Annotated in this window: 47 protein-coding genes and 1 pseudogene (1 of these 48 running past the window's edge); 33 read left to right on the top strand and 15 right to left on the bottom strand. The window is 62.6% G+C overall.

From position 1 onward, the window contains the following. Window positions 1-161, bottom strand: a pseudogene (locus BM438_RS46510) (threonine ammonia-lyase, biosynthetic); the annotation flags it as partial. Window positions 162-634: 473 nt separating this feature from the next. On the opposite strand from BM438_RS46510, the gene BM438_RS40715 reads away from it, so the two are divergent. The 18 genes from BM438_RS40715 (at window position 635) to BM438_RS40800 (ending at window position 23105) form a co-directional block, all read left to right on the top strand. Further along, window positions 635-4729 (top strand): DUF3683 domain-containing protein, encoded by a 4095-nt coding sequence (locus BM438_RS40715; protein ID WP_093646462.1) that lies wholly within the window; start codon window positions 635-637, stop codon window positions 4727-4729. 34 nt (window positions 4730-4763) lie between these two features. Then, on the top strand, window positions 4764-5192 hold the full coding sequence (locus tag BM438_RS40720) for an HIT family protein (RefSeq protein WP_093646464.1): 429 nt from the start codon (window positions 4764-4766) through the stop codon (window positions 5190-5192). 59 nt (window positions 5193-5251) lie between these two features. Continuing rightward, window positions 5252-5665, top strand: a complete 414-nt coding sequence (locus BM438_RS40725; RefSeq protein WP_054037674.1) for a gamma-butyrobetaine hydroxylase family protein — start codon at window positions 5252-5254, stop codon at window positions 5663-5665. Window positions 5666-5732: 67 nt separating this feature from the next. Continuing rightward, window positions 5733-6464: a bifunctional demethylmenaquinone methyltransferase/2-methoxy-6-polyprenyl-1,4-benzoquinol methylase UbiE gene (gene ubiE / locus BM438_RS40730; protein ID WP_093646467.1), complete on the top strand. Its 732-nt coding sequence runs from the start codon at window positions 5733-5735 to the stop codon at window positions 6462-6464. A gap of 38 nt (window positions 6465-6502) precedes the next feature. Beyond that, window positions 6503-7495, top strand: coding sequence for a Tim44 domain-containing protein (locus tag BM438_RS40735; protein WP_093646469.1), 993 nt, complete (start codon window positions 6503-6505; stop codon window positions 7493-7495). Between the two features lie 131 nt (window positions 7496-7626). Continuing rightward, entirely contained in the window at window positions 7627-8271 is a 645-nt protein-coding gene (locus BM438_RS40740) for a ubiquinone biosynthesis accessory factor UbiJ (protein WP_093646471.1), read from the top strand. 15 nt (window positions 8272-8286) lie between these two features. Further along, a complete protein-coding gene (ubiB, locus tag BM438_RS40745) occupies window positions 8287-9864 on the top strand; it encodes a ubiquinone biosynthesis regulatory protein kinase UbiB (RefSeq protein WP_054037682.1) in 1578 nt (525 codons plus the stop codon). Window positions 9865-9898: 34 nt separating this feature from the next. Continuing rightward, entirely contained in the window at window positions 9899-10522 is a 624-nt protein-coding gene (locus tag BM438_RS40750) for a methyltransferase domain-containing protein (RefSeq protein ID WP_093646473.1), read from the top strand. 178 nt (window positions 10523-10700) lie between these two features. After that, a complete protein-coding gene (locus BM438_RS40755) occupies window positions 10701-11105 on the top strand; it encodes an FmdB family zinc ribbon protein (protein ID WP_093646475.1) in 405 nt (134 codons plus the stop codon). A 75-nt stretch (window positions 11106-11180) separates the two neighbouring features. Next, window positions 11181-11834, top strand: a complete 654-nt coding sequence (locus BM438_RS40760; RefSeq protein ID WP_093646478.1) for a DUF502 domain-containing protein — start codon at window positions 11181-11183, stop codon at window positions 11832-11834. A 63-nt stretch (window positions 11835-11897) separates the two neighbouring features. Beyond that, entirely contained in the window at window positions 11898-13697 is a 1800-nt protein-coding gene (gene aspS / locus BM438_RS40765; RefSeq protein WP_093646480.1) for an aspartate--tRNA ligase, read from the top strand. A gap of 180 nt (window positions 13698-13877) precedes the next feature. Next, the gene (gene nudB / locus BM438_RS40770; RefSeq protein WP_093646567.1) at window positions 13878-14378 is read left to right on the top strand and encodes a dihydroneopterin triphosphate diphosphatase; all 501 of its coding nucleotides are present in this window, start codon (window positions 13878-13880) and stop codon (window positions 14376-14378) included. Further along, the gene (gene clsB / locus BM438_RS40775) at window positions 14375-15634 is read left to right on the top strand and encodes a cardiolipin synthase ClsB (protein ID WP_093646483.1); all 1260 of its coding nucleotides are present in this window, start codon (window positions 14375-14377) and stop codon (window positions 15632-15634) included. The genes nudB and clsB overlap by 4 nt, the downstream gene beginning before the upstream one ends. Window positions 15635-15860: 226 nt before the next feature. After that, window positions 15861-16460, top strand: a complete 600-nt coding sequence (locus BM438_RS40780; protein WP_046566835.1) for a TetR/AcrR family transcriptional regulator — start codon at window positions 15861-15863, stop codon at window positions 16458-16460. 98 nt (window positions 16461-16558) lie between these two features. After that, window positions 16559-18346, top strand: a complete 1788-nt coding sequence (locus tag BM438_RS40785; RefSeq protein ID WP_093646485.1) for an acyl-CoA dehydrogenase C-terminal domain-containing protein — start codon at window positions 16559-16561, stop codon at window positions 18344-18346. A gap of 124 nt (window positions 18347-18470) precedes the next feature. Then, window positions 18471-20906, top strand: coding sequence for a 3-hydroxyacyl-CoA dehydrogenase/enoyl-CoA hydratase family protein (locus tag BM438_RS40790; RefSeq protein ID WP_093646487.1), 2436 nt, complete (start codon window positions 18471-18473; stop codon window positions 20904-20906). Window positions 20907-20986: 80 nt separating this feature from the next. Then, a complete protein-coding gene (locus tag BM438_RS40795; RefSeq protein WP_093646490.1) occupies window positions 20987-22186 on the top strand; it encodes an acetyl-CoA C-acyltransferase in 1200 nt (399 codons plus the stop codon). A 148-nt stretch (window positions 22187-22334) separates the two neighbouring features. Further along, a complete protein-coding gene (locus BM438_RS40800) occupies window positions 22335-23105 on the top strand; it encodes an enoyl-CoA hydratase (protein ID WP_093646492.1) in 771 nt (256 codons plus the stop codon). 47 nt (window positions 23106-23152) lie between these two features. Here BM438_RS40800 and fdhD read toward each other — a convergent pair whose 3' ends face one another. After that, window positions 23153-23992 carry a formate dehydrogenase accessory sulfurtransferase FdhD gene (gene fdhD, locus BM438_RS40805; RefSeq protein WP_093646494.1) on the bottom strand — a complete coding sequence of 280 codons (840 nt, stop codon included), beginning with the start codon at window positions 23990-23992 and terminating at the stop codon, window positions 23153-23155. Between the two features lie 158 nt (window positions 23993-24150). Between fdhD and BM438_RS40810 the strand changes: the two genes are divergently transcribed. Both BM438_RS40810 and BM438_RS40815 read left to right on the top strand, forming a co-directional pair. After that, window positions 24151-24627: a nitrate reductase associated protein gene (locus tag BM438_RS40810; RefSeq protein ID WP_093646497.1), complete on the top strand. Its 477-nt coding sequence runs from the start codon at window positions 24151-24153 to the stop codon at window positions 24625-24627. A gap of 235 nt (window positions 24628-24862) precedes the next feature. Then, complete coding sequence (locus tag BM438_RS40815; RefSeq protein WP_093646499.1) at window positions 24863-27973, top strand: sensor domain-containing protein; 3111 nt, start codon at window positions 24863-24865, stop codon at window positions 27971-27973. A 30-nt stretch (window positions 27974-28003) separates the two neighbouring features. Here the strand turns inward: BM438_RS40815 and BM438_RS40820 are convergent, their stop codons facing one another. After that, window positions 28004-28618: a glutathione S-transferase family protein gene (locus tag BM438_RS40820; protein ID WP_093646502.1), complete on the bottom strand. Its 615-nt coding sequence runs from the start codon at window positions 28616-28618 to the stop codon at window positions 28004-28006. Between the two features lie 160 nt (window positions 28619-28778). Between BM438_RS40820 and BM438_RS40825 the strand changes: the two genes are divergently transcribed. After that, on the top strand, window positions 28779-29684 hold the full coding sequence (locus BM438_RS40825) for a LysR substrate-binding domain-containing protein (RefSeq protein WP_093646504.1): 906 nt from the start codon (window positions 28779-28781) through the stop codon (window positions 29682-29684). A 215-nt stretch (window positions 29685-29899) separates the two neighbouring features. Then, a complete protein-coding gene (locus tag BM438_RS40830; RefSeq protein WP_093646506.1) occupies window positions 29900-30229 on the top strand; it encodes a DUF4148 domain-containing protein in 330 nt (109 codons plus the stop codon). A 124-nt stretch (window positions 30230-30353) separates the two neighbouring features. Here the strand turns inward: BM438_RS40830 and BM438_RS40835 are convergent, their stop codons facing one another. Continuing rightward, complete coding sequence (locus BM438_RS40835) at window positions 30354-30749, bottom strand: acyl-CoA thioesterase (RefSeq protein ID WP_093646508.1); 396 nt, start codon at window positions 30747-30749, stop codon at window positions 30354-30356. Between the two features lie 170 nt (window positions 30750-30919). Between BM438_RS40835 and BM438_RS40840 the strand changes: the two genes are divergently transcribed. Further along, window positions 30920-32809 carry an ABCB family ABC transporter ATP-binding protein/permease gene (locus BM438_RS40840; RefSeq protein WP_093646511.1) on the top strand — a complete coding sequence of 630 codons (1890 nt, stop codon included), beginning with the start codon at window positions 30920-30922 and terminating at the stop codon, window positions 32807-32809. Window positions 32810-32869: 60 nt separating this feature from the next. On the opposite strand, the gene murU is transcribed toward BM438_RS40840, so the two are convergent. Then, a complete protein-coding gene (gene murU, locus BM438_RS40845) occupies window positions 32870-33583 on the bottom strand; it encodes an N-acetylmuramate alpha-1-phosphate uridylyltransferase MurU (RefSeq protein WP_093646513.1) in 714 nt (237 codons plus the stop codon). A gap of 3 nt (window positions 33584-33586) precedes the next feature. Further along, window positions 33587-34678 (bottom strand): aminoglycoside phosphotransferase family protein, encoded by a 1092-nt coding sequence (locus tag BM438_RS40850; protein ID WP_093646516.1) that lies wholly within the window; start codon window positions 34676-34678, stop codon window positions 33587-33589. Window positions 34679-34899: 221 nt separating this feature from the next. On the opposite strand from BM438_RS40850, the gene BM438_RS40855 reads away from it, so the two are divergent. The 4 genes from BM438_RS40855 (at window position 34900) to rsmA (ending at window position 40720) form a co-directional block, all read left to right on the top strand. Further along, window positions 34900-37257, top strand: coding sequence for an LPS-assembly protein LptD (locus BM438_RS40855; RefSeq protein WP_093646518.1), 2358 nt, complete (start codon window positions 34900-34902; stop codon window positions 37255-37257). A gap of 67 nt (window positions 37258-37324) precedes the next feature. Then, window positions 37325-38686: a peptidylprolyl isomerase gene (locus BM438_RS40860; RefSeq protein WP_093646520.1), complete on the top strand. Its 1362-nt coding sequence runs from the start codon at window positions 37325-37327 to the stop codon at window positions 38684-38686. Window positions 38687-38691: 5 nt separating this feature from the next. Then, entirely contained in the window at window positions 38692-39702 is a 1011-nt protein-coding gene (pdxA, locus tag BM438_RS40865) for a 4-hydroxythreonine-4-phosphate dehydrogenase PdxA (protein WP_093646522.1), read from the top strand. A 145-nt stretch (window positions 39703-39847) separates the two neighbouring features. Continuing rightward, on the top strand, window positions 39848-40720 hold the full coding sequence (rsmA, locus tag BM438_RS40870) for a 16S rRNA (adenine(1518)-N(6)/adenine(1519)-N(6))-dimethyltransferase RsmA (RefSeq protein WP_093646524.1): 873 nt from the start codon (window positions 39848-39850) through the stop codon (window positions 40718-40720). A 65-nt stretch (window positions 40721-40785) separates the two neighbouring features. Here the strand turns inward: rsmA and BM438_RS40875 are convergent, their stop codons facing one another. After that, window positions 40786-41721 carry a DMT family transporter gene (locus BM438_RS40875; protein WP_093646527.1) on the bottom strand — a complete coding sequence of 312 codons (936 nt, stop codon included), beginning with the start codon at window positions 41719-41721 and terminating at the stop codon, window positions 40786-40788. A gap of 355 nt (window positions 41722-42076) precedes the next feature. Between BM438_RS40875 and BM438_RS40880 the strand changes: the two genes are divergently transcribed. Continuing rightward, window positions 42077-43186: a porin gene (locus BM438_RS40880; RefSeq protein WP_093646529.1), complete on the top strand. Its 1110-nt coding sequence runs from the start codon at window positions 42077-42079 to the stop codon at window positions 43184-43186. 107 nt (window positions 43187-43293) lie between these two features. On the opposite strand, the gene BM438_RS45140 is transcribed toward BM438_RS40880, so the two are convergent. After that, window positions 43294-44640, bottom strand: coding sequence for an MFS transporter (locus BM438_RS45140; RefSeq protein ID WP_167378533.1), 1347 nt, complete (start codon window positions 44638-44640; stop codon window positions 43294-43296). Between the two features lie 102 nt (window positions 44641-44742). Between BM438_RS45140 and BM438_RS45145 the strand changes: the two genes are divergently transcribed. The 5 genes from BM438_RS45145 (at window position 44743) to BM438_RS40905 (ending at window position 49410) form a co-directional block, all read left to right on the top strand. Continuing rightward, complete coding sequence (locus BM438_RS45145; RefSeq protein WP_143131846.1) at window positions 44743-45699, top strand: LysR family transcriptional regulator; 957 nt, start codon at window positions 44743-44745, stop codon at window positions 45697-45699. 163 nt (window positions 45700-45862) lie between these two features. Then, on the top strand, window positions 45863-46552 hold the full coding sequence (locus BM438_RS40890) for a TetR/AcrR family transcriptional regulator (protein ID WP_093646533.1): 690 nt from the start codon (window positions 45863-45865) through the stop codon (window positions 46550-46552). 109 nt (window positions 46553-46661) lie between these two features. After that, window positions 46662-48482: an alkyl sulfatase dimerization domain-containing protein gene (locus BM438_RS40895; RefSeq protein WP_093646536.1), complete on the top strand. Its 1821-nt coding sequence runs from the start codon at window positions 46662-46664 to the stop codon at window positions 48480-48482. 116 nt (window positions 48483-48598) lie between these two features. Then, window positions 48599-48985: a lactoylglutathione lyase gene (gene gloA, locus BM438_RS40900; protein ID WP_093646538.1), complete on the top strand. Its 387-nt coding sequence runs from the start codon at window positions 48599-48601 to the stop codon at window positions 48983-48985. A 26-nt stretch (window positions 48986-49011) separates the two neighbouring features. Next, complete coding sequence (locus tag BM438_RS40905; protein ID WP_093646541.1) at window positions 49012-49410, top strand: hypothetical protein; 399 nt, start codon at window positions 49012-49014, stop codon at window positions 49408-49410. A gap of 79 nt (window positions 49411-49489) precedes the next feature. On the opposite strand, the gene BM438_RS40910 is transcribed toward BM438_RS40905, so the two are convergent. The 7 genes from BM438_RS40910 to BM438_RS40940 all read right to left on the bottom strand — a co-directional run. Continuing rightward, complete coding sequence (locus BM438_RS40910; protein WP_093646543.1) at window positions 49490-50380, bottom strand: M48 family metallopeptidase; 891 nt, start codon at window positions 50378-50380, stop codon at window positions 49490-49492. 44 nt (window positions 50381-50424) lie between these two features. Then, on the bottom strand, window positions 50425-51183 hold the full coding sequence (locus BM438_RS40915; protein WP_093646546.1) for a lysophospholipid acyltransferase family protein: 759 nt from the start codon (window positions 51181-51183) through the stop codon (window positions 50425-50427). Between the two features lie 40 nt (window positions 51184-51223). Continuing rightward, the gene (gene gmhB, locus BM438_RS40920) at window positions 51224-51778 is read right to left on the bottom strand and encodes a D-glycero-beta-D-manno-heptose 1,7-bisphosphate 7-phosphatase (RefSeq protein ID WP_093646548.1); all 555 of its coding nucleotides are present in this window, start codon (window positions 51776-51778) and stop codon (window positions 51224-51226) included. Between the two features lie 10 nt (window positions 51779-51788). Then, window positions 51789-53888, bottom strand: coding sequence for a glycine--tRNA ligase subunit beta (glyS, locus tag BM438_RS40925; RefSeq protein WP_093646551.1), 2100 nt, complete (start codon window positions 53886-53888; stop codon window positions 51789-51791). 15 nt (window positions 53889-53903) lie between these two features. Then, window positions 53904-54911, bottom strand: coding sequence for a glycine--tRNA ligase subunit alpha (gene glyQ / locus BM438_RS40930; protein ID WP_093646553.1), 1008 nt, complete (start codon window positions 54909-54911; stop codon window positions 53904-53906). A 206-nt stretch (window positions 54912-55117) separates the two neighbouring features. Continuing rightward, window positions 55118-55963, bottom strand: a complete 846-nt coding sequence (locus BM438_RS40935; protein ID WP_234487843.1) for an FkbM family methyltransferase — start codon at window positions 55961-55963, stop codon at window positions 55118-55120. Between the two features lie 160 nt (window positions 55964-56123). Next, window positions 56124-57671 carry the 3' portion of an FMN-binding glutamate synthase family protein gene (locus BM438_RS40940; RefSeq protein WP_093646557.1) on the bottom strand. Its footprint extends 63 nt past the window's final position, so only the last 1548 of its 1611 coding nucleotides appear in the window; its start codon lies beyond the right edge, outside the window; the stop codon is at window positions 56124-56126.

Here is a 57671-nt window from a genome sequence, read left to right on the forward strand (position 1 = left end):
AGATAAACCGGATTGCGCAGCCGTGCCGACAGATTCGGCGCGCGTTCGAGTTCGGTCTCGCGGGCCACGTCGTAGACGCGCGCGGTCAGGGTTTTCTTCAGGTAGTCGTGGGAAGCCATGCGGGTGGCGCGGTGCGCTTTGCGAGACGGGAAAGGGTCAATGATAGCGCCAACGGTGTGCACGCTGGCCCTCTGTGAACCTTGGGCGTATCCCGGCGCGCCGCCGGTAAAGCCCAACCCGACCGTCCGGTCGGAGAATCGATCGTATGCGCTCGAGACCGCCGTTCAGGACAAAAACGCCAAAAGTCCTGCCACAACCCTGATTTCAGGCGTCAACGCGTGGCGGGATCATGGGGTAGAATTCCATTTTGGAATAAGGATCGGAAGATGCACTGGCAGCCTCGGATCGCCCACTTGATGCCCGTCCCGCGTGAGTCTTGCCCCGCGGCGGAGCGTCACGTCCGCCACGCGCGATCGTGTAGCTGTCTCTGAGCGCCGTGAAGCGACTGATGTGGGTAGGCCGTCGGTTGCGCTTCGCTCCCCTAGAAGATTTCCAGCATTGCGCCCCACGCGCACCGTCCGCCGACGCCTCACAGAGATGAGCGCGCCCGGTTGACCCACCGAGTCGTCCGAACATGAACGCACCTCAAGTTTTCGATCCGCACGGGGCCGCCACTGCGGTGGCCGCCGATCCCGAAGCGCGTCTGCGCGAAATTCCCTATAACTACACGTCGTTTTCCGACCGCGAAATCGTTATCCGTCTGCTCGGCGACGAAGCCTGGGCGGCCTTGGCCGAACTGCGCGCGGAACGCCGCACCGGCCGCTCGGCACGGATGCTGTACGAAGTGCTCGGCGACATCTGGGTCGTACGCCGCAATCCTTACCTGCAAGACGACCTGCTCGACAATCCGAAACGCCGCGCGCTGCTGATCGAGGCGCTGCATCACCGTCTGAGCGAGATTGAGAAGCGCCGTCGCGCCGATCTGGTCGAGCACGGCGATGAAGCGGGCGTCGATCGGGCCGCTCGCGTCGAAACGCTGGTGGCGGCTGCTCGCCGTGCCGTCGACGATTTCGAGAGCGAATTCCAGAAGACCTTCGATCTGCGCCGTCGCGCGAACAAGGTGCTGGGCAAGGTTACGGAAAAAGACAACATCAAGTTCGACGGCTTGTCCCGCGTCTCGCATGTGACGGATGCGACCGACTGGCGCGTCGAGTACCCGTTCGTCGTGCTCACGCCGGATACCGAGGCCGAGATCGCCGGCATGATCAAGGCGTGTTTCGAGCTCGGTCTGACCGTGATTCCGCGCGGAGGCGGCACGGGCTATACGGGCGGCGCGGTGCCGCTCACGCCGTTTTCGGCCGTCATCAACACTGAAAAGCTCGAACAACTGGGCGCGGTCGAGATGACCGAACTGCCGGGCGTCGAGCGTAAGGTGGCGACGATTTTCTCCGGCGCGGGCGTGGTCACACGCCGCGTGACCGAAGCGGCCGAGCAGGCCGGCTTCGTGTTCGCGGTCGATCCGACCTCGCTGGATGCATCCTGCGTCGGCGGCAACGTCGCGATGAACGCGGGCGGCAAGAAGGCGGTGTTGTGGGGCACGGCGCTCGACAACCTCGCCTGGTGGCGCATGGTCGACCCGGAAGGGAACTGGCTCGAAGTTACGCGTCTAGACCACAACCTCGGCAAGATCCACGATATCGAAGTCGCGCGTTTCGAGCTGAAGTGGTTCGACGGCAGCCACGCGCCAGGCGAAAAGCTGCTGCGCACGGAATCGCTCAACATCAAGGGTCGCGTGTTCCGTAAGGAAGGTCTCGGCAAGGACGTGACCGACAAATTCCTGGCCGGTTTGCCAGGTGTGCAGAAAGAAGGCTGCGACGGCTTGATTACGTCGGCGCGCTGGGTGCTGCACAAGATGCCGGCGCATACGCGCACGGTCTGCCTCGAGTTCTTCGGCCAGGCCCGTGAAGCGATCCCGAGCATCGTCGAGATCAAGGACTATCTGTTCGAAACGTCGAAGCAGGGCGGCGCGATTCTCGCCGGCCTCGAGCATCTGGACGAGCGCTATCTGCGCGCGGTCGGCTACGCGACCAAGAGCAAGCGCAACGCGTTTCCGAAGATGGTGCTGATCGGCGACATCGTCGGCGACGATGCGGACGCGGTCGCACAAGCGACCTCGGAAGTCGTGCGCATGGCCAACGGTAAGAGCGGCGAAGGTTTCGTCGCCGTCAACGCCGAAGCGCGCAAGCGTTTCTGGCTTGACCGCAGCCGTACCGCCGCGATTGCCAAGCACACCAACGCGTTCAAGATCAACGAAGACGTGGTGATCCCGCTCAACCGGATGGGCGAGTACACCGACGGCATCGAACGCATCAATATCGAACTGTCGATCAAGAACAAGCTGCAACTAGTCGACGCACTCGAAACGTTCTTCAAGGGCGGCAAGCTGCCGCTCGGCAAGAGCGACGACGCCAACGAAATCCCGAGCGCGGAGTTGCTCGAAGATCGCGTGCAACAGGCGCTCGACGTTCTGAAGAAGGTGCGTACGCGCTGGGAATTCCTGCGCGACAAGCTCGATCTGTCCGTGCGTGAGGCGCAGCACTATCTGGTCGGCCTCGGCTACGAAGGGCTGGCGGAGAAGTTTGCCGATCGCGCCGACGCGCAGCCGGATGCGACCGTGTTCCATATCACGCAAGACCGTACGGTGCGCGTGTCGTGGAAGGCGGAGATCCGGGCTGAATTGCGCCAGATCTTCAACGGCGGCGAGTTCAAGCCGATCCTCGAAGAAGCGCAGGCGATTCATAAGAAGGTCCTGCGTGGCCGCGTGTTCGTCGCGCTGCACATGCACGCGGGCGACGGCAACGTCCACACGAACCTGCCGGTCAACTCCGACAACTACGAGATGCTGCAGGACGCCCACACGGCGGTCGCGCGCATCATGAAGCTGGCGCGTTCGCTCGACGGCGTGATTTCCGGCGAGCACGGCATCGGCATTACCAAGCTCGAATTCCTGACCGAGGAAGAGATCGGCGAATTCCGTGCGTACAAGCAGCGCGTCGATCCGCATGGCCGCTTCAACGCGGGCAAGCTGCTCGAAGGCGCCGACCTGCGCAACGCCTACACGCCGAGCTTTGGCCTGATGGGCTATGAATCGCTGATCATGCAGCAGTCCGACATCGGCGCGATTTCCGAGTCGATCAAGGACTGTTTGCGTTGCGGCAAGTGCAAGCCGGTGTGCGCGACTCACGTGCCGCGCGCGAACCTGCTGTACAGCCCGCGCAACAAGATTCTTGCGACCTCCTTGCTGGTCGAGGCATTCCTGTACGAAGAGCAGACTCGCCGCGGCGTGTCGATCAAGCACTGGGATGAGTTCAACGACGTCGCCGATCACTGCACCGTCTGTCACAAATGCGTGACACCGTGCCCGGTGAAGATCGACTTCGGCGATGTGACGATGAACATGCGCAACCTGCTGCGCAAGATGGGCAAGAAGAAGTTCAATCCGGGCAACGCGGCCGGCATGTTCTTCCTGAACGCCACGAATCCGCAGACCATCAACCTCGCGCGTACCGCGATGATGGGCATCGGTTACAAGGCGCAGCGCCTCGGCAACGATGTGCTGAAGAAGTTCGCGAAGAAGCAGACGGCGCACCCGCCGGCAACCGTCGGCAAGCCGAAGGTCACGCAGCAGGTGATCCACTTCATGAACAAGAAGATGCCGGGCAACCTGCCGAAGAAAACAGCACGCGCGCTGCTCGATATCGAGGACAACAAGATCGTCCCGATCATCCGCAATCCGAAGACGACCACGGCCGATACGGAAGCGGTGTTCTACTTCCCGGGTTGCGGCTCCGAGCGGCTGTTCTCGCAAGTGGGTCTGGCGACGCAAGCGATGCTGTGGGAAGCGGGCGTGCAAACCGTGCTGCCGCCGGGCTATCTCTGCTGCGGCTACCCGCAGCGCGGCTCGGGTCAGTTCGACAAGGCCGAGCAGATCGTCACGGATAACCGCGTGCTGTTCCACCGCGTCGCGAATACGCTGAACTATCTCGACATCAAGACGGTGGTGGTGTCGTGCGGCACGTGTTACGACCAGCTCGCCGGCTACGAATTCGAGAAGATCTTCCCGGGCTGCCGGATCATCGACATTCACGAGTTCCTGCTCGAGAAGGGCATCAAGCTCGAAGGCGTGAACGGCGTGCGCTACATGTATCACGACCCGTGCCACTCCCCGATCAAGACGATGGACCCGGTCAAGCTCGTCAATCAGCTGATGGGATCGGAGAAGGACGGCTACAAGATCGAGAAGAACGATCGCTGCTGTGGCGAATCCGGCACACTCGCGGTGACGCGCCCGGACATTTCGACGCAAGTCCGTTTCCGCAAGGAAGAGGAAATGCGCAAGGGCGCCGCGAAGCTGCGTGGCATTCCTCTCGTAGCCGAGGCGGGTGCGAATGGGATCAACGCGGCTAATGCATCGGCCGGCGCGGCGGGTGCGCCGGATGGCTCCGTGCTCAAGGCGGGCGACGGGCCGCAACCGAACGGCGCCACTGAGGTGAAGATCCTCACGAGCTGCCCGTCCTGCCTGCAAGGCCTGTCGCGCTATAACGAGGACGCGGGCACCGAGGCGGATTACATCGTCGTCGAAATGGCGCGTCACGTGCTGGGCGAAGACTGGATGGCGGATTACGTCCAGCGGGCGAACAATGGCGGAATCGAGCGCGTGCTGGTTTAATGGCACGACTGACGATTTTTGCCTGAGGACGACGATGGAATGCGTTTTTTGCCGTGAAGATGGCGGCGATGTGCTGTGGCAGGACGACACCCTGCGTGTCGTCCTCGCCGACGAACACGACTACCCGGGCTTTTGCCGGGTGATCTGGAACAAGCATGTCGCTGAGTTTTCCGATCTCGCCGAGACCGACCGCGATCGCGTGATGCAGGCCGTGTATGCGGTCGAGCGTGCGATCCGGCGCATTCTCCAGCCGGTGAAGGTCAACCTGGCGAGCCTCGGCAACCAGGTGCCGCACGTGCATTGGCATGTGATTCCGCGTTTTTCGAACGACGCTCATTTCCCGCTGCCGATCTGGGCGCCGCGCCAACGCACGGTGTCCGAAGCCATGCTGTCGTCGCGCCGCGCGCAAGCTACCCTGCTGCGCGAAGCCGTGCGGCAAGAAATCGAACAGGCGTTTGGCTGAACGGTTCAAACCTGGCGTTCAGCGCCAGAGGCGGCCCGGCGCTTTCTAATGAGGTCAATATGAGTGGCTTGACTCGCGATACCCCGGTGCCGACCGGCGTGGTCGTGCATTCCAAATCGCGCGTACTCGAATTGCAGTACGCAAATGGCGAAACGTATCGCCTGCCGTTCGAACTGCTGCGCGTGTATTCGCCGTCGGCAGAAGTGATGGGCCACGGGCCCGGCCAGGAAACTTTGCAAACCGGTAAGCGCGACGTCACGATCACCATGATCGAAGGCGTCGGCAACTATGCGCTGCAGCCGACTTTCTCCGACGGACACGCCACCGGCATCTATTCCTGGGACCTGCTGCACGACATGGCTGTCCGTCAGGATGAACTTTGGCGCGACTATCTCGCCAAACTGGCAGCGGCCGGCGTCGACCGCGACGCCCCAATGGCGCCAGCCGGTGCTGCGCACGGGCACTGTCACTGATACGATTCGCCCTGGTCGCCGCACTGATGCGGCGCAACATTTCAGAATACGCGAAAGGACGAGCGCGATGAGCAAAACCCACTTCGGCTTTCAATCGGTCGACGAACAGGAAAAAGCGCAGAAGGTGGCGGGCGTGTTCCACTCGGTCGCCTCCAACTACGACTTGATGAACGACCTGATGTCGGGCGGGTTGCACCGGGCGTGGAAGATGTTCACGATCGCCCAGGCCAACGTCCGGCCGGGCTTCAAGGTGCTCGATATCGCGGGCGGCACGGGCGATCTCTCAAAGGCGTTCGCCAAACAGGCGGGCGACACCGGTGAAGTCTGGCACACCGACATCAACGAATCGATGCTGCGCGTGGGCCGCGACCGCCTGCTGGATAAGGGCGTCATCACTCCGGCGCTGCTCTGCGACGCCGAAAAGATTCCTTTTCCGGACAATTACTTCGATGTAGTGACCGTGGCATTCGGCTTGCGCAACATGACGCACAAGGATGTGGCGCTCGCCGAGATGCGACGGGTGTTGAAGCCGGCAGGCCGTCTGCTGGTGCTGGAGTTCTCGAAGGTGTGGGATCCGCTTAAAAAGGTCTACGACGTCTATTCGTTCAAGGTGTTGCCGTGGCTCGGCGACCGGTTCGCGAAGGACGCCGAGAGCTACCGCTACCTGGCGGAATCGATCCGGATGCACCCGGATCAGGAAACTTTAAAAACAATGATGGAACAAGCGGGCCTGGACGGCGTCAAATATTACAATTTGTCAGCTGGCGTGGTAGCTTTACATGTGGGGACCAAATACTAGGGTTCCTAACCCATCGATTTTTAAAGGAAAGTACGAAAATGTCCGATTCAGGTGTGTTATCTCCCCGTAAGGTTACGAGGTCATTGGTGAGAAGAATCGGACTGATCGCGATGGTCGGTCTGATCATGGCCGGCTCTCTCGCCTCGCTCGATGCGGAAGCCCGCCGCATGGGCGGCGGCCGTAGCATTGGCCGTCAGTCGAACACGGTTCAGCAACAGTCCGCTCCGTCACAACCTTCCCAAAGCAATCAGGCCATGCAGCAGCGCGCGCAGCCGGCACCGGCGCCCGCGCCGACTCCCGCCGCAGCGCCTAACCGCTCGCGCTGGCTCGGGCCGATCGCCGGTCTTGCTGCCGGTCTCGGTATCGCCGCGCTGTTGTCGCACTTCGGTCTGGGCGGCGCGTTCGCCGGCGCCATGGCCAACATCATCGTGATCGCGGTCATCGCAATGATCGGCATCTGGCTGATCCGCCGCTTTATGGGTCGTAAGCGCGATACGTCGCAACCGGCGTACGCAGGCGGGGCTCCGTCGCTGAATGCGGGCGGCACCGGCTATACCCAGGAGCCGCGTTACTCCGCTCCGCCCACCGGCTCGTACCTCGAACCGCAAGGCAACCCGCTGACCACGCCGTCCATCAACGCTGCCCCGGCCGTGCCGGCCGGCTTCGATTCGGAAGCCTTCCTGCGCAACGCGAAGGTGTACTTCGTGCGCCTGCAAGCCGCGTGGGACGTCGGCAACACGGAAGACATCCGCGAATTCACCACGCCGGAAATGTTCGCGGAAGTGAAGGTGGATCTGAACTCGCGCGGTGCCGAGTCCAATCAGACGGACGTGGTGCAACTGAATGCGGAGCTGCTGGGCGTCGAAGAACGTGCGTCCGAATACTTCGCCAGCGTGCGCTTCTCCGGTTTGATCCGCGAATCGGCGGGTGCGGCGGCTGAGCCGTTCGTCGAGGTCTGGAACCTGACGAAGGCGAACCGCCCCGGCGAAGGCTGGCTGCTGGCCGGCATTCAGCAGGTGGCACAGCACTGAGCCAGCGCTGCTTGCCCTGACTTTGCGCAAAGCATTGGCCGTTCGGCATAGCAAGCCGCGAAGCGAACGGACGTTACAATAGGAACCCGCGCGGGCACCTCGCCCGCGCGGGTTTTTTCTTGCCACTTTCAATGACCCTCGCCGCCAAGCCCTTCGCTGCTGCTGTCAATCATCTGCTCGCCCGCGAATCGTGGGCTCGAGAGCGCCTCGCCCCTTACGCGGGCAAGACCGCCAGACTGTCCTGTCCGCCAGTCGTGCTGATGCTGCTGGTGCAACCCGACGGCTACCTCGGCGCGCTCGGCGAAACCGATGCGCAACAATTCGATGTGACCATCTCGGTGCCGTCCGACGCGTTCCCGGCCTTCATGCAAGGCGGCCAGGCCGCCGTGATGAAGCACGTGAAGATCGAAGGCGACGCCGAGTTTGCGACCGTGATCGCCAAGCTCGCCGAGCATCTGCGCTGGGAGCCCGAAGAAGATCTGGCGAAGCTGATCGGCGACGGTCCGGCATGGCGGGTGGCTTCGGTTGTGCGCACGGTCGGTGAACACGCGCGGCGTACCGGGCGCAACCTGCTCGACACCGCCGCCGAATATTTGCTCGACGAAAACCCGCAACTGGTGCGCCGCGCCGCGCTGGAAGACTTCAACGTCGAACTGGCCCGCGCCCGCGACGCTTTGGCGCGCGTGGAGAAGCGCATCGAGCGTCTTGAACAGAAGGTCGAAGCCCGCGGCGCAGATGCGCCGGGCGGCGCCGCCACGTCGCGCGGCACGCGCTAGTCATCGGGCACAACTATGCGTTTTCTGCGTTTCCTCAAGATTTTCTTTACGGTCATCCGCTTCGGTCTCGATGAGATGATGCTCAGCCGCGTCAATGACCGGCGTGTGCGTCTGCTGCTGCGTATCACCACCATCGGCCGCAAGTTCGACGCGCCTCCGGGTGTGCGTTTGCGGCTCGCGCTCGAAAGCCTCGGGCCGATCTTCGTCAAGTTCGGCCAGGTGCTGTCCACGCGGCGCGATCTGCTGCCGGTCGATATCGCCAATGAACTGGCCAAGCTGCAGGATCAGGTGCCTCCGTTCGATTCGGCGGTGGCGATCGGGCTGGTCGAGAAGTCGCTCGGCGCACCGGTCGACGTGCTGTTCGACGATTTCGAGCGGGTGCCGGTGGCGAGCGCGTCGATCGCGCAGGTTCACTTTGCGAAGGTGAAAGCAGGGCAGCACGCGGGCAAGGCGGTCGCCGTGAAGGTGCTGCGGCCGAACATGCTGCCGGTGATCGACTCCGACCTGGCCTTGCTGCGCGACATCGCTGTCTGGGCCGAGCGTCTGTGGGCCGACGGCAAGCGCCTCAAGCCGCGCGAGGTGGTCGCCGAATTCGACAAGTATCTGCACGACGAACTCGATCTGATGCGCGAAGCGGCGAACGGCAGCCAACTGCGCCGCAACTTTGCCGGGCTCGATCTGCTGCTGGTGCCGGAGATGTACTGGGAGTTCTGCACGCCCACCGTGCTGGTGATGGAGCGTATGGTCGGCGTGCCGATCAGCCAGGTGGAGACGCTGCGCGCGGCCGGTGTCGATATTCCGAAGCTGGCGCGCGAAGGCGTCGAGATTTTCTTCACCCAGGTGTTCCGCGATGGTTTTTTCCACGCCGACATGCACCCGGGCAACATTCAGGTGAGCCTCGATCCGGCGCACTTCGGCCGCTATATCGCGCTCGACTTCGGCATCATCGGCGCGTTGTCGGACTTCGACAAGAACTACCTCGCGCAGAACTTCCTCGCTTTCTTCAAGCGTGACTATCATCGTGTCGCCACGCTGCATCTGGAGTCCGGGTGGGTGCCGCCTACCACTCGGGTCGAGGAACTGGAAAGCGCAATCCGCGCGGTTTGCGAGCCCTATTTCGACCGCGCGTTGAAGGATATTTCGCTCGGCCAGGTGCTGATGCGCCTGTTCTCGACTTCGCGCCGCTTCAACGTGGAAATCCAGCCGCAACTGGTGCTGCTGCAAAAAACCATGCTGAACGTGGAAGGGCTCGGCCGCTCGCTCGATCCCGAGCTGGACTTGTGGAAGACCGCCAAGCCCTATCTCGAACGCTGGATGAACGAGCAGATCGGTCTGCGCGGCTGGTACGAGCGGCTCAAGATCGAAGCGCCGCAGTGGAGCAAGACGCTGCCGCAGTTGCCGCGCCTGATCCATCACGTGCTGGCTCAGCGTCACGACCACACGCGCGGCGCGAACGACGACATGATTCGCCAGATCCTCCTCGAGCAGAAGCGCACCAACCGGCTGCTGCAAGGGCTGCTGTTGTTCGGCGTGGCAGTGGGCGTCGGCGCGGTGTTGGCGCGAGCGTTTCTGGCGTTCGCTTATGGCGGGTGATCCCGCCCCGATCCTGATTCCTACGAGGCATCCCATGAGCGACCCGACCCAGCCTTCCGTGCCCGACTTTGCGACCCGCGATCCCAACTCGCCCGAGTTCTGGGACGAGCGCTTCGAACGCCATTTCACGCCGTGGGATCAGGCGGGTGTGCCGTCGGCGTTCCAGTCGTTCGCTAGCCGGCACACCGGCGCGGCCGTACTGATTCCCGGCTGCGGCAGTGCCTACGAGGCGCTCTGGCTGGCTGGGCAGGGCAACCCGGTCCGGGCGATCGATTTCTCGCCGGCCGCCGTAGCGGCAGCGCGCGAGCAGTTGGGCGCGCAGCATGCGCAACTGGTCGAGCAGGCTGACTTCTTCGCTTACGAGCCGCCGTTCACGCCGGCCTGGATTTACGAGCGCGCGTTTCTGTGCGCGCTGCCGTTGGCGCGCCGTGCAGACTACGCGCAACGAATGGCCGCGTTGTTGCCGGAGGGCGCACTGCTGGCGGGTTTCTATTTCATCGGCGCGACGCCGAAAGGGCCGCCGTTCGGTATCGAGCGTGCCGAACTCGATGCGTTGCTCTCGCCGTTCTTCGATCTGATCGAAGATGAAGCCGTGACCGACTCGATTGCCGTCTTTGCCGGCCGCGAGCGCTGGATGACCTGGCGCCGTCGAGGCTGAGCGGGCCGCCGCGTTTGACGATGGAGCAGGCCGCACTTGATTCGATAGTGGCCGCCCCCATTTATGTGGGCGGCGGCTGCGCCTGGCTTTTGTCCCGGAAATTCGCGGGTGCCTAGCCATATGCGGCTATAATTCAAGGCTTTGCAAGCGTTTACAAGATTTCAGTAGGGAAAAGTTCATGCCGATCTACGCTTATCGTTGCGAGTCATGCGGCTTCGGGAAGGACGTGCTTCAGAAGATGAGCGACCCCCAGTTGACGCAGTGTCCCGAGTGCGGGAAAGACACCTTTCGCAAGCAGGTGACAGCAGCCGGTTTCCAGTTGAAGGGCTCCGGCTGGTATGTGACCGATTTCCGCGGCGGCAATGGCGGCGCAAGCGCGCCGGCCAAGCCCGACGCGAATGGCGGCTCGAATGCGAATTCGGGCGAAAACGCTGCAGCCGGTAATAACGGCGCGGCGAATTCCGACACGGCTTCGGCCAACGGCACGGCCGCCGCCGCTTCGTCGGGCGCCGCCGCAACGCCTGCCACGCCTGCTGCCGCACCCGCCGCATCGTCGAATTCGAGCGGCTCCGGCAGCGCCTAGTAGCACGGCCGCCCTTATGGGCGGCGCACACGCCGCGCGTCGGGTATCGGCTCGCGCGGCTTTCTGGCGGTACACATGACGACGAAAAAAACGACGCTCAAATCGGTGTTCCTGACTGGCCTGCTGGTGCTGGTGCCTCTGGCTATCACACTGTGGGTGCTCGGCCTGATCATCGGCACGATGGACCAGACGCTATTGCTGCTGCCGACCTCATGGCAGCCGGAGCGCGCGCTCGGCTTCCGTTTGCCGGGCCTCGGCGCGGTGCTGACGCTGGCGTTCATCTTTGTCGTTGGGCTGTTGACGCAAAACTTCATCGGGCAGAAGCTCGTGAAGTGGTGGGAAGTCGTGGTCGCTCACATTCCGGTGGTCGGCCCGCTCTACACCAGCGTCAAGCAGGTGTCGGACACCTTGTTGTCGAGTAGCGGCAATGCGTTTCGCAAGGCGCTCCTGATCGAGTACCCGCGCCGCGGTTCCTATACGATTGCGTTTCTGACCGGCATTCCGGGCGGCGACGTGGTCAATCACCTGAAAGAAGACTACGTCAGCGTGTATGTGCCGACTACGCCGAACCCAACGTCCGGCTTCTTCCTGATGGTGCCCAAGAGCGAAGTGATCGAACTCGACATGACGGTCGACGCTGCGCTCAAGTACATCGTCTCGATGGGCGTCGTGGCGCCGTCCGCGCCGCCGGCGCCGGTGCGCCGCACGACAGTCGAGCCTCCGCTGTAATGCCGGTGCGCAGCGTTTATCGCCGCGCGCCGTCCAACCAATGCATAACGAAAGACAAACATCATGTCGATGAGATCTGAATACTGCGGTCTGGTGACCGAAGAACTGCTGGGCCAACCCGTCTCGCTGTGCGGTTGGGTAAGCCGCCGCCGTGACCATGGCGGCGTTATCTTCATCGACTTGCGCGACCGCGAAGGCCTCGTTCAGGTCGTCTGCGATCCGGATCGCGCGGAAATGTTCAAGACTGCCGAAGGCGTCCGGAACGAGTTCTGCCTGCAGATCAAGGGCGTGGTTCGCGCCCGCCCGGAAGGCACGACGAACGCCTCGCTGAAGAGCGGCAAGATCGAAGTGCTGTGCCACGAGCTGATCGTGCTGAACCCGTCGATCACGCCGCCGTTCCAGCTCGACGACGACAACCTGTCGGAAACCACGCGCCTCACGCATCGCGTGCTCGACCTGCGCCGTCCGCAGATGCAGCACAACCTGCGTCTGCGTTACCGCGTCGCGATCGAAGTGCGCAAGTATCTGGATTCGCTGGGCTTCATCGACATCGAAACGCCGATGCTCACCAAGAGCACGCCGGAAGGCGCGCGCGATTACCTCGTGCCGTCGCGTACCAACCCGGGCCAGTTCTTCGCGCTGCCGCAATCGCCGCAACTGTTCAAGCAGCTGCTGATGGTCGCTAACTTCGATCGCTACTACCAGATCGTCAAGTGCTTCCGCGACGAAGACCTGCGCGCCGACCGTCAGCCGGAATTCACGCAGATCGACTGTGAAACCTCGTTCCTGTCGGAACAGGAAATTCGCGATCTGTTCGAAGCGATGATCCGTCACGTGTTCAAGGAAACGATCGGCGTCGAACTGGCCGAGAAATTCCCGGTCATGGAGTACTCGGAAGCCATGCGCCGTTTCGGTTCGGACAAGCCGGACCTGCGCGTGAAGCTCGAATTCACCGACCTGACCGACGCGGTTAGAGACGTCGACTTCAAGGTGTTCAGCACGCCGGCCAACACGAAAGACGGCCGCGTCGCGGCGATCCGCGTGCCGAAGGGCGGCGAGCTCTCGCGTGGCGACATCGACAGCTACACGGAATTCGTGCGTATCTACGGCGCGAAGGGTCTGGCGTGGATCAAGGTCAACGAAGTGGCGAAGGGCCGTGACGGTCTGCAAAGCCCGATCGTCAAGAACCTGCACGACGAAGCGGTCAAGGCGATCATCGAGCGCACTGGCGCGCAAGACGGCGACATCATTTTCTTCGCGGCGGATCGCGCGAAGGTGGTGAACGACAGCCTGGGCGCGCTGCGCCTGAAGATCGGTCATTCGGAATTCGGCAAGGCCAACGGCCTCGTCGAATCCGGCTGGAAGCCGCTGTGGGTGATCGACTTCCCGATGTTCGAATACGACGAGGAAGACAACCGCTACGTCGCCGCGCATCACCCGTTCACGAGCCCGAAGGACGAGCACCTCGAGTATCTGGAAACGGATCCGGCGCGCTGCCTCGCCAAGGCCTACGACATGGTGCTGAACGGCTGGGAAATCGGCGGCGGTTCGGTGCGTATCCACCGTGAAGAAGTGCAGAGCAAGGTGTTCCGCGCGCTGAAGATCGGTGCGGAAGAAGCGCAGGCCAAGTTCGGCTTCCTGCTCGACGCGCTGCAATACGGCGCGCCGCCGCACGGCGGCATCGCATTCGGTCTGGACCGCATCATCACGATGATGGCCGGCGCCGATTCGATTCGCGACGTGATCGCGTTCCCGAAGACGCAACGCGCGCAGTGTCTGCTCACGCAGGCGCCGAGCGAAGTCGACGAGCGCCAGTTGCGCGAGTTGCACATCCGTCTGCGTCAGCCGGAACCGAAGGTCTAAGCTGGATCAAACTCACGCTGTCTGAAAACGACAGCGTGAGGTGACGAAAAAGCGAAACGAAAAAGGCGCGTGATGCGCCTTTTTCGTTTTTTGCGTTACAGTCGCAGCAACCGGTCTCGACCGCTTATTGGACCATTCGCCGACATGTACCGCGCAAGCGTTGCGCCCAGTCTTTACGCCATGCCGAAACCGCCGAAGATCCCGCAATCCGTACTCGTCGTCATCCATACGCCCGCGCTGGACGTGCTGTTGATCCGGCGCGCCGATCACGCAGATTTTTGGCAATCGGTGACCGGCTCGAAAGACCAGCTCGACGAGCCCTTCGTCGAGACGGCGACGCGCGAGGTGGCGGAGGAAACCGGCATCGTGGTCGGCAGTACGCTCGTGCCGCATAGCGCGCTGTTCGACTGGCAGTATTCGATCGAATACGAGATCTACCCTCAGTTCCGGCATCGCTACGCCGAGGGCGTAATCCACAACACGGAGCACTGGTTCAGTCTGGAAGTGCCCGAGCAGCTGGAAGTGACGCTCGCGCCGCGCGAGCACACCGCGTTCCTGTGGCTGCCCTATGAAGAGGCGGCCTCGCGCTGCTTTTCGTCGTCGAATGCCGACGCGATCCTGCAATTGCCAAAACGGCTCGCTGGGCGCCTGAATGGCCAGCCCGAGGAGCGTGCCCGGTGAGCGTCGGCGGCGCGCGCCGTTTCGCGCGACTCCGTCAATCGCTCCTTGGCCGCCGCTACTGGCAGCGCTACCGCTTCACCAGCGGCAACGAGGTCAAGCTGCTGCGCTCCGGCGACGAGTTCTTCGCCGCGCTGATCGAACGCATCGACGCGGCGCAAAGCGACGTCGTTCTCGAAACTTATATTTTCTGTGGCGACAGCGCCGGTCAGGCCGTCAGCGCGGCTTTGCTGCGCGCAGCCTCGCGCGGCGTGAAAGTGCGCGTGATTACCGACGGTATCGGCACCGAGCGCCTGCCGATGTTCAACGAATGGCCGCTCGCCGGCGTCGACCATCGCATCTACAACCCGCATCTGTTCGGCCGCTTCGGCTTCTCGCGCACGCACCGCAAGATCGCGGTGGTGGACGATCAGTTCGGCTACTGCGGCGGCATCAATATCGTCGACGATTACGAGAACAACGGCGAGACGCTGCCTTACCGGCGCTGGGACTTCGCGGTGGAATTGCGCGGGCCGGTGGTCGCCGATATCCGCCAGGCGTTCGAAGTGCAATGGCAGCGGATCCGTCTCGGGCATCGGCCGCTGGACTCGCTCGAGCCGGATCTTGCGCCGAAGACCATGGCGTCGCTCGGCACGCTGCGCCGCCGGCGCCGCAATCGCAACGAGGCGCTCTGGGCCGGAGGGCTGCCCTGCGTGGCCTTCGTCGCCCGCGACAACCTGATCAACCGCCGCGCCATTGAAAAAGCGTATCTGACCGCGATCGGCCAGGCGCGCAGCGAAGTACTGCTGGCTAACCCGTACTTCATGCCGGGCCGCAAGCTGCGGCGCGCGCTGGTGTTCGCGGCGCGGCGCGGCGTCGACGTGAAGCTCATTATCGGGCGCAAGGAGTTCAAGGCGCTCGATTACGCCGTGCCGTTCCTGTATCGTGCGCTGCTCAAAGCCGGCGTGCAGATCGCCGAGTACGAGAAAACCATGCTGCATGGCAAGGTCGCGGTGGTGGATTCGAATTGGGGGACGGTCGGTTCGTCGAACCTCGATGCGTTGAGCCTGATGCTCAACAACGAGGCCAACGTGGTGCTGGTGAACGACCCGTCGATCGACGCGCTGCGCGAAGCGATCATCGCCGCGTTCAAGGAATCTCGCCGGATCGACGAGGCGCGCTATGATGCCCGTCCGGCGGGCGAACGCTTGCTCAACTGGCTTGCCTACACGACCTATCGGGCCGTGATGAAGCTATTAACGGTGGGTGGCTATGACTAGCTCATCAGCACCTCGCACATAACCGCAAGGGCGCAGCGTCAATGAAAGGGACAAAAAGAAGGCAAACGCCTCTAAAAAATCTCCTTCCTCTGATTGACGGATGCCGCAGAATTGAAACCGGGTTAGAAACCGGTTTCTAATAAAGTCCTTGTTTCGCGGACGGCAGCACTCAATAATAGTACGGCCGTTCGATTTTCTTTCGGTCACATTAGAACGGTAAAAAGCTATGCGAAAAGGCGAACAAACACGAGTCGCGATTCTCGAAGCAGCACTTGATCTGGCAAGCCGCGACGGACTGGAAGGTCTGACGATTGGGTTGCTGGCCGAGCGCATGCAGATGAGCAAAAGCGGTGTGTTCGCGCATTTCGGGTCGCGCGAGGATTTGCAGGTCGAAGTCGTGCGCGAATACCACCGTCGTTTCGAAGACGAGGTGTTTTTCCCGAGCTTGCGTGAGCCTCGTGGATTGCCGCGCTTGCGCGCGATGATTTCCCGCTGGATCGAGAAACGCATTCAGGAAGTCACCACGGGGTGCATCTACATCAGCGGCGCCGTCGAGTACGACGACCGCGGGGATAACCCGGTGCGTGAACAACTGGTGTCGAGCGTGACGATCTGGCGTGCGGCGCTTACGCGGGCAATTTCGCAGGCGATGGAAGAAGGGCATCTGCGTGCCGATACCGATCCGCAGCTGATGCTGTTCGAACTATACAGCTTCACGCTCGGCCTGCATCACGACGCGCGCTTCCTGCACTTGCCGGATGCAGTGCGTCTCACGTGGGCCGCGCTGGAAAAATTGATTGTTTCGTATCAGAGCGAAAGCCGTTAGCAGAACCGCCGAACTTAAAGCAGATTCAGCGGCGCTGAAAGATCCGATCCACGGACTCAGCTAACGGCCTGGCTCCTTGTCAAACTTGGGAGAGAGTCATGGGACAGTACGCCGCGCCGCTGCGCGACATGCAATTCGTGTTGCACGAGCTGCTTAACGTCGAAGCCGAGATCAAGCAGATGCCGAAGCACTCGGATCTCGATGCGGACACGATCAACGCCGTGCTCGAAGAGGCCGGCAAGTTCTGCTCCGAAGTGCTGTTCCCGCTCAATCACAGCGGCGACCAGGAAGGCTGCACGTACGTCGGCGACGGCGTCGTGACCACGCCGAAGGGCTTCAAGGAAGCCTACAAGCAATACGTGGAAGCCGGCTGGCCGGCGCTCGGCTGCGATCCGGACTACGGCGGCCAGGGCCTGCCCGCGTTCGTGAACAACGCGCTGTATGAAATGCTGAACTCGGCGAACCAGGCGTGGACGATGTACCCGGGCCTGTCGCACGGCGCGTACGAATGTCTGCATGCGCACGGCACGCCGGAGTTGCAGCAACGCTATCTGCCGAAGCTGGTCGCGGGCGTCTGGACCGGCACGATGTGTCTGACCGAGCCGCACTGCGGTACCGATCTCGGCATCCTGCGCACCAAGGCCGAACCGAACAGCGACGGCTCGTACGCGATCAGCGGCACGAAGATTTTCATCTCCAGCGGCGAACACGATCTCGCGGAGAACATCGTTCACCTGGTGCTCGCGCGTCTGCCGGATGCGCCGAAGGGCACCAAGGGCATTTCGCTCTTCATCGTGCCGAAGTTCGTGCCGAACGAAGCGGGTGAACCGGGCGAGCGCAACGGCGTGAAGTGCGGCTCCATCGAACACAAGATGGGCATTCACGGCAATGCGACTGCCGTGATCAATCTGGACAACGCGAAGGGCTGGCTGGTCGGTGAGCCGAACAAAGGCTTGAACGCGATGTTCGTGATGATGAACGCCGCGCGTCTGGGCGTTGGCATGCAGAGCCTGGGCCTGACCGAAATCGGCTATCAGAACTCGCTCACGTACGCGAAAGAGCGCCTGCAAATGCGTTCGCTGACCGGCCCGAAGGCGCCGGAAAAAGCGGCTGACCCGATCATCGTGCACCCGGACGTGCGCCGCATGCTGCTCACGCAGAAGGCCTATGCCGAAGGCGCGCGCGCGTTCTCGTACTGGTCCGCGCTGCACATCGACAAGGAACTGTCGCACGCCGACGAATCGGTGCGTAAAGAAGCGGCGGATCTGGTCGCGCTGCTCACGCCGATCCTGAAAGCATTCCTCTCGGACAACGCGTTCGAGAGCACCAACCACGCCATGCAGATCTACGGCGGCCACGGCTTCATCACCGAGTGGGGCATGGAGCAATACGTGCGCGACGCGCGCATCAACATGATCTACGAAGGCACCAACGCGATTCAGGCGCTCGACCTGCTCGGCCGCAAGATTCTCGGCGACATGGGCGCGAAGATGAAGAAGTTCGGCAAGCTTGTGTCGGATTTCGTCGAAGCCGAAGGCGTGAAGCCGGAAATGCAGGAGTTCATCAACCCGCTCGCCGACATCGGCGACAAGGTGCAGAAGCTGACGATGGAAATCGGCATGAAGGCGATGCAGAACCCGGACGAAGTCGGCGCTGCCGCCGTGCCGTATCTGCGTACCGTCGGCCACCTGGTGTTCTCGTACTTCTGGGCGCGCATGGCGCGTATCGCGCTGGACAACGAAGCATCGGGCGATCCGTTCTACAAGGCGAAGCTCGCGACCGCACGCTTCTACTTCGCGAAGTTGCTGCCGGAAACGGCCATGACCATCCGTCAGGCGCGCGCCGGTTCGAAGTCGATGATGGACGTCGAAGAGTCGCTGTTCTAAAGCACACACTTCACGGCAAGCGCCACGCCTTCAGAAGGCGTGGCGCCTTCCACCGCCACAAGTCACACATCGCGAAACATAAGAGACACCTTCGCGACACCGCATAACTCCCCGGAGGAACGACGTGAGCAATCTGATCATTCGCAAGGTCGCTGTGCTCGGCGCCGGCGTGATGGGCGCGCAGATCGCAGCGCACCTGATCAACGCCAAGGTGCCCGTGCTGCTGTTCGACCTGCCTGCCAAAGAAGGCCCGAAGAACGCGATTGCCCTGAAGGCGATCGAGAATCTGAAGAAGCTGTCGCCTGCGCCGTTCGGCGTGAAGGACGACGCGCAATACATCCAGCCCGCGAATTACGACGACGACATCGAGAAGCTCGCCGAGTGCGACCTCGTGATCGAAGCGATCGCCGAACGCATGGACTGGAAGCACGACCTGTACAAGAAGGTGTCGCCGCACATCGCACCGAATGCGATCTTCGCGACCAACACGTCGGGTCTGTCGATCACCGAACTGTCGAACGGTTTCTCGGATGAACTGAAGGCGCGCTTCTGCGGCGTGCACTTCTTCAATCCGCCGCGCTACATGCACCTGGTCGAACTGATCCCGACCGCGACGACGCGCCCGGAAATCCTCGACCAACTCGAATCGTTCCTGACGAGCGTGGTTGGCAAGGGCGTCGTGCGCGCGAAAGACACGCCGAACTTCATCGCCAACCGCGTGGGTATTTTCTCGATCCTCGCTGTTATCACCGAAGCCGCGAAGTTCGGTCTGCGTTTCGACGAAGTGGACGACCTGACCGGCTCGCGTCTGGGCCGCGCGAAATCGGCAACGTTCCGCACGGCGGACGTGGTCGGTCTCGACACCATGGCGCACGTCATCAAGACGATGCAGGACACGTTGAAGGACGACCCGTTCTTCCCGGTCTACGAAACGCCGCCCGTGCTGGCTGAACTGGTGAAGAAGGGCGCGCTGGGTCAGAAGACCGGCGGTGGCTTCTACAAGAAGGAAGGCAAGGCGATCAAGGTGCTCGACCCGAAGACGGGCGCGTACGTCGACGGCGGCGCGAAAGCCGACGAACTGGTGGGCCGCATTCTGAAGCGCCCGCCGGCAGAGCGTCTAAAGCTCCTGCGCGAATCGGAGCATCCGCAAGCGCAATTCCTGTGGTCGATTTTCCGCGACGTGTATCACTACATTGGCGTGCATCTGGAATCGATCGCCGACAACGCACGTGACGTCGATCTGGCGATTCGTTGGGGTTTCGGCTGGAACGAAGGTCCGTTCGAAGGCTGGCAGACGGCCGGCTGGAAGCAGGTCGCCGAATGGGTGCAGGAAGACATCGCGGCAGGCAAGGCGCTGTCGAACGTGCCGCTGCCGTCGTGGGTGCTGGAAGGTCCGGTTGCAGAGAAGGGCGGCGTGCATACGAACGAAGGTTCGTGGTCGCCGGCTTCGAAGACTTTTGTGCCGCGCTCGTCGCTGTCGGTCTACGACAAGCAGGTGTTCCGTGCCCCGCTGGTCGGCGAAACGTCTGCTGATCCGAAGACCTACGGCAAGACGCTGTTCGAAACCGACGCTGTGCGTGCGTGGGTCGACGACCGTGCCGGCGAGAACGACGTCCTGATCGTGTCGTTCAAGAGCAAGATGAACACGATCGGACCGTCGGTGATCGACGGTCTGACGCAAGCCATCGAACTGGCCGAGAAGGACTACAAGGGTCTGGTCGTGTGGCAGCCGACGTCGCTGAAACTCGGCACGCCAGGCGGCCCGTTCTCCGCAGGTGCGAACCTCGAAGAAGCCATGCCCGCGTTCATGATGGGTGGCGCGAAGGGTATCGAGCCGTTCGTGAAAAAATTCCAGCAAGGCATGCTGCGCGTGAAGTACGCGAGCGTGCCGGTCATCTCGGCTGTGTCGGGCATCGCGCTCGGCGGCGGCTGCGAGCTGGCGCTGCATAGCGCGAAGCGTGTCGCGCACATCGAAAGCTACATCGGTCTGGTCGAAGTCGGCGTGGGTCTCGTGCCGGCGGGCGGCGGTCTGAAGGAAGCGGCACTGCGCGCGGCAGAAGCCGCAACCGCAGCCGGCGCGACCAATGACCTGCTGAAGTTCGTGCAGAAGTCGTTCGAAAACGCGGCAATGGCGAAGGTCTCGGCCTCGGCACTCGATGCTCGCGCAATGGGCTACTTGAAGCCGTCCGACACGATCGTCTTCAACGTGTTCGAACTGCTCGACATCGCGAAGAAGGAAGCGCGTGCGCTGTCCGCCGCGGGTTACCGTCCGCCGCTGCGTGTCACGCAGGTGCCGGTGGCGGGCCGCTCGGCGATCTCGACCATCAAGGCATCGCTCGTCAACATGCGCGACGGCCGTTTCATCAGCGAGCATGACTACCTGATCGCCAGCCGTATCGCGGAAGCGGTGTGCGGCGGTGACGTGGAGGCCGGCAGCCTCGTCGACGAAGAATGGCTGCTCAAACTCGAGCGTCAAGCGTTCGTCGATCTGCTCGGCACGCAAAAGACGCAGGAACGGATCATGGGCATGCTGCAAACCGGCAAGCCGGTGCGTAATTAACGCGGCGAGCGACCGCAATAAATTGCATGGGACGGGAGTAAGCGCTAAAGCGCTAACTCTGGTCGACAAAGGAGCTTCAAATGGCAAAGCAATTGCAAGACGCATACATCGTCGCCGCGAGCCGCACGCCGATCGGCAAGGCGCCGCGCGGGATGTTCAAGAACACGCGCCCGGACGAACTGCTGGTGCACGCGATCAAATCGGCCGTGGCGCAAGTGCCCGGCCTCGACACCAAGGTAATCGAAGACGCCATCATCGGCTGCGCGATTCCTGAGGCCGAGCAGGGCCTGAACGTCGCGCGCATGGGCGCGCTGCTGGCGGGCCTGCCGAATACGGTGGGCGGCGTCACGGTGAACCGCTTCTGCGCTTCGGGCCTCACTGCGCTGGCTATGGCGGCTGATCGTATCCGCGTCGGCGAATCGGACGCGATGATCGCGGGCGGCTGCGAATCGATGAGCATGGTGCCGATGATGGGCAACAAGCCGTCGATGTCGCCGCATATCTTCGATCGTAACGAAGACATCGGCATCGCCTACGGCATGGGCCTGACCGCGGAGAAGGTCGCCGAGCGCTGGAAGATCAGCCGCGAAGCGCAAGACGCGTTCTCGGTCGAATCGCATCGCCGCGCCATCGCTGCGCAGCAAGCCGGTGAGTTCAACGACGAAATCGCCGCGTACACGATCACCGAACGTTTCCCCGATCTCGCCACCGGCGAAGTGCGTATCAAGACGCGTGAAGTCGCGCTCGACGAAGGCCCGCGTGGCGACACGTCAATGGAAGGCCTTGCCAAGCTGCGCACTGTGTTCGCTAACAAGGGTTCGGTGACGGCCGGCAACAGCTCGCAGACGTCGGACGGCGCGGGCGCGCTGATCGTCGTGTCGGAAAAGATGCTGAAGGAGTTCAACCTGACGCCGCTCGCCCGTTTCGTCAGCTTCGCCGTGCGCGGCGTGCCGCCGGAAATCATGGGTATCGGTCCGAAGGAAGCGATTCCGGCCGCCCTGAAGGCCGCCGGCCTGAAGATCGAAGACATGGACTGGATCGAACTGAATGAAGCATTCGCCGCGCAATCGCTGGCGGTGATTCAGGACCTCGGCCTCGATCCGTCGAAGATCAACCCGCTCGGCGGCGCGATTGCACTCGGCCACCCGCTGGGTGCGACCGGCGCGATTCGTGCGTCGACGGTGGTGCACGGCCTGCGCCGCCGCAACTTCAAGTACGGCATGGTGACGATGTGCGTCGGCACCGGCATGGGCGCGGCGGGCATCATCGAACGCCTGTAATCATGTTCGCTCAGATTCAAGCGGTGATCCTTGTCGCGATCGCTGCGGTAATCCCCGCAGCGGTTCCCTAGGGATCGCGGAAACGGTTCGCAGGCCGCCTGGCTTGCGAACCGTTTTTTCATTCAGCAGTAACCAGGAGTACGAGGAGATGACAATGGATATTCTGGTCGAGCGCGCCGACGGCGTGCTGACGATTGCCTTCAACCGGCCCGAAAGGAAAAACGCGATCACGGCTGCGATGTATCAGACGATGGCCGACGCATTGGTCGAAGCGCATTGCGATACATCGATCCGGGCGATTCTGATTCGCGGCGGCGCCGGCATTTTCAGCGCCGGCAACGATCTCGAAGATTTCATGAAGAAGCCGCCAGGCGGCGAAGACGCGCCGGTATTCCAGTTCCTGCGTGCGCTCAGTTCGGCGGAAAAGCCGGTGGTGGCTTCGGTGGCGGGCCCGGCAGTCGGCATCGGCACGACGCTCCTGCTGCATTGCGATCTGGTCTACGCGGCGAACACGGCGAGCTTTTCGCTGCCGTTCACGCAACTCGGGCTCTGTCCGGAAGCGGCGTCGAGTTTGCTGTTGCAGCGCGTGGCCGGCTATCAGGCCGCAGCGGAAAAGCTGCTGCTCGGCGAAGCGTTCGACGCCGCCGAAGCGCACCGTATGGGTTTTGTGAATCGCGTGCTGCCCGCGGCTGAGGTCGATGCGTTTGCAGCTGCGCAAGCGGCGAAGCTGGCGGCGCTGCCGGCGTCGTCGCTGCGGGTGACGAAGAGTCTGATGAAGCGCGCGAGCCAGCATGAACTGCAAACGCAGATGAGCGAGGAAGCGATGCACTTCGGCAAGATGCTGATCGCGCCGGAAGCGCGCGAAGCGTTCAAGGCATTCTTCGAGAAGCGCAAGCCGGATTTCCGGCAGTTCGACTGAAGCGGTGGCGTTCAGGCGCCTGAATCATTTTCAGGCGCCTCGCGCACTCAAGCTTGCGTCGGCTGCAAAGTGTCGTAGTCGACGTAGCTGGTTTCCCGGCAGAAGCTGACCAGCCGTACGCCCGCTTTGCGGGCAATCGCAATTGCCAGCGAAGACGGCGCTGAAATCGTCGCGACCATCGGCACGTCGACGCGCGCCGCCTTGCGCACCAGCTCGTAGCTCGCACGGCTCGACAGAAACACAAAACCTTCCCGAGTATCCACGCGATCGAGCACCAGCTGGCCGATCAGCTTGTCGAGCGCGTTGTGGCGGCCGACGTCTTCGAACGCGTAGCGGATCGCGCCTGCCGCATCGCACCATGCGGCGGCGTGCAGGCCGCCGGTCAGGCGCGTCAGCGCCTGGTGTTCCGGCAATTCGCGTGCGGCACGCGCGATCGCATCCGGTGCCAGCCGTTGCAGAAAGCCGGTGTCCGGCACGCGTTCCGGTTTCAGATCCAGCAGATCGATGCTTTCGATCCCGCATACGCCGCAGCCGGTGCGCCCGGCGAGCGCGCGGCGCCTTTCCTTCAGCGCGACGAAAGCTTGCTGCACCACCTTCAATTGCACTTCGGCGTGCGGCAATTCGTCATCGTCGTGCAGCTCGACCTCGATGTCCTGAATGTCGCTGCCGCGTTCCACGATGCCTTCCGAAATCGCAAAACCGACCGCGAACGCTTCCAGGTCGCGCGGCGTGCACATCATCACCGCGTGCGAGATGCCATTGAAGACGAGCGCTACCGGCCATTCCTGACCGACGTGATCGGTGACGGTTTCGACCGCTGCGCCGCGATGCCGGTGCACCTGGCGCTCCACGGCGCCCGTCTGCCCGTCTGTGTCCAGTTCGTTCAAGCGACTTCACTCCTTTCATGCTGCGCGTGTCTCTGTGGCTTGCAGCGTTGCCCTGCGGCGCGAAGCAGCGCCAGACCACGCCGCCATCGCGCGAATAAGGTTCTAAAATACCTCAAGCTGGGCTTGCGCGTTGCCCGCCACCAAAGAGGAATACTGTCATGGGACTCAACGAAGCACCGCTTCTGTTCAACTTCGAAGTCGCGTCCTCGGAGAATTTCACCTACATCCCGATGTCGGTGCGCTTCAATCTCGATCGTTTCGGGCTGCGCATCACCCTTGAGCAGTGGCAAATGCTGCCGCTCGAAGACCGCAAGCTGCTTGCGCGATTTCCGGTCGAAGAAGACGCGGAAATCGAGCCGAATTTCGACCACGCACTGTTCGAGATGCTGCGCACGCACGCGAATGTCGAGCCGGAGTGGTTCACGCCCGAGGACGCGCCTGCCTGGCGCCGCACGGATGCCGTGCCGGACGGCGTAGTGCATCAGGCGGGGCTGGCCGGCCTGCCCACGCCGCGTGTCGCGCAGTGGGCCGAACTCGAGCCGTTCAAGCGCTACGTCCTCGCCAAATTGTCGCGCAAGCCGGAAAGCAACCACGACTTCGTCCCGGCGATGAGGGAATTCGGTACAGCCGGTTAGGCGCTGCTGGCTACTACAGACCACCCAGGGACGTCCGGCCAGCCGCTGCCGCCCAGGCACCTCCAGCCAGACGTCCCCAGCTCAATCCGCGAAATATTTCGCCTCGCCCCCTCAATCTGTTCCGAACCCTGCCGTTATCCATGGGTTGGCGCGTAAAAAGACTCGACCCGGTGCGACCCGACGCACCGAAAGCGACCCGCGCTCCCGCCCTCAGAACGATTGACGTTCGGAACCCATGACTCCTTTTTTATCGAAGCGGCTGCTGATCAATCTGGCGGTCGTCGCCGCGGCGGTCGGCGCGAACGCGTTCGTCGCCTATACGCAGATTTGCGGCCAGCGCGACGCCGACGCGCGCATGCTGCGTTCGACGAACGTGCGTCAGAATCTCGACGCATACCATACGGCGCTCGACGGCGGGCTGGCCGCGCTCGGCCGTTTCGAAGCAACGGGTGAGGCCGCGCCTGTCAACGAGGCAGCCGCCATGGCGGCTTCGCTGGCCGGTCTGGAGCGCGAGTTGCGCAACGAGCTCGCCGGCGAACCGGCCATGCTCGACACGCTCGCAAGGCTGAGCGTGGACAGCCGCGCGCTGCAACACGATATCGATGACGCGCTCCTGAAGAGCGCCAGCGCCACGCCGGATGAGTCGCGCGCGTGGGCGGCCTCGGCCTATACGCATCTCGGGCTGGGTCTCGGTCGTGTGGAAGACGCTCTGGCGGCGTTGCGCAAACAGGAGAACGAGGCGCTGCAGGTGTCGCTCGCGAGTTCCGCGAACGAAACCCAGCGCGCCATGTTTCTGCTGATCGTGACGATGCTGGCAGGCAGCGCGCTTCTGATTTTCACGTTCGGCGCCCGCGAAAGCAGCGCGCGCGAGAAACTGCGCACGGTGCGCGCGCTCGGCCGCAACGATGAGCGCTTCCGCGGCCTGTTCGACGACCATCCGGTGCCGATGTACATTTTCGATCGCGAGACCTTGCGCTTTCTTGCCGTCAACGCGGCGGCGATTCAGCAATACGGTTACTCGGAAAGCGAATTTCTCGGCATGACGATTCGCGCGATCCGGCCGAATGGCGAAATCTCGCGCCTCGAATCGCACATGCAGCGCAGCGACACCGCTCAACACGGCCGCACGATGGCGGGTGTCTGGCATCACCGGCGCAAGGACGGCTCGATGATCAGCGCCGACATTTCGTATCACGCGCTCAACTTCATGGGCCGCGCCGCTTTCTTCGTGCTGGCCGACGACGTCACCGAGCAGATCAACACCGAAGCCGAAGCGCAGCGTTCGAACCAGATGCTCGAAACGGTGATGGACAACATCCCGCAGCGCATTTTCTGGAAGGATCACGAGTCGCGCTATCTCGGCTGCAATATGGCGTTCGCGCGCGATGCGGGGCTTTCTTACCCCGAGCAGGTGGTGGGCAAGAGCGACAGCGACATGCCGTGGCGCGCCTTCGCCGACCTGCTGAACGAGCACGACAAGGAGGTGGTGACCACCGGCGTGCCGAAGATGAGTTTCGAGGTCGACCTGGTGATCGACGGTGTGCACCGCACCACGGTCACGAGCAAGCTGCCGTTCACCGACGGCGACGGCCGCGTGATCGGCGTGCTCGGTTCGTATACGGACATCACCGAGCGCAAGCGCGCCGATCTGGCGTTGCGTCTGCAAAGCCGCGCGCTCGATGCGAGCGTCAACGCGATTCTGATTACCGCGCCGTCGCCGGCGGGCAATCTGATCGAATATGTGAACCCCGCGTTCATGCGGATCACCGGCTACGATCCCGCCGAAGTGATCGGTCACGATTGCCGCGTGCTGCAGCGCGACGACCGCGACCAGGAAGGCGTCGCCTTGATCCGCCAGGCGCTCGCCGCGAATCGCGAGGTGAGCGCCGTGGTGCGCAACTATCGCAAGGACGGCGCGCTGTTCTGGAATCAGCTGTTCATTGCGCCCGTGCCGAACGCAGAGGGCGTGATCACGCACCACATCGGCGTGATCAATGATGTGACGGATCTGATCCGCTATCAGGAACAGCTCGAGTATCAGGCCAACTACGACAGTCTCACGCGCCTGCCGAACCGCAACCTGCTGCGCGATCGTCTACAGCACGCGTTGATCGTGGCGCAGCGGCATCATAAGGGCGTCGCGGTCGTGTTCATCGATCTGGACGGTTTCAAGAACGTCAACGACAGCCTCGGCCATAGCGTCGGCGACCGCTTGCTGAGCGTGGTGGCCGAACGGCTCGCCCGTTGCACGCGGACCAGCGACACGGTCGCGCGGCACGGCGGCGACGAGTTCGTGATCGTGATGACCGATACCGTCGACGAGCAGTCGCTGATCGCGTGGATGGAGCGGGTGCGCGCGTCGATTTCCGAGCCGGTCTGGCTCGACGGCACAGAGTTGTATGTCGGTTGCAGCATGGGCGCGAGCCTCTTCCCGCAGGACGGCGAAGACGCGGAAACGCTGATGAAAAAGGCCGACCTCGCGATGTATCGCGCGAAGGACATGGGCCGCAATACCTTCCAGTTCTACCAGCCGGAGATGAATGCGAGCGCGGGTGCGCGCATGAATCTCGAACGGCGTTTGCGGCGGGCTTTGCGTGACAATGAGTTCCTGCTGCACTACCAGCCGCAGGTGGATATCGTGAGCGGGCAGATCGTCGGCACGGAGGCGCTGGTGCGCTGGCGCGATCCGGAAGTCGGCTTGGTGCTGCCGTCGCTGTTCATTCCGGTCGCCGAAGAGAGCGGGCTGATCGGGCCGCTGTCGGAATGGGTCTTGCGCGAGGCGTGCCGCCAGAACAAGGCCTGGCAGGACGAAGGACTGCCGCCGGCGCGGGTGTCGGTGAATCTGTCGGCGCGCGTTTTTCAGCAGCGCGATATCGCGAAGCTCGTCATGCAGGTGCTCGCCGAGACGGGGCTCGAACCGCAGTATCTCGAACTTGAGCTCACCGAAAGCACCATCATGCGCAATGCCGAGGAGGCGGTGTTGATGCTCAACGAGCTGCACGCGCTCGGCATCGGTCTTGCCATCGACGACTTCGGCACCGGCTATTCGAGTCTCAGCTATCTGAAGCGCTTCCCGGTGGACCGGTTGAAGATCGACCGCTCGTTCGTGTCGGATATCGGCGTGTCGGGCGACGATGAAACGATCACCTCCGCGATCATCGCGCTCGCGCATTCGCTGAAACTGCAGGTGATCGCTGAAGGCGTGGAGACATCGGCGCAACTCGACTTTCTGAAGGAGCGTGCCTGCGACGAGATGCAGGGCTTCTATTTCGCGAAGCCGATGTCGACGGACGCGATTTCGGCCTTGTTTCAGGGAGGAGTGGGGCGGGAAGCGGAGACGGTGTAGTTCGGCGTCCCGCTCCCCGCCGCGTGTGCCTCAGGCGGCCGGCGTATCGAGGAACACCGGCAGTTGTTCGGCTACCTCGGAAAACGCCTGCAAGTGGGGATACGCCGCTTTGGTGACGATCTCCGAAATGTACATTTGCGTGAAATTCCAAGCGACGGCCACCGCCACGTCCGCCGCACCAAAATGGTTCGGTTCGACCGGCAACGGGGCCGACGCGAGTTCCTCTTCGAGTTCGCGGTACGCGGCGTGCAATTGCTCGGTCACGCGATCGACCCACGGCTCGTGCTGTTTGCCCGCCGGGCGCAGATTGCGTTCGTAGACGATTTGCACAGTCTTTTCACTGGCGGCCAGCGCGAGGCCGGTAAGGCGCGCGGCGCGCAGGCAGTGCTCCGGCTGTGACGGGAAGATCCGCTGATCCGGCGCGGCGAGCGTGGCGAGATACTGCAGGATCACCGTCGAGTCCATCACGCTCTGGCCGTTGTCGAGGATCAGCGTCGGCGCTTTCACAACCGGGTTGATCTTCGCGAACGCCTCATACGTGCTGAACACGGAAATCGACTGGTGCTCGAAGTCGAGTTTCAGCAACTTCATGCAGATAGCGACGCGGCGCACGTAGGGCGAATCCAGCATTCCGATCAGTTTCATCTTATTTCCGTTAGAAGATCTATAAGGTTAGCCTGAGCGGGCGAAGAGGCGGCTGTTCGCTTGCCAGACGGAGCTTGTGATGCATCAGACCAATAGATTAAAGCGCTCGGCGAGGCAAAAAAAGCGACATTAATCGACGGTTTACGTCAGAATTTCTTACATGAAGCCGATCCCACCCCTCACTGCTTTGCGCTGCTTCGAAGCCGTCGCCCGCCTGGGCGGTGTGACCCAGGCCGCGCGCGAATTACATGTCACGCACTCCGCGGTGAGCCAGCAGATCAAGGTGCTGGAAGATTCGATGGGCGTCGCGCTGTTCGTACGCGAAGCGCGTGGCCTGCGGCCCACCGAGGAAGGCCGGCTCTACGCGCTGGAAATACGCTCGGCGTTGCGCGACATTACGCGGGCGACGCGCCGAGCGCAGGCGCGGCCCCACGAAAGCGAATTGATCATCGCGACCGTGCCGTCGTTTGCGCAGCATTGGCTCGTGCCGCGTCTCGCGAGTTTCCGCGAGATGCACCCGTACTACCGGGTCCGTCTGCTGACGAGTCTGCAGGTCGAGGATTTGCGCCAGGGTGTGAGCGACATTGGCATTCGCATGGGCCAAGGGCATTGGCCCGATGTCGCGCAGCAGAAACTGTTCGACGACGAAGTGCTGGTAGTCGCGGCGCCACACTTCACGCTCGCGCCGGGGGGGCGCCTCCCCGTTACAGCCGAGGACGTGATCGCGTGTCCGTTGATCTCCAGCCCCAACACGCCGTGGGCCGAATGGTGCCAGGCGGCGCAGGTGGCGGAGCCGGCCGCCGAGGCGGTCGTGCTGTCTGCAAACGATTCGAACATCGTGCTGGGCGCGGTCTTGCTGGGGCAGGGCATTGCGCTCGAACGGCGCAGTCTGGTCGCGCATGCGCTGGCCCGCGGTGATCTGGTGCAGATCACCGATATCCGCGTGCCGTACCGGTATCCGTACTGGCTGGTGTGGCAGCAACGCGAGACGCTGAACGCGAAGCAGGCGCATTTTGCGCAGTGGATCGAAGCGCAGGTCGACGGCTATTTGCGTAGCGGCGGGTGAGATTCCAGGACGATTGGCGCGCGCAGACTTTCGCTTACGGGGGGATTACCGGTTTGCGCGCGAGGGGCACTCGTATATATTTGGGATTCCCATCTCTGACTTCGCTGGGAACCACGAAGCATCGATTCACGTGGCGTTGCGCCCGCTTTTCGCTGCTCGCACTTGGTCACGGGCGTTTCGCCGTCGAATATTTGCCAATCCGACTGGAGAGAGAAATGACGTCTTCACCTGCAAAGAAATGGGCTGTGTTGTTGACATCGGTTGTACTGAGTGTGGCTTCGGTTGCACCGGTGTTCGCGCAAACCGCCGGTAGTGCGCCGGCGGGTGATGAAGCCGCTGCCGCCGCGCCGTCGGCCGCCGCATCGAAGGCCGCTGCCAAGGCGCAACGTAAGGCCGCTCGCAAGCAGGCGCGGGCGAAGAAGAACGCCGAGTTGAAGCAACTGGAAAGCAACGGGTACAACCCGTCGCGCAACGATCCGAACTATCCGACGGATCTGCAGAACGCGCAGAAGAAGGCGGCAGCGGGCGCGGCGGCGAGCCAGTAAGCGGCTGCGGGCCGGATGAAGGTTGCCGGCTCTGTTGTGCTTGCGCTGGGGATCCCGGCAAAGTACGACGTATGAAACCAAACGAGGCGCCCAGGCGCCTCGTTTTTCGTTCAAATTCCGCCGCTCAATCGAGCACCGGCAGCGCGCGCGGGCGCCGGTCACTGTCGGTTGCGACATAGGTCAGGGTTGCCTCGGTGACCTTCACGAGCTCTTCGGTCAGGCTCATGCGCTGCGCGTAAACCTCGACCGCCACCGTCACCGACGTGGTGCCCGTCTTGACGATATCCGCGTAGAAGCTCAGCAGATCGCCGACGAACACCGGCTGCTTGAAGACGAACGAATTGACCGCGATGGTCGCCACCCGCCCATTGGCGCGGCGGCTTGCCGGAATCGAGCCGGCAATGTCCACTTGCGCCATGATCCAGCCGCCGAACACGTCGCCGTGGACGTTCGCGTCCGACGGTTGCGGCATGACGCGCAAGGCGCAAGGCTTTTGCGGAAGTTGAAGAATATCGGTCATGGGGATGAAAAGCGGCGCCAGCCAGCTTCTGCGACAATAGAAAGATCAGGAATTGTACGGGAAAGCGCCCAGCCGGGTCGCGCGACATAAAGCAGGATGCCACCTTGGCACGCTGCCGGTCGGCGCTCCTGCGAGCCTCCGTCGCTTCCACACTCTCCCCAGCCGATCCCATGCGCCGTACGCCCTCGTCCGAACCATCCCCGATCTCGACCCAGCCGCGCAACGACTGGCAAACGATCCTGTCGCTGCTGCCCTACCTCGCCACCTATAAATGGCGCGTCGGCTTCGCACTGAGCTGTCTGATCGGCGCGAAGGTCGCCAATCTCGGGGTGCCGATCGTGATGAAACGGATCGTCGACAGCCTCGCGTCGGTGCAGCATCTCACCGCGCTCGGCCGCGCGCACGATTCGCCGGCCATCGTGCTGCTGGGCGGCGTCGGTTTGCTGGTGGTCGCCTATGCGGTGGTGCGGCTGTCCACGTCGCTCTTTACCGAACTGCGCGAAATCCTGTTTTCGAAGGTGACCGAAAGCGCGGTGCGGCAACTCGCGCTGAAAGTGTTCCGCCATCTGCATGCACTGTCTTTGCGGTTCCACCTCGATCGGCAGACGGGCGGCATGTCGCGCGATATCGAACGCGGCACACGCGGCATCACTCAACTGATTTCGTATTCGCTGTACAGCATCTTGCCGACCCTGGTCGAAGTCGGCCTCGTGCTGGGTTTTTTCGTCGTCAAATACGAGGCGTATTACGCGATCGTCACGTTCATTGCGCTTGCCGTGTACATCACGTTCACTGTGAAAGTCACCGAGTGGCGCACGCATTTTCGCCGCACGATGAACGACCTGGATTCAAAGGCGAATTCGCGCGCGATCGATTCGCTGCTCAACTACGAGACAGTGAAGTACTTCGGCAACGAAGAGTGGGAAGCGCACCGTTACGACGAAAACCTCAAGCGCTATCGCACGGCCGCGATTAAATCGCAGCGCTCGCTGTCGGCGCTGAACTTCGGGCAGCAGGCGATTATCGGCACGGGGCTCGTGTTCATTCTGTGGCGCGCGACCGAAGGCGTGATGGCCGGGCGCCTCACGCTCGGCGATCTGGTGTTGATCAACACCTTCATGTTGCAGCTCTATATTCCGCTGAATTTTCTCGGCGTCGTGTATCGGGAGCTGAAGCAAAGCCTCACCGACATGGACCGCATGTTCACGTTGCTTGGCGCGGCCCAGGAGGTGCCCGATGTGCCGGACGCGCCCGAGTTGCGGGTGAGCGGTGCGCAGGTGCGCTTCGAGCATGTGAACTTCTCGTATGAGCCGGCGCGGCAGATTCTGCACGACGTCAGCTTCGCGATTCCGGCGGGCGCCACCACGGCGGTGGTGGGCCATAGCGGTTCGGGCAAATCGACACTCGCGCGGCTGATGTTCCGCTTCTACGATCTGGACCGGGCGACGGGCGGCGCGATCACCATCGACGGTCAGGATATTCGTGACGTCACACAGGATTCGCTGCGTGCTTCGATCGGCATCGTGCCGCAGGATACGGTGCTGTTCAACGATTCGATCTACTACAACATTGCTTATGGCCGCCCATCGGCCACGCGCGAGGAAGTGATCGCGGCGGCGCGTGCGGCGCATATTCACGACTTCATCGAAGGGCTGCCGAAGGGGTACGAGACGCCCGTCGGCGAGCGTGGCCTGAAGTTGTCCGGTGGAGAAAAGCAGCGTGTCGCGATTGCGCGGACCATCCTCAAGAATCCGCCGATCCTGCTGTTCGACGAAGCGACGTCGGCGCTCGATTCGCGCTCGGAGCGCGCGATCCAGCACGAGCTCGATCAGATCGCCCGCGAGCGTACGACGCTGATCATCGCCCACCGGCTTTCGACAGTTGTGCACGCGCAGCAGATCATCGTGATGGACAAAGGACGGATCGTCGAGCGTGGGACGTACGCCGAGTTGCTGCAGGCGAACGGCTTGTTCGCGCAGATGTGGGCCTTGCAGCAGCAACGTGCCGCAGAGGCGCCGGAGTCGGCTGAAACGGTGGGTGCGGGGGATGGCGGGCGGTGAGTTTTGCGGCGGCGTTGGGCGGCGTGTTATCGCTTCCTGCCGCTCATCACCCTCGAGTACTCAGCGTGCACTCACACGCTGATCTAAAGCCTGCAGTTGCGCCGGCGTACCGACATTTTCCCACAATCCTTCATACAACTCGCCGCTCGCGAGACCGTTTGCAATCGTCGCGCGATAGTAAGGCGTGAGCGCGCGCCGCGTGCCGCGCGGCAGATCGCGAAACATACGCGTGTCGTACAGACCGATATTGCCGAACGTAAAGCGCGGTTGCGCCTCGAGCGACAGCACGCCGTCGACCAGACCAAAGTCGCCGTTCGGATGAAACGCCGGGTTCGGCACCATCACAAGATGCATGCCGGGTTTGCGCAATGCCGCCAGCGTCTCAGCGCGAGCGTTCAGCGCGGCGTAATCGAAATCCGCGTACACGTCACCGCTTACCGCGACGAACACTTCGCTAGCGCCGTCATCTTCGAGCAGCGGCAACGCCTGAACGATCCCGCCGGCCGTTTCCAAGGCTTCATGCTCGGCTGAATAGCGCAATTGCACCCCCCAGCGCGAACCGTCGCCGAGCGCGGCCTCGATCTGTTCGCCGAGCCACGCGTGATTGATCACAATGGTTTGAAAACCGGCGTGCGCGAGACGTTCGATCTGCCACACGATCAACGGCTTGCCACCCACTTCGAGCAAAGGCTTCGGGCATGTGTCGGTCAACGGACGCATGCGCTCGCCGCGCCCGGCGGCGAAGATCATCGCTTTCTTCAGAGACATCGTCATCGGTCAGAACGTGTAGCCGACTTCATTCGCGCGGCCTTCGAGCTCGTCGAGCAGCTTCGCGAACGGACGCAGCGGCGCATAGCGTTCCGCGACCTTGCGGGCATAGCCGATGAAACGCGGCAGATCTTTCATGTAATGCGGCTTGCTGTCGCGGTAATTGATCCGGCAGAACAGCCCCAGCACCTTGATGTGCCGTTGCAGACCCATCCATTCGAGCTGGCGGTAGAACTCTCCGAAATCCGCATCGACCGGCAGCCCGGCTTTTTTCGCGCGCTCCCAGTAGTACACGAAGCAATCCAGCTCGAACTCTTCGTCCCAACTGAGGAATGCATCGCGCAGCAAGGAGGCGACGTCGTACGTGATCGGGCCGTACACCGCGTCCTGGAAGTCCAGCACGCCGGGATTCACGGGGTTCGGCAGGGCAGCGACCATCAGATTGCGCGGCATGAAATCGCGCAGCATGAACACTTGCGGTTGCGCCCGGGCGCTCGCGATCAGCAGCGCGAAGGTGCGATCGAGCAGCGCACGGGTCTTATCGTCGACCTCGCGGCCCAGATGGCGGCCGATGAACCACTCGGGCAGCAACTCCATCTCGCGGCGCAGGAAGGCTTCGTCGAACGGCGGCAGCACGCCTTCGCGCGAGGTGAGCTGCCAGCGGATCAGCGCGTCGAGCGCGTCGTGCATCAGCGAGCGGGCGCGACGCGGGTCGTCGCCGTTTTGCGCCTCGGTCAGCGCGCCGAGGTAGGAATCGGTGCCCAGATCGGTGACGAGCATGAAGCCGGCGTCGAAATCGACCTCCAGCACGCGCGGTACATGTACGTTGGCGGCCTCGAGCAACTGTGCGATTTGCACAAATTCGCGGCACTTTTCGGGGGGCGGGGCATCGACAGCGATCAGGGTGCCGGTGCCTTCGCCTTCCGCCGCCTTACCGGCGAGCCGGAAATAGCGCCGGAAACTGGCGTCGGACGAAGCCGGGAGAAGCGTGCCGAGATCAAGCGCATAGCGCGCTGCGTGGGCGTTCAGCCAGGCCTTGAGCAGTTCGAGGCGGCTGTCGGAGTAATCTTGGGTAGCGTTTTTGGCAGGGGGGAGCGTCATGAAAACCGGCAGCAAATTCAGAGGGGCAACGTCTTGCCATATAATACCCCACGACTTTTTTGACGCGACTCACGCCAGCTTTCGCGTGTCCGCTCTACCGCCCGCCTCATCGTTCGACAGATTGTAAATATTGATGTGCAGCCGACTGTCACGGTCGGGATGTGCAGGCGGTGGATCGTGACTACAAAAGCTGACGGACGGGCCGATTCGCCAAACGATACATGCCGCCTAGACAGCTTTCCCAAACGACTCCCTCTTGTGCTGTAGTCCCGCGCAAAAGGCGGCTCGTCGCGGCGTTGATCGCCGTTCCGGGCCTGATGCCCGCGCTTGCGCACGCCCAGCTGGTGGGGGAAGCCGCGCAGCCGCAACCTATCGACGCGCCATGGGGCATGCAGCTCGCCCCGCAGCTCGAAGAACATCCATTGCAGACCGGCCAGAAGGCGGCCACCTTTGTGCTCGGCGACACGACGAGCGGCACCACCGACCAGGACATGGCCGCGAAAGGCTCGGCCGAGGTGCGGCGCAATACCTTCGTGATCAAGGCCGACGCGCTGCACTACGATCAGGACACGGACATGGCCGACGCATACGGCCAGGTTTTCCTGAACAACAACGGCGCCGCGTTCACCGGCCCGGAAGCGCATATGCGGGTGGACTCGAGTGAAGGCTTCATGTCCGCGCCGAAGTACCACTTCAACGTGACGGGCGGCTCGGGCAGCGCGGAGCGCGTCGACCTGCTCGACAGCGAACGTTCGGTGTTCACGAAGGGCACATACACGGCTTGCTCATGCACGGACAAGCCGGGCTGGTATCTCAAGGGCAGCGAGTTCGATTTCGACACCGGCGCGGACGAAGGCGTTGCGTACAACAGCGTGCTGTTCTTCCAGGGCGTGCCGGTATTCGCTTCGCCGTGGTTGTCGTTCCCGCTATCGGGCGATCGGCGCAGCGGGGTTCTGCCGCCCACGTTCTCGCTGAGTTCGTCGAACGGCTTCGAACTGTCGGTGCCGTATTACTTCAATATCGCACCGAATCGCGACCTGACCGTGACGCCGCGGCTGATCTCGAAGCGCGGCGTGCAGTTGCAGTCGACCTTCCGTTATCTGTCGCCCACGTACTCGGGCTCGATCACCGGTGAATACCTGCCGGACGACCGTCTGACGAAGACCAACCGCTACGCGCTGTACATCCAGCACAACCAGAACTTCGGCAACGGGTTCGGCGGTTACATCTACTACAACAAGGTCTCGGACAACACGTATCCGGAAGACCTGTCGTCGTCGGTCAGTCAGTTCATGAACGGCACCCAGCTCCTGTATCAACAGGAAGCCGGGGTGACCTATAACAACGGCCCGTGGTCCGTGCTGGCCCGTGAACAGCACTGGCAGACGCTGACGCCTTCGGTGGCGCCGTACGGCCGCGAGCCGCAGTTGAACGTGAAGTACGCGAAGTACAACGTCGGCGGTTTCGACTACGGCGCGGAAGCCGACTACACGAACTTCCGCATCACCACCGCGGACACGACCCAGGGTCAGCGGGTGATGTTCAACCCGTACCTGTCGTATTCGGTGGTCGGACCGGGTTACTTCGTTACGCCGAAGGTGCAGTGGCACTTTGCGTCGTACAACCTGAACAACATCACTACGGCCGGCACGCCGAAGAATTTCACCGAGTCGATCCCGACGCTCTCCTTTGACACCGGGCTGATTTTCGACCGTTCGGTGCGGATCTTCGGCGAGGATTACATCCAGACGCTGGAGCCGCGGCTCTACTACGTCTATACGCCGTACCGCAACCAGGAAAACGCGCCGTTGTTTGATACGGCTGACTCCGACTTCGGGCTGGCGGAAATCTTCACGCCGAACACCTTCGTCGGTAACGACCGGATCGCCGACGCGAACCGTCTGACCGCGGCGATTACCACACGCTTCATCAACCCGGCCACGGGCGACGAACGCGCGCGTTTCGTGATCGCGCAGCAGTATTACTTCCAGGATCAGCGCGTCACGCTGCTGCCTACGCAGACCAGCACGCAGGCCACGCACTCGGACCTGATCGCGGGTGCGTCGCTCAAGCTCGGCGCCGGTTTCGCGTCGGAAACTGCGTTCCAATATAATGCCGACAACAACCAGTTGACGAAGACGAGCATCGGCTTCGGGTTCAGTCCGGCCAGCGGCAAGGTGATCAATGTCGCGTATCGCTACACCCGCGCGAACACCACGCTGGATAACCAGCCGATCAACCAGGTGCTGATTTCGGGCCAGTGGCCGCTGACGCACCGTGTGTACGGGGTAGGCCGTTTCAATTACGACCTGGGCGGGCATCGGATCGTCGACGGTCTGGTCGGCCTGCAATACGACGCTGACTGCTGGACGCTCGGCGCCGGGATCCAGCGCTATGCGAACGGTCTGAATACGTCGGGGCAGAATCAGTCGAGCACGCGGTTTCTCGCGCAGTTGACGTTCAAGGGCTTGTCGAGCGTCGACAACGGGCTGATTTCCGCGTTCCGCAGCAGCGTGGCGGGCTATACGCCATTGCCCCCGCCGCCGCCGCCGGAAGCGCGTTTCACCAATTACGAATGACGCTCGCCCGATCATTTATAGCATGCGAAAAGACGGGCCAGGCGCGCCCGACATCATTGGAGTATCTGTGGCAATCATGAAAAAGCTTCGCTTGGCAACGCTTGCGGCCGGTCTGGTCGCCGCGGCGTCTTTCCTGTCGGTTGCGCCGGTTCAGGCGCAGGCGCTGTCCGGCAATAGCGGCCAGACGGTCGACACCATTGCCGCAGTGGTCAACAACGGTGTCATCACGCGGCGCGAGCTCGACGAGCGCATCGGCCTGATCACCCGCCGGTTGAACCAGCAGAACGCGCCGGTCCCGCCGATGGACCAATTGCGCCAGCAGGTGCTCAACCAGATGGTGCTGGAACGCATCCAGCTGCAGAAGGCGAAAGAAGACGGCATCAATATCGACGACGCCGCTGTGCAAAAAACGCTCGAGCGGCTCGCGCAGGCGAACAACCTGACACTCGAGATGTACCGTGCGCGTATCGAGGCGCAAGGCGTGCCCTGGACCACCTTCACGAACGACGCGCGCACCGAACTCACGCTCTCGCGTCTGCGTGAGAAGGAAGTGGACAGCAAGGTCACGGTGTCGGACGCCGAGGTCGCGAACTACATCGCCAGCCAGCGCGGACCGAACTCCGGTCTGACGAGCGATCTGCACATTCAGCACATCTTCCTGAAGGCGCCGCTGAACGCCTCGGAAACCGACATCGAAGCCGCGCAGCAAAAGGCTCAGGCGCTGCTGACCGAAGCCAAGGGCGGCGCCAACTTCGAAAAGCTGGCGAAGTCGAATTCGCAAGCACCGGATGCCTCGAAAGGCGGCGATACGGGTTTCGTGACGCCGTCCAAGCTGCCGCCTGAGTTCGTCAAGGCCGCCTCGTCGCTGCGCCCGGGCGAAGTCAGCCCGGATCTGATCCGTACCAACGACGGCTTCGAAATCGTGCGCCTCGTCGATCGTCGCGCGGGCCAGGGCACCAGCTCCGATGCACCGAAGCTCGTACAGACGCACGTTCGCCACATTCTGCTGCGCGTCGGCGACGGCATGTCCGAGCCGCAAGCGCGTCAGAAGCTGCTCGAAATCAAGAACCAGATCGCCGCAGGCGGCGACTTCGCCAAGTTCGCGCACACCTACTCGCAAGACGGTTCGTCGTCGCAAGGCGGCGACCTCGGCTGGATCAGCCCGGGCGAGACGGTACCGGAATTCGAGCGCGCCATGAACAACCTGCAGGACGGTCAGATCAGCGACCCGGTGCGCAGCGAATACGGCTATCACCTGATTCAGGTGATAGGCCGCCGCGAATCGGAAGGCTCCGTTTCGCAGCAGATGGATCTGGCGCGTCAGGCAATCGGCCAGCGCAAGGCGGAACAGGCCTACGCCGACTGGTTGCGCGAACTGCGCGATACCGCCTATGTGGAAGTGAAGCCGCAGTTGACGAGCGCGCAATAAACGTCATGACAAGCGCCGCGCAGTCCACCAGCCTGCCGTTGCAGATCGCGATCACGACCGGCGAGCCTGCCGGCGTCGGTCCCGAGCTGACCGTGCAGGCGCTGGCGGGCGCGGCGGCGCATTGGCCCGGCGCCGAGTTCACCGTGCTGGGCGATGCGGATTTGCTGGCGGAGCGTGCGCGTGCGGTAGGCGTCGACTGGGCTGCGCTGGTAGCGGACGGCAAGCGCGTGCGGGTGCAGCATCGGCCGCTCGGCGCACCCTCGCTGGCCGGCAAGCTGGACGCCGCCAACGGCCGCTACGTGCTCGATCTGCTCGACAGTGCGATCGACGGCGCCGTGGCCGGCACCTTCGACGCCATCGTTACGGCGCCGCTGCAAAAAAGCACAATCAACGATGCCGGTGTGCCGTTCACCGGGCACACGGAATACCTCGCCGAGCGCACGCACACGCCGCGCGTGGTGATGATGCTGGCCGGCACCGGCAAGCGCCCGTTGCGCGTTGCCCTCGCTACCACGCATCTGCCGCTCAAAGACGTCTCCGCCGCGCTGACGATCGAAGGCATCGTCGAGACGCTGCGCATCATCGATCACGATCTGCGCCACCACTTTGGCCTGCCTGCGCCGCGTATCCTCGTGACGGGGTTGAACCCGCATGCGGGCGAAAACGGCTATCTGGGCCGCGAGGAAATCGAGGTGATTTCTCCCGCCCTGAAGCTCGCGAACGATCAAGGCATCGACGCGCCTGGCCCCTATCCGGCAGACACCCTGTTTCAGCCGCGTTATCTGGAGCAGGCCGATTGCGTGCTGGCGATGTTCCACGACCAGGGCCTGCCAGTGTTGAAGTACGCAACGTTCGGCGAAGGCATCAACATCACGCTCGGCTTGCCGATCATCCGCACCTCGGTCGATCACGGCACCGCGCTCGATCTGGCCGGCACCGGCCGTGCCGACTCGGGCAGTCTGATCGCCGCGATCGATACGGCGGTTTCGATGGCCCAACACCGCCGCGCGGGCTGATCCAGCGATTGCGGCGCGATTTGGTTCGCGCTTTTCTGGGTTTTCCTTTCCGGGTGCCTGACGTTTGCGCGTTCGTTGCGCAGTCGTTGTGCGTATTCCTGGTTTGTTCCTATTCTTAAGCAGTTCTCTTTTTAGCGTTTCTTCGATGTCCACCAGCAGACAGCAACCGGGCCGGCACCAAGGCCATATCGCGCGCAAGCGTTTCGGACAGAATTTTCTGGTCGATATGGGCGTGATCGATTCGATCGTCGACGTGATCCGGCCGCAGCGCGGCGAGCGCATGGTCGAGATCGGGCCGGGGCTTGGCGCACTCACCGAACCGCTGATCGAGCGTCTGGCGACGCCCGAAGCGCCGTTGCACGCCGTCGAGCTGGATCGCGATCTGATTGGCCGCCTCAAGACAAAATTCGGCGACCTGCTCGAGCTGCACGCGGGCGATGCACTCGCGTTCGACTTCGGCACGCTGGCCGCACCGGGTGAGAAGGCGTCGCTGCGTATTGTCGGCAATCTGCCGTACAACATCTCGAGCCCGCTGCTGTTTCATCTGACCGCATTCGCGGATCGCGTGATCGACCAGCACTTCATGCTGCAGAACGAAGTTGTCGAGCGGATGGTGGCGGAACCGGGTACGAAGGCGTTCAGCCGCCTTTCGGTGATGCTGCAGTACCGCTACGTGATCGACAAGCAACTCGACGTGCCGCCTGACGCATTCAACCCGCCGCCGAAAGTCGATTCGGCGATCGTGCGGATGATTCCGTACGAAGTGCATGAACTGCCGGCCGTGGATGAGCGCGTGCTCGGCGAAGTCGTGACGGCGGCTTTCTCGCAGCGCCGCAAGATGCTGCGTAATACCTTGGCCGCGTTTCGAGATTCGGTGGATTTCGAGGCGCTCGGCTTCGATCTGCAACGCCGTGCCGAAGATGTGCCGGTGGCCGAATATGTGCGTGTGGCGCAGATCGTGGCGGCTTCGCCGTCGCGTGGCGCCGCGGCCGCGGAAACTGGGACTGACGACGCCTGAGTGGCGTTGCACGGTCTTGAAGGAAGCGCGCTGCGTCCTGCAGCGCGCGTGAAACGCCCCACGCCTTAAGCGGCAACCCGCTTCGCCGGCAGATTGACCAGCGCGATGCCGGTCAGCACCAGCGCCGCGGCCATCAGAAAGCGCAGGCTGAACGACTCGCCGAGCAACAGCACGCCAAAGGTCACGCCGAACAACGGCGTCAAGAACGAAAACACCGAAAGGCGCGACGCGATGTAACGCGTCAACAGCCAGAACCACAGCAGATAGCTGACGAACGCCACGATCACCGCCTGGTACGCGAGGCTCATCACTGCCAGTGGCGTGACGGTTTCCACGCGTGCCTGCCCGAGCCCTAGTGCGAGCGCGAGCAGCACCACCGCCGACACCGTCAATTGATAGAACAGCGTCTTGCTGGCGCTCGTGCAAGCGAGACGTGTGGCGCGCACCACCACCGTGGTCGCGGCCCATGTGATGCCGCCCAGCACGCCGAGCGCGTCGCCGGCAACGCCCTTCAGCGTCGAACCCTGCGCCCCGTGGCCATGCAGGAAACCGTCGGCGAACGCCAGCGCGATGCCGGCAAACGCCACCAGGATGCCGAGCCACTGAGTGCGCCGCATGCGCTCGCCAGCGACGAACCAGTGCAGCCCGAGTGTCGTGAAGCACGGTGCGGTGTACAGAAAGACCGCCATACGCGAAGCGCTGGTCAGCGTCAGGCCGAGAAAAATGCACACGAATTCCCCGGCGAACAGCACGCCCGCGAGCAAGCCGGCGCCCAATGTGCCGTCGTCGCGAAAGAGCGGCGTACCGCGCGAGCGGGCCCAGCCCCATACCAGCACGGCTGCGATTGCCGAGCGCAGGCCGGCCTGGAATACCGGTGGTAGTGCGGCGTTGGTGCTCTTGATCGCGACTTGCTGGAGTCCCCAGATCGCGCACAAACCGATCATCAGCAGGATGGCGAAGCTATCCAGGGTGCGGCGCGTGGATAGGGCGGTGGTGCTCATGGGTTGTGCAGGGTCACTGTCATAAGTCATACGATATCAAAGCTATCTGCCCCGTAATGCGATGACCCCATCGCCTACGCGTGCTTCTTTCAGGCTGCAAGCACTTCGATGACATAACAACACTTACTTCAGTCTATTTTCTTACAGCCCCTATTTCGCGCTAAGGTTCACCCACACGCATTTCGTCAGCTTATTCAAACAGTCTGAATTGGCTGTTGTGCGAGGTTCCAACGCGGACTTCGCATCCTACCTGTCGATTTGCGCGGCCTCAGATGAACAGCGTGCCGGTACTTTGCAGCAGGCGTGGCGGTGTCGAAATATCCGTGAAAAGCGGGAATCTGTATGAGGAGACGAAATGAAGCGCGTAAGCAAGTGGGCGATGGCGGTGGTGCCGGCAGCGCTGGCGTGTCAAATGGCGCACGCTCAATCGAGCGTGACGCTCTACGGTGTGATCGACGAAAGTGTGCACTATCTGACCCACGCAAACCAGGCCGGCGATTCGTCGATCGGACTCGGTAACGGCGGCATGACGGAAAGCCGCTGGGGGATAAGGGGCGTCGAGGATCTGGGCGGCGGCTGGTCGACGTTCTTCAAGCTCGAAAACCGCTTCTACATGAATACCGGCCAAAGCGATCCCACCTTGCCGTTCTTCAATGAAGCGCAAGTGGGCGTGCGCTCGGATTCCCTTGGGCAGGTGATCTTCGGCCGTCAGTACAACGTGATGATCGAGGGCATTACCATCGGCGGCTACGGCAGCAATATCTGGATTCCATACGATTTCAGCTTCCAGCCGGAAGTGACGATGACAGGCGGCATCTGGACCAGCAACCAGGTGCAGTATCAGGCGAAATATAACGGTTTCCATGTTGCCGCCGGCTACGCATTTGGCGGCAACGCGGGCAATTCGTACGGCAGCCAGATCGGCATGGCGCTGGCTTACGCGCCGGGTGGGCCATTCACCTTCGGCGGCGCGTATCAGGAGTCGAAAGATTCGGTCAACGGCGCCGCCGCGAAAGCGTGGACCTTCGGCGGGTCGTACACGTGGAACCTGACCCGGTTCTCCGTCGGCTATATCGTCGATCAGAATGACGCCGGCTTTTCGAATTTCGCCAACGGGCCATTCACCGCACCCGCGTTGGCCGCGCTCAAGTACACGGACTTTTCGCGGCGCCGCATGATCATGGGCGGTATCACACAGCAGGTCAGCAACAAGTGGCACTTCGCCGCGAATGTCTGGCGCACGCTGCAGGACGGCAAAACTGCCGCGCAGAACGGTTCGGCATGGCAGTACCAACTGGTCGCCGACTACAACTTGTCTCTACGTACCGATATCTATCTGGAAGGCGACTACTCGCTGTACCGGGGTGACCTGATCGGCGCGCAGTTGCAGGGCGTCAACGGTGTCGGGCTTGCGCAGAAGGGTAGCCAGATCGGTTTGATGGCGGGCATGCGGCATCAGTTCTGAGTACTTGCCTACTTCGGTGCGCGCCCAGATTGCCCTCTACCGTGCTGAGATGTTCGCCGTTCACGTTCACGGTGTAACTCGCGGTGGCGAACATGCTGCCGCGCGTCTCACCCCGCCGCGCCCTCCATACGCCGCTTCGACCGTTGCGGATCGATCAACGCGAAACCTGCTGTACCCACGATCAGCAACAACGTGCCGGTTACCGCGAATCCGATCTCATAGCCACGCACGTCGCCTGCGGCGCCGAGCAGCTTGCCCATCGCGACGGGGCCGATCAGTCCGGCGGTGGTAACGATCGAGTTGGTGATGGCGAGCAGGGCGCCGCGCCGTGCCGCCGGTGCGACTTCGGCGACTAGCATCGGGCCGAAGGTGAACGTCTGGATCGCCAACGCGCTGGCGAGTCCCATCAACGCCACCTTGAGGAACGGCGGCGCACCGAGCAGCAGCGAGCAGTACGCCAAACCGCTCACCACGCATGCGGCACTGATCAGTTTGCCGCGCGCCACCTTCGACGGCACGCCGCGCTTGAGCATGCGATGCGAAGCCATCGCGAGCGCGATGCCGAGCGGGATCTGCGCCGCAACTTGCAGCGCGAACAACCAACCCGCCTGGGTCGCGCCAAAGCCAAGGCCGAGCCGGAAATACGCAGGCACCCAGGTGAAGCCAATCGCGATCACCGCATAGCCAACAAAGCATTGCAGCATCACGCCGATAACCGTGCGGTCGCTCAGCATGCGCCGAAAGCGCAATGACGCAGCACGTGGACCGGCCGCTGCGGCGACAAACGCGGGTGACGGGTTGTGCTGACGATTACCCGTCTTGCCCAGGCACAGCCACAAAACGGTCCAAACGATGCCGACGGCGCCGAGCGTGAGAAATGTCGCGTGCCAGTGCCACCGCTGCGAGATATAGGTAAGCAACGGCCCGGCGATGATGACGCCCGCAGTCGCCCCTTGTTGCACGATGGCCGTGGGCAGATTGCGTTCGTGGTCGTCGAACCAGGTGTAGACCACATGCAGTGCGAGCGGCGAGGCCGGTCCTTCGCCCGCCCCCAGCAGAACGCGACACAGCAGCAGCACGGCAAAGCTCGTCGGCCATGCGAGCGGCAACTGCGCGACCGCCCAGATCAACGCAAGCGCGGCGAGCAGCCATTTCATATTGACGCGGTCGGCGATCAGACCGACGGCGATACCCGAGATCGAGAACAACAGGAAAAACGCGCTGCCGACGAGGCCGAACTGACTGTGCGTCAACTGCATGTCATGCATTAGCGGGATCGCGACAAGACCGAGCACGGCCTTGTCGGCGAAGTTGATCAGCATGAACAGGAACAGCGAGGCGACGATCACCCAGCGGCGTCCTTGCGCGGTCTCGCGAGCCTGGGTGGGATAAGCCGACGCTGTGTCGGCGGCTAGCGCCGTGCAGCGCTTCGTGCTGCTGAGGAAAGTGGGCAAAAGGTGTCTCCATTTCTGGCGCGGGGCGCTGGGTTTTCGCCCATTTGAGGTGGTATAACTGAATTGTTCAAGTGCATTCTCGTTATCGGGAGCTTGCAAACTATGCATGAGGTCAATTCCCGCCGCCTTACCCATCTGATCGCGCTCGCCGAGGAAGGCAGCTTTGCACGCGCGGCAGAGCGGGTTCATTTGAGCCAGCCCGCATTGAGCCGCAGCATTCAGGCGCTCGAAGAGGAAGTCGGCATGAAATTGTTCGACCGCGCCGCGCGCGGCGTCGCGATGACGGCGGCCGGGCGGCTGCTGGTCGAGCGCGCCCGGCGCGTGCTGTTCGAAACGCGCTGCCTGTTCCGCGACGTCGAATTGCTGAAGGCGCATGAACTCGGCGAGGTGCGCATCGGCCTCGGGCCTTACGCGGCGGTGGTGCTGCTGCCAGACCTGCTGGTGGAGTTCTCGCGGCGCTTTCCGAAGATCAAGGTGTCGATTGAACTCGGCGAAGGCGATGCGCTGTTCGCCAAGCTGCGCGCCGAGCAGGTCGATTTTCTTGTCACCGACCGCCGTGTGCCGCCCGTCACGCCCGATGTCACGTTGCAGCGTCTGCCGCGTCACGAGGGCGGCTGGTTCGCGCGGCCGGACCATCCGCTGTTTGCGCGCGGCACGGTGCAGCTTGCGGCGTTGCGTGAGTTCCCGCTGGTCTCGGTGACCTTGCCCGCATTCATGAAGGACGCCCTGCACCGCCTGCTCAAGTACCGCGCGCATGAGCAGATTCCGTTGCAGATCGAATGTAACGACGTGGCGGTACTGAAGGACGTCGTGGCGCAGACCGATGCCGTGCTGTTTTCCACGGCGTCCGCGGTGCGGCGCGATCTGGAGATGCAGCGGCTGGCGCGCATTCCGCTCGTCAATCCGCCGCGTCTCGCGCTGGAATTCGCGCTGGTGTATCTGGCCGAGCGCACGCCTTCGCCCGCCGCGTATTCCGCGTTGGGACTCGCCGAACAGGTGATGGAGGACGCCAACCGCGCCGCGCGGGGCTTGCTGCATCCCGAGTCATTGGCGACGTGAATGGACCGCTGAACTGTTGGTCGGTTGATCGCATGACCGGCCCTCGTGATTACCCTGGATGCGGTTGACACAGCGATCCCAATCGCGGACGATCCGGAATCAGGATTCCGGTTTGCCGTGAATCTTCAATTTTTCAGAACAGCGAACCGAGGCTGAACACCGCATGACGACGACTTCACCGCGCGGCCGCGAAGCGCAGCCCAGCGCCATCGCCGCGCCACGTCAGACGCGCAGTCAGCAAGGGCTCGTTCGCATGCTGCAAGCCGGACGCGAGTTGATCGAAGCGAGCGGCAATCTCGACGATCTGTCGATCAACGACATCGTCGAGCGTGCAGGTACGTCGATCGGCGCGTTCTATCGGCGCTTCGACAACAAGGACAGTTTCTTCGAAGTCGTCCAGGACGCGGCGATGCAGGAGGGGCTCGCGCACGTACGCGAGACCGTCGAGCGTGATCCGGCCTGGCGTTCGAACGACGCGGGCACGCTTGCCGACGCCGTCATTTCGTTTTACGTGATGACGTTCCGGCGCAATCGCGGGTTGTATCACGCGTCGTTACTGCGGGCGTCGCAGCGTAAAGCCAACTGGGACGCCGTGAAATCGACCAATCACGAGGTGCTGGCGATGATCGTGCCGCGTCTCGTTAGCGCGCTGGCAAAGTCGCGAGGCATTAAGGCCGGCGGCGACGCGATCCAGTCGCTCGAATTCGAAGTGCGCGCCACCCTGCAAATGATCCTCGGCATGCTGGTCAACAGCGTGCTGAACGACCCGGGTCCGTTGTCGCTCTCCAGCCGGCAACTGCGGTCATGGCTGCAAATCCGGGTGCGGCGTTGCCTTGGTTTGCCGGACGGCTGATTTTTTTGCCTAGAAATCGGAATCAGAATTCCGGTTCTATTAATCAAGAACAAATACAGATGCCGCGCGAGTGCCATTCTGCGCGGACAAATATTCAAGGAGACACCGCATGAGTTCATGTTGCCCCGAACGGGTCCGCAATCCCGCCTTCGATGCGCCGCATATCGGCGAACCGCTGGACGTCGCGTTCGACGCCGGCGTCAATCTCGCCTACGCCGTCGCCGCACCAACCGTGCCGCCGCGCCTGACCGAACACTCGCGGCGCATGGCGCAGCGTATCTATCGTGTCGCCGAACGCGTGTATTGCGCGGTCGGCTACGCGATCGCGAACATCATCTTCGTGGTGGGTGACGACGGCATCGTGGTCATCGATGCGACTGAGGCGGTGTCCGCTGCGAAGCGCATCTATGAGGACTTCTGCGCGATCGATCCGCGTCATGCCGAGCTGCCGGTCAAGGCCGTCGTCTATACGCATAATCACACGGACCACACCGGCGGCGTGCGCGCTTTCGTCGATGAGGCCGCGCTCGAGGCGGGCAGCGTCGAGATCATCGCGCATCGCTCGTTGATGGATACCGTAATCAACAACGCGAACCTCGTCGCACCGATTCTCGCCACACGTTCGGCCTACAGCTTCGGCACACTGTTGCCGGCCGGCGCGACCGGCAAGGTCAACGCGGGCATCGGGCCGGTGCTGATCGCCGAGCCGGCGAGCTTCTTTGCGCCGACCCGCGTGTTCGACGACAAGCTCGATATCGCGCTGGCCGGCGTGCGTTTCGAGTTCCGCTACGCGCCTTCCGAAGCCGACGACGAAATCGTCATGTGGTTGCCCGAGCTTGGCGTGCTGCTGTCGGCGGAAGTGATCCAGGGCGAATGTCTCGCGAACGTGCATACGCTGCGCGGCACGCGTTATCGCGACCCGGTGCGTTGGTATCAGACCATCGATATGATGCGCGGCTTCAACGCGGCGCATATGGTGCCGGCGCATGGCCGTCCGGTATCGGGCGCGCAGTATGTCGCCGAGGTGCTGTGCGTGTATCGCGACGCCATCCAGTTCATCCACGATCAGACCATTCGCCACATGAACTTCGGCATGAGCCCGGACGAACTTGCTGAGGCGATTCCAGCGCTGCCACCGCATCTCGCGGAGCATGCGTGGCTTGGCGAGTACTACGGCACGGTCAAGCATTCGGTGCGGCAGGTGTACAACGGTCAGCTCGGCTGGTTCGATGGCGATCCGGCGTCGCTCGATCCGCTGCCGCGTGCTGAACGTTCGCAGCGCATGGTGAAGATGATGGGCGGCGTGGAGGCGGTACGCGCCGCTGCGCGTATCGCCCTGGGTGACGGCGACTGGCGCTGGGCCGCGGAACTGGTCACGCTGCTGGTGCGCCTCGATACAAGCGACACTGACGCTCGCAGCATCAAGGCGAGCGCGTTGCGCGAGCTGGGCTACCGCACGGTGAATACCAACTGGCGCAACTGGTATCTGAGCGCGGCGCGCGAACTCGAACACGCCTACGACGAACTGCCGTTCGCGGGCAGCTCGAGCCTCGCCTCGACGGACGTGTTGCGCGCCCAACCGCTGCGCAATGTGTTCCAGCGCTTTAGCGTGAACGTAGATCCGGAACGTTGCGCCGATGTGCAGATGACACTCGCATTCCGCGTGACGGATCGCAACGAAACGCATGCGCTCGAATTGCGGCGTGGCGTGTTGCAGATTCACGAGCGCACACCATCGGCGATCGATGTTCAACTCGCGCTGGAAACCAGCACCCTGTACGGCATGTTGCGCGACATGGCGTCGCAGTTGCCCAAGTGCATCGAGAACGGCACAGTAGTACTGGAGCGCGGCACGGCCGAGCTGTTGCGCAGATTCTTCGATTGCTTCGACCGGCCCGCGCAGCGTATGCCCGCACTCACTACGCGATAGAAGCGGCTCGCATCGGCGTATCGGCGCAGCACCGAAAACGGCTGCGGCGCTCCCTGCAGCGCAGCGTGATTCCGGGTACATTGTCGTTCTCGACATCACGCACTTGGGAGTACACGATGCGCCTGCTTCACACCATGCTCCGGGTCGGCGACCTGGACCGTTCGATTGCGTTCTACACCGAGCTGCTTGGGATGAAATTGCTGCGCCGCGACGATTATCCGGAAGGCAAATTCACGCTGGCTTTCGTCGGCTATGAAGACGAACGCGACGGCACCGTTCTCGAACTCACGCACAACTGGGACACGCCGAAGTACGACCTCGGCTCCGGCTTTGGGCACCTCGCCGTCGAAGTCGCTGACGCGTACGCCGCCTGCGACAAGATCAAGGCCCAGGGCGGTAAGGTTGTCCGCGAAGCCGGTCCGATGAAACACGGCACCACCGTGATCGCTTTCGTCGAAGATCCGGACGGCTACAAGATCGAGTTTATCCAGAAGAAAAAGTGACGTAAGCGGCCGGGCGAGGACACGCAATGAATAACGGCAATCCCTACTTCAAAGAACTCGACGACATCCACGTCGAAATCCAGACTTTGTTCGACGGCTCCGCGGATCACGGCGCGCTGGATCGCATCATGGCGCGCTTCGCTCCGCAATTCACGCTGGTGATGCCGTCCGGTCTCGCACTGGACCACGCGGGCCTGCGCGAGATTTTTGCGAAGCTGAACGGCGCGCGCCCCGGCTCGCAGATCACGATTCGCGATATGGAGATCGTGTCCGAGTATCCGTCGGGCGCGGTGGTGAAATATCGGGAGTATCAACGCGACAACGCGGGCAATGCGAACGTGCGGCGCTCGACGGCGGTGATGGATCTCGACGCGCACGGCAAGGTGACGTGGCGTCACCTGCAGGAAACTTTCTGCACGGAGTGAGTGCTGGGTTTCAGAAAGCTGGCGCTTCGCGTTGAGGCGCCGGCTTTAAGTCCGCATGACCGAAGATGACCCGAAGGCCTCAAAGCGTCGGCAGCAATTCCGGCGGATGCGACTTCAACGTCTGCCGCGCTTCGCGGAATTCCGGAAAAATCGATTCGACTGTCTGCCAGAAGCGCGGACTGTGATTCATCTCACGCAGATGCGCGAGTTCGTGCGCCACGACGTAATCGATAATCGACAGCGGGAAGTGAATCAGCCGCCAGTTCAGGCGGATTTTCCCATCGCTCGAACAACTGCCCCAACGCGTGGCCGCAGAAGAGAGCGCATATGCGCGATAGTTGACGCCGAGCTTCTCGGCATAGATTGCAAGGCGCTCGCCGAACAGGCGCTTTGCTTCACCTTGCAGCCAGCCCTGCACACGATCCTTGATCTGCTGTGGGTCCGCTTGCAACGGCAGCGGCACTTGCAGTGCGGATTCATCCGCGTTGAACGCGAGCGTGCCTTGCGGTGAACCGAGCTTCACGCGCACCGGTTGGCCGAGATACGGCACTTCCGCACCGTCTTTCCAGTCGACCTTGGGCAACGCACGCTGTTCGACACGCGTCTGCCATTCGATCAGCTTCGTAAAAATCCAGCGCTGCTTTTCGGTGATCGCGGTTTCGATATCGGCGAGCGTGACCCAACGTGGTGCGGTAATCATCAGGCCGGTGCTGTCGATCGCAAAGCCGATCGAGCGGCGCGCCGAGCGCTTGAGCGCATAGTGCAGCGTGCGCGAACCAATGGTGAGGCTGCGCAGCTTGGTGCCGTCCGGTGCGAGCGGCACGGCCGGCTGCTGCCCGCTCTGCGAGCCCGCTGATGGTGCGGAGGGTGTTGGGGACGACGACGTCGACCCCGGCTCGGCGAAGAGCGGGAGATCGAGCTGCCGGTTATCGAGCGCCGCAGCGGGCTGCGACGTAGGAGACTTCTGCATCGGATTCGGCTTCGCGCAAATGCGCCTTCGAGGGCGCGGGCGCGTCAGATTGGTGCGGCGGCGGAGCTGCTTTCCGCCGCGCGGTACGCAGTAGGATCGATGCGGCGCATTTCAGCTTCGATCCACTGTTCGACGCGCGTGTTCACTTCATCGGGCGTGAGCCCCGTCGTGTCGATCGGCTTGCCGATCGACACTGTGACTATACCCGCATATTTGAGAAACGAGTTGCGCGGCCATAGACGTCCGGCGTTGTGCGCGATCGGCACGACCGGCGCGCCGGTGGCAATCGCAAAACGCGCGCCGCCGGTTTTGTACTTGCCTTGCTTGCCGGTCGGCGTACGTGTGCCTTCCGGAAACATGATGACCCAGGCGCCTTCGGCCATGCGTTGCTTGCCTTGCTTGATGACGGATTCGAACGCGTACTTGCCTTCCTTGCGGTCGATATGGACCATTTTCAACATGCCCAATGCCCAGCCGAAAAACGGCACGTACAGCAGCTCGCGCTTGAACACGTAGCACAGCGGCCGCGGCATCAGTGCCGGAAACGCCAGCGTTTCCCAGGCTGATTGATGCTTCGACAGCAGCACGGCCGGACCGTTAGGCAGGTTCTCATAGCCCTCGATCTTGTAGCGGATGCCGTTCAGCCAGCGCACCGTGTGAAGCGTGGCGCGGCACCAGCCGGCCGCCATCCAGTAGCGATTGTCGGCGCGCATGAACGGGAACGCGATGAAGCACGCGGTTGCGTACGGCACCGTGAAGAGCACGAAGTAGATCAGCAGCAGCAAAGAACGGATGAAGCGCATCGGCGTGGTCGGTGAGAGTTGGGGACGCGCGTGGCGCGCGTCACTCGTGAGCGTCGGAAAGGAAGTCGAGTGCGAACGCGCGCAGGTCGTCGTGCACGCGCGTGCCCTCGGGCAAGCCGCCCGCTGCGAGCGTCTTGCGGCCTTTGCCGGTCAGCACCAGATGCGTCGGGTGGCCGAGCGAGGCGCCCGCTTGCAGGTCGCGCATCGCGTCGCCGACCACCGGCGTATGGTGCGGATCGACTTCGAAACGTTCGGCGATCATCTTCAGCATGCCGGGTTTCGGTTTGCGGCATTCGCAGTGATCTTGCGCCGTGTGCGGGCAGAAGAACACGGCGTCGACGCGCCCGCCGACTGCCGCCGCCATGCGATGCATTTTCAGATGCATCGCATTGAGCGCGTTCATGTCGAAGAGACCCCGGCCGATGCCCGACTGGTTGGTCGCGACCGCCACGCGATAACCTGCCTGGTTGAGGCGCGCGATCGCTTCGAGCGAACCGGGCAGGGCAACCCATTCGTCCGGCGACTTGATGAACGCGTCGGAATCGACGTTGATCACGCCGTCGCGGTCGAGGATCACCACTTTTTTGGTCGGCATGGCGCGGGGCTCAGGCAGCGAGTCGGGAAATGTCGGCGACGCAATTCATCTGCTGATGCAGCGCGCCGAGCAAAGCCAAACGGTTGGCGCGCAACGCCGGATCTTCGGCGTTGACCATCACGTCGTTGAAGAAGGTGTCGACCGGTTCGCGCAGCGCGGCGAGCGCGGTGAGTGCGCCCGTGTAGTCGCGCGCGGCGAGTTGCGTCTGCACGCGCGGTGCAACCTGTTCGAGTTGCGCGTACAAGGCTTTTTCGGCCGCTTCGGTCAGCAGTGCAACCTGCACGCCGCCGGTCGCCGAACCTTCCGATTTCTTCAGGATGTTCGAAATCCGCTTGTTGGCCGCCGCGAGCGATGCGGCTTCCGGCAGCGCTGCGAATTCGCGCACTGCATCCAGGCGCGCGACGATATCGTCGAGGCGCGTCGGGTTCAGTGCCAGCACTGCGTCGATTTCACCCGGCGCGTAGCCGCGTTCGCGCAGCAGACCGCGCAGGCGGTCCATGCTGAATTCGTAGATCGCCTGCGTCGAATCGGCGACGCCCGGCACGGCGGCGAATTGCGCGTAAGCGGTGCGCAGCAATTCGATCAGATCGACCGGCAATTGCTTCTCGACCAGAATCCGCAACACGCCGAGCGCATGACGGCGCAGCGCGAACGGGTCTTTCTCACCGGTGGGTTGCAGGCCGATGCCCCAGATGCCGACCAGCGTTTCGAGCTTGTCGGCGAGCGCGACGACGGTGCCGGTTGCCGTGGCCGGCAACGCATCGCCGGAGAAGCGCGGCTGATAGTGTTCCGAGCAGGCCAGCGCGACTTCTTCCGGCTCGCCGTCGTGGCGCGCGTAGTACGTGCCCATCGTGCCTTGCAGCTCGGGAAATTCGCCGACCATGTCGGTGATCAGGTCGGCCTTGGCCAAACGTGCAGCACGCTTGGCGAGCGCGACATCTGCGCCGATCAGCGAGGCAATTGCACCGGCCAGCGCTTCGACGCGCTCGACGCGTTGCAGCGCCGAACCCAGCTTGTTGTGATACACGACGTTCGCGAGCAGCGGCACTCGCTCGGCGAGCGGCTTCTTCTTGTCCTGCTCGAAGAAGAACTTCGCATCGGCCAGGCGCGGACGCACCACGCGCTCGTTGCCTTCGACGATATCGCCAGGCGTTTTCGTTTCGATGTTCGACACGATCAGGAAGCGCGAGCGCAGCTTGCCGTTCGCATCCGTCAACGCGAAGTATTTCTGGTTCGTCTGCATTGTCAGGATCAGGCATTCCTGCGGTACTTGCAGGAATTCGTCCTCGAAACGGCAGGCGTAGACCACCGGCCATTCGACCAGCGAGTTCACTTCATCCAGCAGCGATTCGGGCATGACGACCTGGTCGCCGTCGGCTTGCGCGAGCAGATGCGTGCGGATGGTTTCCTTGCGGTCGGCGAAATTCGCGACCACACGGCCCTTGTGCATCAGCGTGTCGGCGTAAGAATCCGCGTGCTGGATCTGCACGAGGCCTTCGGACAGGAAGCGGTGGCCGAGTGTGGTGTCGTCGGCATCGACGCCCAGTGCCGTGACCGGCACGACCTGTTCGCCGTGCAAGGTGGTCAGACGGTGGACAGGACGCACGAACTGCACATTGGTGCCGTCCGGGCGCTGATACGTCATCACCTTCGGGATCGGCAACTTGGCGAGCGTTTCGTTGAGCGCGCTTTGCAGGCCTTCGGCGAGCGTGGCGCCCGGCGCGGCGTAGCGCAGGAAGAAAGCTTCGGCCTTGCCGTCCTGCGCGCGCTCCAGGTCGTTCACCGAAAAATCGGGGAAGCCGAGCGCAGCCAGTTTCTTCGCGAGCGGCGCGGTGGGCTGACCGTCTTTATCCAGCGCGACGGAAACCGGCAGCACTTTTTCGCGCACGTGTTTTTCCGGCGCGACCGAACGCACGTTCTTGATCGTGACGGCAAGACGGCGCGGCGTGGCGTAACGTTCGAACGACAGTTCGCCTTCGATCAGGTCGTGCGCCGCGAGGCGCTGCGCAATGCCTTCGGCGAACGCGTCGCCGAGACGCGCGAGCGCTTTCGGCGGCAGTTCTTCGGTCAGCAGCTCGACGAGCAGGGTAGCTTGATGGGGTTGAGTCATTTCTTGGTGTTCTCGTCAGTCCGGATCGATCTTGCGTTCGATTTTGAGCGGCGGCGCCCACGCGGGCATCGCGGCATCCTGTGCGTCGGTGGTCAGGCCGGGCACGCCGTGCACCGGATTGCCGAGCATCGGAAAACCGAGCTTTTCGCGCGAGTCGTAGTAAGCCTGTGCAACCAGACGCGACAGCGCGCGAATCCGGCCGATATACGCCGCGCGTTCCGTGACGGAGATCGCGCCGCGGGCATCCAGCAGATTGAACGTATGGCCGGCCTTCAGCACCAGTTCATACGCGGGCAGCGCGATCTGTGCGTCGATCATGCGCTTGGCTTCCGCTTCGTAGCTGTTGAAGAACGTGAACAGCAGATCGACGTTCGCATGCTCGAAGTTGTAGGTCGACTGTTCGACTTCGTTTTGGTGGTACACGTCGCCGTAAGTCAGGCGGCGAAGTTCCGGGCCGTTCGGGCCTTGCTCTTCCCACTCGGTCCAGACGAGGTCGTAGACGTTCTCGACCTTCTGAAGGTACATCGCGAGACGTTCGAGACCATAGGTGATTTCGCCCAGCACCGGCTTGCAATCCAGGCCGCCGACTTGTTGGAAGTAAGTGAACTGGGTGACTTCCATGCCGTTCAGCCACACTTCCCAGCCGAGACCCCAGGCGCCGAGCGTGGGATTTTCCCAGTCGTCTTCGACGAAGCGCACGTCGTTCTGCTTCAGGTCGAAGCCGAGCGCTTCGAGCGAGCCGAGGTACAGGTCGAGGATGTTTTCCGGCGCCGGCTTCAGCACGACCTGGTACTGGTAGTAATGCTGCAGGCGATTCGGGTTCTCGCCGTAGCGGCCGTCTTTCGGGCGGCGCGACGGCTGTACGTAGGCGGCTCGCCACGGTTCCGGACCAATGGCGCGCAGGAAAGTATGGACGTGGGACGTGCCCGCGCCGACTTCCATGTCGATCGGCTGGAGCAACGCGCAACCCTGCTTGTCCCAGTAGGACTGCAGTGTCAGGATGATTTGCTGAAACGTGAGCATGAAGTGCCTTTCGGGCATAGGGCCGCGCCGCAAACGCCGGAGCGCGCGAGCTGGCCGTGGAGCGAAGTGCTAAACCGTAGATTTTAACGGAAAGGGAGGGGGGTGTCCGTTTTGCGGGGTCGGACGGGGATTGAAGTGTTCTTCAAACGGAAAAAGGCCGCTGCAGGCGGCCGATAGTTGTTCGTTTCGTCGGGGTGTCCTGTCCGCTAACTGCTCAAACTCATCAATGCGTGCGTGGCGGAATCCGTCACTTCGACAAACCCGTCGATCTCCATCTCCAGTTCCCGCGGAAGTGCGAGCATATTGCACGACAACAAACGACCGTAGATATTTTCCGCACGTTCAAAGAAATTGTCTGGGTTGAACAAAGGCGGCAAGTGCCACCACAACCGGTATTCCTTCGACCACAACCACTCGATTAACGCCTGTGACCGATCGAGCCGGTCGTTTTCCACATAAATCACCGGCCGCGAGCGGGCAATCGTTTCCTCCGCCCCTAGCAACGCGTTCAACTCGAACCCTTCCACGTCGAGCTTCAGCAGCCCCACGGTATGTGAGCGCAGCGCATCGTCCAGCCGCACGCACGGAACCGGGAGCGTGTTCGCTGCGGCCTCGGTCTGCATCGACACGCCGCCAAAGTTGCCCAGCGCATCGTAGTCCGGTTGCGCGAAATACAGCGTCCCGGCTGCGGCCCCGCACGCGTACGGCCACGCGAGCACGTTACGCACACCATTGGCCGCGAGATTCGCACAGAGGTTCTGAAAGATCACCGGCTGAGGCTCAAAGGCGACGAGTACTTGGCGACGCGCCTGCGCCTCACGCGCCAGCATGATCGTATGCACGCCGATATTCGCGCCGACTTCCACGACGATGCCCGGCTGCACCAGCAACTGCCGCAACACGGCAGATTCGAGTTCGCTGCATTCGCCGTATTCGATGAGCGCGCGGCCTAGATAGAAGTCGTTCGGATTGGCGAGCATCCAGCCATGACGGGTCTGGACGAGTTGCGTATGAGCGCCAAGCGGCACCAAAGCAGGAGAGGGCGTAACCATGGACATTGAGCGGGAAAAAGATCACGCAAATGTACGATTCGCCGCTGCCCTTGTATATGAGACGAGCTCTTAAGGATTCTTATCTTTCTGCAAGAACTCGTCGTCTAAATCTAAGACTTAAGCGGCGACCGGTTCACAAGCCAATCGCCGTCACAAAGCCTTACGTCGCGGCCAGTTCAACTTTCGGCGCAAACGAATCGCTTTGCGCCATCGGCCAATATTTCTCGTACAACGTGTAACGATAGTTGCCGTTCAGCAGATCGTTCGGATCGAGATACTTCAACAGATCGGACATCAACCGCACTTCATGCGACGACACGCGCCGCACGATGTGATGCGCGCGCAGTTCCGCCGGGTGCTTGAGCCCCGCCGCCTGAATGATTTCCTTCAGCGCATGCAGCGTGTTGTGATGGAAGTTGAAGACACGGTCGGCCTTGTCCGGCACCACCAAAGCACGCTGACGCACCGGATCCTGCGTCGCGACGCCCGTCGGGCAGCGGCCGGTGTGGCAGGTCTGGGCCTGAATGCAGCCGACCGCGAACATGAAGCCACGCGCCGCGTTGACCCAATCCGCGCCGATCGCCAGCGTTTTGGTGATATCGAATGCGGTAATCATCTTGCCGCTCGCGCCGATGCGGATGCGCTGACGCAAGCCGATGCCGACGAGCGTGTTGTGCACCAGCAGCAAGCCTTCCTGCAACGGCACGCCGACGTGATCGGTGAACTCCAGTGGCGCTGCGCCCGTGCCGCCTTCCGCACCGTCGACCACGATAAAGTCCGGCAGAATCCCGGTCTCCAGCATCGCCTTCGCAATGCCGAAGAATTCCCACGGATGCCCGATGCACAGCTTGAACCCGGTCGGCTTGCCACCGGACAGCGTGCGCAAGCGGTCGACGAATTCGAGCAGGCCGCGCGGCGACGAAAATTCGGAATGGGTGGCGGGCGAGATGCAATCGCGGCCCATCGGCACGCCGCGCGTCTCCGCAATCTCGGGTGTGATCTTCGCGGCCGGCAGCACGCCGCCGTGACCAGGCTTCGCGCCTTGCGAGAGCTTCACCTCGATCATCTTCACTTGCGGCTCGGCGGCCTGCTTCGCGAACTTCTCCGCGCTGAAGGTGCCGTCGTCGTTACGGCAGCCGAAGTAGCCCGAGGCGATTTCCCAGATGATGTCGCCGCCATGCTCGCGGTGGTATTTCGACATCGAACCTTCGCCGGTGTCGTGCGCGAAATTGCCTTTCTTCGCGCCGAGGTTCAGCGCCATGATCGCGTTCGCCGACAGCGAGCCGAAGCTCATCGCGGAGACGTTGAAGATCGACATCGAATAAGGCTGCGCGCGATCGGGTCCGACCACGATACGGAAGTCGTGGTTGTCGAGCGTGGTCGGCGCGAGCGAGTGGCTGATCCATTCGTGCGCGACGGCTTTGACGTCGAGCTCAGTGCCGTATGGGCGGCTGTCCACGTCGTTCTTCGCGCGTTGATAGACGATGCTGCGTTGCGCGCGTGAGAACGGTTTCTCGTCGGTATCGTCCTCGACGAAATACTGGCGGATTTCCGGGCGGATGAATTCGAACAGGAAACGGAAGTGGCCCCACAACGGATAGTTACGCAGAATCGCGTGATGCTGCTGCGTCAGATCGAACAGGCCGAGTGCGACGAGCGCCACCGGCACGATGATCCAGAACCACGAAATGTGATTCGTCGCGGCAAA

This window comes from Paraburkholderia aspalathi, from assembly GCF_900116445.1.
GTDB lineage: Bacteria > Pseudomonadota > Gammaproteobacteria > Burkholderiales > Burkholderiaceae > Paraburkholderia > Paraburkholderia aspalathi.

Coding starts and splice junctions, on each gene's coding strand:
- BM438_RS40715 (WP_093646462.1), top strand. CDS start 635: ATGAACGCACCTCAAGTTTTCGATCCGCACGGGGCCGCCACTGCGGTG.
- BM438_RS40720 (WP_093646464.1), top strand. CDS start 4,764: ATGGAATGCGTTTTTTGCCGTGAAGATGGCGGCGATGTGCTGTGGCAG.
- BM438_RS40725 (WP_054037674.1), top strand. CDS start 5,252: ATGAGTGGCTTGACTCGCGATACCCCGGTGCCGACCGGCGTGGTCGTG.
- ubiE (WP_093646467.1), top strand. CDS start 5,733: ATGAGCAAAACCCACTTCGGCTTTCAATCGGTCGACGAACAGGAAAAA.
- BM438_RS40735 (WP_093646469.1), top strand. CDS start 6,503: ATGTCCGATTCAGGTGTGTTATCTCCCCGTAAGGTTACGAGGTCATTG.
- BM438_RS40740 (WP_093646471.1), top strand. CDS start 7,627: ATGACCCTCGCCGCCAAGCCCTTCGCTGCTGCTGTCAATCATCTGCTC.
- ubiB (WP_054037682.1), top strand. CDS start 8,287: ATGCGTTTTCTGCGTTTCCTCAAGATTTTCTTTACGGTCATCCGCTTC.
- BM438_RS40750 (WP_093646473.1), top strand. CDS start 9,899: ATGAGCGACCCGACCCAGCCTTCCGTGCCCGACTTTGCGACCCGCGAT.
- BM438_RS40755 (WP_093646475.1), top strand. CDS start 10,701: ATGCCGATCTACGCTTATCGTTGCGAGTCATGCGGCTTCGGGAAGGAC.
- BM438_RS40760 (WP_093646478.1), top strand. CDS start 11,181: ATGACGACGAAAAAAACGACGCTCAAATCGGTGTTCCTGACTGGCCTG.
- aspS (WP_093646480.1), top strand. CDS start 11,898: ATGTCGATGAGATCTGAATACTGCGGTCTGGTGACCGAAGAACTGCTG.
- nudB (WP_093646567.1), top strand. CDS start 13,878: ATGCCGAAACCGCCGAAGATCCCGCAATCCGTACTCGTCGTCATCCAT.
- BM438_RS40780 (WP_046566835.1), top strand. CDS start 15,861: ATGCGAAAAGGCGAACAAACACGAGTCGCGATTCTCGAAGCAGCACTT.
- BM438_RS40785 (WP_093646485.1), top strand. CDS start 16,559: ATGGGACAGTACGCCGCGCCGCTGCGCGACATGCAATTCGTGTTGCAC.
- BM438_RS40795 (WP_093646490.1), top strand. CDS start 20,987: ATGGCAAAGCAATTGCAAGACGCATACATCGTCGCCGCGAGCCGCACG.
- BM438_RS40800 (WP_093646492.1), top strand. CDS start 22,335: ATGACAATGGATATTCTGGTCGAGCGCGCCGACGGCGTGCTGACGATT.
- BM438_RS40810 (WP_093646497.1), top strand. CDS start 24,151: ATGGGACTCAACGAAGCACCGCTTCTGTTCAACTTCGAAGTCGCGTCC.
- BM438_RS40815 (WP_093646499.1), top strand. CDS start 24,863: ATGACTCCTTTTTTATCGAAGCGGCTGCTGATCAATCTGGCGGTCGTC.
- BM438_RS40820 (WP_093646502.1), bottom strand. CDS start 28,618: ATGAAACTGATCGGAATGCTGGATTCGCCCTACGTGCGCCGCGTCGCT.
- BM438_RS40825 (WP_093646504.1), top strand. CDS start 28,779: ATGAAGCCGATCCCACCCCTCACTGCTTTGCGCTGCTTCGAAGCCGTC.
- BM438_RS40830 (WP_093646506.1), top strand. CDS start 29,900: ATGACGTCTTCACCTGCAAAGAAATGGGCTGTGTTGTTGACATCGGTT.
- BM438_RS40835 (WP_093646508.1), bottom strand. CDS start 30,749: ATGACCGATATTCTTCAACTTCCGCAAAAGCCTTGCGCCTTGCGCGTC.
- BM438_RS40840 (WP_093646511.1), top strand. CDS start 30,920: ATGCGCCGTACGCCCTCGTCCGAACCATCCCCGATCTCGACCCAGCCG.
- murU (WP_093646513.1), bottom strand. CDS start 33,583: ATGACGATGTCTCTGAAGAAAGCGATGATCTTCGCCGCCGGGCGCGGC.
- BM438_RS40850 (WP_093646516.1), bottom strand. CDS start 34,678: ATGACGCTCCCCCCTGCCAAAAACGCTACCCAAGATTACTCCGACAGC.
- BM438_RS40855 (WP_093646518.1), top strand. CDS start 34,900: ATGCCGCCTAGACAGCTTTCCCAAACGACTCCCTCTTGTGCTGTAGTC.
- pdxA (WP_093646522.1), top strand. CDS start 38,692: ATGACAAGCGCCGCGCAGTCCACCAGCCTGCCGTTGCAGATCGCGATC.
- rsmA (WP_093646524.1), top strand. CDS start 39,848: ATGTCCACCAGCAGACAGCAACCGGGCCGGCACCAAGGCCATATCGCG.
- BM438_RS40875 (WP_093646527.1), bottom strand. CDS start 41,721: ATGAGCACCACCGCCCTATCCACGCGCCGCACCCTGGATAGCTTCGCC.
- BM438_RS40880 (WP_093646529.1), top strand. CDS start 42,077: ATGAAGCGCGTAAGCAAGTGGGCGATGGCGGTGGTGCCGGCAGCGCTG.
- BM438_RS45145 (WP_143131846.1), top strand. CDS start 44,743: ATGCATGAGGTCAATTCCCGCCGCCTTACCCATCTGATCGCGCTCGCC.
- BM438_RS40890 (WP_093646533.1), top strand. CDS start 45,863: ATGACGACGACTTCACCGCGCGGCCGCGAAGCGCAGCCCAGCGCCATC.
- BM438_RS40895 (WP_093646536.1), top strand. CDS start 46,662: ATGAGTTCATGTTGCCCCGAACGGGTCCGCAATCCCGCCTTCGATGCG.
- gloA (WP_093646538.1), top strand. CDS start 48,599: ATGCGCCTGCTTCACACCATGCTCCGGGTCGGCGACCTGGACCGTTCG.
- BM438_RS40905 (WP_093646541.1), top strand. CDS start 49,012: ATGAATAACGGCAATCCCTACTTCAAAGAACTCGACGACATCCACGTC.
- BM438_RS40910 (WP_093646543.1), bottom strand. CDS start 50,380: ATGCAGAAGTCTCCTACGTCGCAGCCCGCTGCGGCGCTCGATAACCGG.
- BM438_RS40915 (WP_093646546.1), bottom strand. CDS start 51,183: ATGCGCTTCATCCGTTCTTTGCTGCTGCTGATCTACTTCGTGCTCTTC.
- gmhB (WP_093646548.1), bottom strand. CDS start 51,778: ATGCCGACCAAAAAAGTGGTGATCCTCGACCGCGACGGCGTGATCAAC.
- glyS (WP_093646551.1), bottom strand. CDS start 53,888: ATGACTCAACCCCATCAAGCTACCCTGCTCGTCGAGCTGCTGACCGAA.
- glyQ (WP_093646553.1), bottom strand. CDS start 54,911: ATGCTCACGTTTCAGCAAATCATCCTGACACTGCAGTCCTACTGGGAC.
- BM438_RS40935 (WP_234487843.1), bottom strand. CDS start 55,963: ATGGTTACGCCCTCTCCTGCTTTGGTGCCGCTTGGCGCTCATACGCAA.